The organism is Geomonas propionica (genome assembly GCF_016458235.1).
Lineage (GTDB): Bacteria > Desulfobacterota > Desulfuromonadia > Geobacterales > Geobacteraceae > Geomonas > Geomonas propionica.
The window spans coordinates 284,884-342,554 of sequence record NZ_JAEMHK010000001.1; the positions used below are offsets into that span (position 1 = coordinate 284,884).

Annotated in this window: 53 protein-coding genes and 2 riboswitches (2 of these 55 only partly in view); of the genes, 8 read left to right on the top strand and 45 right to left on the bottom strand. The window is 59.6% G+C overall.

The genetic code is table 11. The annotated features are described in order from the left end of the window. Positions 1-532, bottom strand: partial view of a UDP-galactopyranose mutase gene (gene glf / locus JFN90_RS01280; protein WP_199393290.1) — the beginning only. Its footprint begins 605 nt before the window's first position; 532 of the gene's 1,137 nt are visible here — the first part of the coding sequence; it begins with the start codon at positions 530-532; its stop codon lies beyond the left edge, outside the window. A 316-nt stretch (positions 533-848) separates the two neighbouring features. On the opposite strand from glf, the gene JFN90_RS01285 reads away from it, so the two are divergent. From JFN90_RS01285 to JFN90_RS01295, 3 genes are read left to right on the top strand one after another with little or no spacing between them, the layout of a single operon-like run. After that, positions 849-1,517, top strand: coding sequence for a cobalamin B12-binding domain-containing protein (locus JFN90_RS01285; RefSeq protein WP_199393291.1), 669 nt, complete (start codon positions 849-851; stop codon positions 1,515-1,517). Beyond that, on the top strand, positions 1,514-2,548 hold the full coding sequence (locus JFN90_RS01290) for a uroporphyrinogen decarboxylase family protein (protein ID WP_199393292.1): 1,035 nt from the start codon (positions 1,514-1,516) through the stop codon (positions 2,546-2,548). The genes JFN90_RS01285 and JFN90_RS01290 overlap by 4 nt, the downstream gene beginning before the upstream one ends. 2 nt (positions 2,549-2,550) lie before the next feature. Next, entirely contained in the window at positions 2,551-5,064 is a 2,514-nt protein-coding gene (locus JFN90_RS01295; protein WP_199393293.1) for a response regulator, read from the top strand. On the opposite strand, the gene JFN90_RS01300 is transcribed toward JFN90_RS01295, so the two are convergent. The 11 genes from JFN90_RS01300 to radA form a co-directional block, all read right to left on the bottom strand. After that, positions 5,061-6,470 (bottom strand): glutaredoxin family protein, encoded by a 1,410-nt coding sequence (locus JFN90_RS01300; RefSeq protein ID WP_199393294.1) that lies wholly within the window; start codon positions 6,468-6,470, stop codon positions 5,061-5,063. The genes JFN90_RS01295 and JFN90_RS01300 overlap by 4 nt on opposite strands. A gap of 3 nt (positions 6,471-6,473) precedes the next feature. After that, complete coding sequence (locus JFN90_RS01305) at positions 6,474-7,478, bottom strand: AI-2E family transporter (RefSeq protein ID WP_199393295.1); 1,005 nt, start codon at positions 7,476-7,478, stop codon at positions 6,474-6,476. Between the two features lie 131 nt (positions 7,479-7,609). Beyond that, entirely contained in the window at positions 7,610-8,113 is a 504-nt protein-coding gene (gene tpx, locus JFN90_RS01310) for a thiol peroxidase (RefSeq protein ID WP_199393296.1), read from the bottom strand. 152 nt (positions 8,114-8,265) lie between these two features. Next, positions 8,266-10,413 carry a putative bifunctional diguanylate cyclase/phosphodiesterase gene (locus JFN90_RS01315; RefSeq protein WP_199393297.1) on the bottom strand — a complete coding sequence of 716 codons (2,148 nt, stop codon included), beginning with the start codon at positions 10,411-10,413 and terminating at the stop codon, positions 8,266-8,268. 24 nt (positions 10,414-10,437) lie between these two features. Continuing rightward, positions 10,438-13,218 (bottom strand): response regulator, encoded by a 2,781-nt coding sequence (locus tag JFN90_RS01320; protein WP_199393298.1) that lies wholly within the window; start codon positions 13,216-13,218, stop codon positions 10,438-10,440. A gap of 249 nt (positions 13,219-13,467) precedes the next feature. After that, the gene (locus tag JFN90_RS01325) at positions 13,468-13,896 is read right to left on the bottom strand and encodes a bacteriohemerythrin (RefSeq protein ID WP_199393299.1); all 429 of its coding nucleotides are present in this window, start codon (positions 13,894-13,896) and stop codon (positions 13,468-13,470) included. 177 nt (positions 13,897-14,073) lie between these two features. After that, on the bottom strand, positions 14,074-14,718 hold the full coding sequence (locus tag JFN90_RS01330; protein WP_199393300.1) for a flavodoxin family protein: 645 nt from the start codon (positions 14,716-14,718) through the stop codon (positions 14,074-14,076). A 180-nt stretch (positions 14,719-14,898) separates the two neighbouring features. Next, a complete protein-coding gene (locus JFN90_RS01335) occupies positions 14,899-15,249 on the bottom strand; it encodes a helix-turn-helix domain-containing protein (RefSeq protein WP_199393301.1) in 351 nt (116 codons plus the stop codon). Between the two features lie 287 nt (positions 15,250-15,536). Continuing rightward, positions 15,537-17,843 (bottom strand): two-component system sensor histidine kinase NtrB, encoded by a 2,307-nt coding sequence (locus JFN90_RS01340; RefSeq protein WP_199393302.1) that lies wholly within the window; start codon positions 17,841-17,843, stop codon positions 15,537-15,539. 40 nt (positions 17,844-17,883) lie between these two features. Continuing rightward, positions 17,884-18,240 (bottom strand): RNA polymerase-binding protein DksA, encoded by a 357-nt coding sequence (dksA, locus tag JFN90_RS01345; protein ID WP_199390699.1) that lies wholly within the window; start codon positions 18,238-18,240, stop codon positions 17,884-17,886. A gap of 130 nt (positions 18,241-18,370) precedes the next feature. After that, complete coding sequence (gene radA, locus JFN90_RS01350) at positions 18,371-19,732, bottom strand: DNA repair protein RadA (RefSeq protein WP_199393303.1); 1,362 nt, start codon at positions 19,730-19,732, stop codon at positions 18,371-18,373. 175 nt (positions 19,733-19,907) lie between these two features. On the opposite strand from radA, the gene JFN90_RS01355 reads away from it, so the two are divergent. After that, positions 19,908-20,648 carry an HD-GYP domain-containing protein gene (locus JFN90_RS01355; protein WP_328755197.1) on the top strand — a complete coding sequence of 247 codons (741 nt, stop codon included), beginning with the start codon at positions 19,908-19,910 and terminating at the stop codon, positions 20,646-20,648. A gap of 1 nt (position 20,649) precedes the next feature. On the opposite strand, the gene JFN90_RS01360 is transcribed toward JFN90_RS01355, so the two are convergent. Continuing rightward, on the bottom strand, positions 20,650-21,225 hold the full coding sequence (locus JFN90_RS01360) for a HEAT repeat domain-containing protein (RefSeq protein WP_199393304.1): 576 nt from the start codon (positions 21,223-21,225) through the stop codon (positions 20,650-20,652). 87 nt (positions 21,226-21,312) lie between these two features. On the opposite strand from JFN90_RS01360, the gene JFN90_RS01365 reads away from it, so the two are divergent. Together JFN90_RS01365 and JFN90_RS01370 are read left to right on the top strand one after the other, a co-directional pair. Then, complete coding sequence (locus JFN90_RS01365) at positions 21,313-21,624, top strand: hypothetical protein (protein ID WP_199393305.1); 312 nt, start codon at positions 21,313-21,315, stop codon at positions 21,622-21,624. A 77-nt stretch (positions 21,625-21,701) separates the two neighbouring features. Continuing rightward, positions 21,702-22,682, top strand: a complete 981-nt coding sequence (locus JFN90_RS01370) for a beta-ketoacyl-ACP synthase III (protein WP_199393306.1) — start codon at positions 21,702-21,704, stop codon at positions 22,680-22,682. A gap of 248 nt (positions 22,683-22,930) precedes the next feature. Here JFN90_RS01370 and JFN90_RS01375 read toward each other — a convergent pair whose 3' ends face one another. The 4 genes from JFN90_RS01375 to JFN90_RS01385 all read right to left on the bottom strand — a co-directional run bounded on the left by JFN90_RS01375 (position 22,931) and on the right by JFN90_RS01385 (position 26,166). Next, on the bottom strand, positions 22,931-23,983 hold the full coding sequence (locus tag JFN90_RS01375; RefSeq protein WP_199393307.1) for a chemotaxis protein CheR: 1,053 nt from the start codon (positions 23,981-23,983) through the stop codon (positions 22,931-22,933). Positions 23,984-23,985: 2 nt separating this feature from the next. Next, positions 23,986-25,329 (bottom strand): MATE family efflux transporter, encoded by a 1,344-nt coding sequence (locus JFN90_RS01380; RefSeq protein ID WP_199393308.1) that lies wholly within the window; start codon positions 25,327-25,329, stop codon positions 23,986-23,988. A gap of 98 nt (positions 25,330-25,427) precedes the next feature. Further along, a complete protein-coding gene (locus JFN90_RS22345) occupies positions 25,428-25,682 on the bottom strand; it encodes a GSU3128 family (seleno)protein (RefSeq protein ID WP_268898629.1) in 255 nt (84 codons plus the stop codon). A 124-nt stretch (positions 25,683-25,806) separates the two neighbouring features. After that, the gene (locus tag JFN90_RS01385; RefSeq protein ID WP_199393309.1) at positions 25,807-26,166 is read right to left on the bottom strand and encodes a hypothetical protein; all 360 of its coding nucleotides are present in this window, start codon (positions 26,164-26,166) and stop codon (positions 25,807-25,809) included. 240 nt (positions 26,167-26,406) lie between these two features. On the opposite strand from JFN90_RS01385, the gene JFN90_RS01390 reads away from it, so the two are divergent. Beyond that, entirely contained in the window at positions 26,407-27,738 is a 1,332-nt protein-coding gene (locus JFN90_RS01390) for a GAF domain-containing sensor histidine kinase (RefSeq protein ID WP_199393310.1), read from the top strand. A gap of 75 nt (positions 27,739-27,813) precedes the next feature. On the opposite strand, the gene JFN90_RS01395 is transcribed toward JFN90_RS01390, so the two are convergent. From JFN90_RS01395 to kaiC, 5 genes are read right to left on the bottom strand one after another with little or no spacing between them, the layout of a single operon-like run. Continuing rightward, on the bottom strand, positions 27,814-28,200 hold the full coding sequence (locus JFN90_RS01395; RefSeq protein WP_199393311.1) for a response regulator: 387 nt from the start codon (positions 28,198-28,200) through the stop codon (positions 27,814-27,816). After that, the gene (locus JFN90_RS01400) at positions 28,201-30,015 is read right to left on the bottom strand and encodes a PAS domain-containing sensor histidine kinase (protein ID WP_199393312.1); all 1,815 of its coding nucleotides are present in this window, start codon (positions 30,013-30,015) and stop codon (positions 28,201-28,203) included. Between the two features lie 30 nt (positions 30,016-30,045). Continuing rightward, positions 30,046-30,411: a circadian clock KaiB family protein gene (locus JFN90_RS01405; RefSeq protein WP_199393313.1), complete on the bottom strand. Its 366-nt coding sequence runs from the start codon at positions 30,409-30,411 to the stop codon at positions 30,046-30,048. A 31-nt stretch (positions 30,412-30,442) separates the two neighbouring features. Beyond that, on the bottom strand, positions 30,443-30,763 hold the full coding sequence (locus JFN90_RS01410; protein WP_199393314.1) for a circadian clock KaiB family protein: 321 nt from the start codon (positions 30,761-30,763) through the stop codon (positions 30,443-30,445). Continuing rightward, positions 30,760-32,517 (bottom strand): circadian clock protein KaiC, encoded by a 1,758-nt coding sequence (gene kaiC, locus JFN90_RS01415; RefSeq protein ID WP_199393315.1) that lies wholly within the window; start codon positions 32,515-32,517, stop codon positions 30,760-30,762. Before kaiC ends, JFN90_RS01410 begins: the two co-directional genes overlap by 4 nt. A gap of 549 nt (positions 32,518-33,066) precedes the next feature. Next, a riboswitch (cyclic di-GMP riboswitch) is annotated at positions 33,067-33,143 on the top strand. Between the two features lie 145 nt (positions 33,144-33,288). Then, a riboswitch (cyclic di-GMP riboswitch) is annotated at positions 33,289-33,367 on the top strand. 122 nt (positions 33,368-33,489) lie between these two features. Here kaiC and JFN90_RS01420 point away from each other — a divergent pair. Further along, complete coding sequence (locus JFN90_RS01420) at positions 33,490-36,936, top strand: OmpL47-type beta-barrel domain-containing protein (protein ID WP_199393316.1); 3,447 nt, start codon at positions 33,490-33,492, stop codon at positions 36,934-36,936. A 78-nt stretch (positions 36,937-37,014) separates the two neighbouring features. Here the strand turns inward: JFN90_RS01420 and JFN90_RS01425 are convergent, their stop codons facing one another. The 23 genes from JFN90_RS01425 to JFN90_RS22670 all read right to left on the bottom strand — a co-directional run. Beyond that, positions 37,015-37,455 carry a single-stranded DNA-binding protein gene (locus tag JFN90_RS01425; RefSeq protein WP_199393317.1) on the bottom strand — a complete coding sequence of 147 codons (441 nt, stop codon included), beginning with the start codon at positions 37,453-37,455 and terminating at the stop codon, positions 37,015-37,017. Positions 37,456-38,384: 929 nt separating this feature from the next. After that, on the bottom strand, positions 38,385-38,720 hold the full coding sequence (locus JFN90_RS22570) for a nitrous oxide-stimulated promoter family protein (RefSeq protein WP_199393318.1): 336 nt from the start codon (positions 38,718-38,720) through the stop codon (positions 38,385-38,387). A 243-nt stretch (positions 38,721-38,963) separates the two neighbouring features. Then, positions 38,964-39,767 (bottom strand): enoyl-CoA hydratase-related protein, encoded by an 804-nt coding sequence (locus JFN90_RS01435; RefSeq protein ID WP_199393319.1) that lies wholly within the window; start codon positions 39,765-39,767, stop codon positions 38,964-38,966. 311 nt (positions 39,768-40,078) lie between these two features. Next, complete coding sequence (locus tag JFN90_RS01440; RefSeq protein WP_199393320.1) at positions 40,079-40,729, bottom strand: NAD(P)-dependent oxidoreductase; 651 nt, start codon at positions 40,727-40,729, stop codon at positions 40,079-40,081. A gap of 71 nt (positions 40,730-40,800) precedes the next feature. Continuing rightward, positions 40,801-41,643: an MBL fold metallo-hydrolase gene (locus JFN90_RS01445; protein ID WP_199393321.1), complete on the bottom strand. Its 843-nt coding sequence runs from the start codon at positions 41,641-41,643 to the stop codon at positions 40,801-40,803. Positions 41,644-41,700: 57 nt separating this feature from the next. Next, positions 41,701-42,840: a 4Fe-4S binding protein gene (locus tag JFN90_RS01450; protein ID WP_199393322.1), complete on the bottom strand. Its 1,140-nt coding sequence runs from the start codon at positions 42,838-42,840 to the stop codon at positions 41,701-41,703. Between the two features lie 55 nt (positions 42,841-42,895). Further along, positions 42,896-44,008, bottom strand: a complete 1,113-nt coding sequence (locus JFN90_RS01455; protein WP_199393323.1) for an NADH:flavin oxidoreductase — start codon at positions 44,006-44,008, stop codon at positions 42,896-42,898. Between the two features lie 76 nt (positions 44,009-44,084). Beyond that, on the bottom strand, positions 44,085-44,396 hold the full coding sequence (locus JFN90_RS01460) for an EthD family reductase (protein WP_199393324.1): 312 nt from the start codon (positions 44,394-44,396) through the stop codon (positions 44,085-44,087). Positions 44,397-44,537: 141 nt separating this feature from the next. After that, positions 44,538-45,089, bottom strand: a complete 552-nt coding sequence (locus tag JFN90_RS01465) for a TetR/AcrR family transcriptional regulator (RefSeq protein ID WP_328755209.1) — start codon at positions 45,087-45,089, stop codon at positions 44,538-44,540. Between the two features lie 387 nt (positions 45,090-45,476). Then, on the bottom strand, positions 45,477-45,848 hold the full coding sequence (locus JFN90_RS01470; protein ID WP_199393326.1) for a hypothetical protein: 372 nt from the start codon (positions 45,846-45,848) through the stop codon (positions 45,477-45,479). Positions 45,849-45,910: 62 nt separating this feature from the next. Then, positions 45,911-47,101, bottom strand: coding sequence for an MFS transporter (locus tag JFN90_RS01475; protein ID WP_199393327.1), 1,191 nt, complete (start codon positions 47,099-47,101; stop codon positions 45,911-45,913). 81 nt (positions 47,102-47,182) lie between these two features. After that, the gene (locus JFN90_RS01480; RefSeq protein ID WP_199393328.1) at positions 47,183-48,556 is read right to left on the bottom strand and encodes an NAD-dependent succinate-semialdehyde dehydrogenase; all 1,374 of its coding nucleotides are present in this window, start codon (positions 48,554-48,556) and stop codon (positions 47,183-47,185) included. Between the two features lie 340 nt (positions 48,557-48,896). After that, positions 48,897-49,721: an SDR family oxidoreductase gene (locus JFN90_RS01485; protein ID WP_199393329.1), complete on the bottom strand. Its 825-nt coding sequence runs from the start codon at positions 49,719-49,721 to the stop codon at positions 48,897-48,899. Between the two features lie 41 nt (positions 49,722-49,762). After that, entirely contained in the window at positions 49,763-49,978 is a 216-nt protein-coding gene (locus tag JFN90_RS01490; protein WP_199393330.1) for a hypothetical protein, read from the bottom strand. A gap of 207 nt (positions 49,979-50,185) precedes the next feature. After that, a complete protein-coding gene (locus JFN90_RS01495) occupies positions 50,186-50,836 on the bottom strand; it encodes an NAD(P)-dependent oxidoreductase (protein ID WP_199393331.1) in 651 nt (216 codons plus the stop codon). A gap of 70 nt (positions 50,837-50,906) precedes the next feature. After that, positions 50,907-51,749, bottom strand: coding sequence for an MBL fold metallo-hydrolase (locus tag JFN90_RS01500; protein WP_199393332.1), 843 nt, complete (start codon positions 51,747-51,749; stop codon positions 50,907-50,909). 98 nt (positions 51,750-51,847) lie between these two features. Beyond that, a complete protein-coding gene (locus tag JFN90_RS01505; protein WP_199393333.1) occupies positions 51,848-52,210 on the bottom strand; it encodes a hypothetical protein in 363 nt (120 codons plus the stop codon). Positions 52,211-52,222: 12 nt separating this feature from the next. Beyond that, positions 52,223-52,672, bottom strand: a complete 450-nt coding sequence (locus tag JFN90_RS01510; RefSeq protein ID WP_199393334.1) for a CGGC domain-containing protein — start codon at positions 52,670-52,672, stop codon at positions 52,223-52,225. Positions 52,673-52,690: 18 nt separating this feature from the next. After that, on the bottom strand, positions 52,691-53,143 hold the full coding sequence (locus JFN90_RS01515) for a PaaI family thioesterase (RefSeq protein ID WP_199393335.1): 453 nt from the start codon (positions 53,141-53,143) through the stop codon (positions 52,691-52,693). 159 nt (positions 53,144-53,302) lie between these two features. Next, the gene (locus JFN90_RS01520) at positions 53,303-54,418 is read right to left on the bottom strand and encodes an NADH:flavin oxidoreductase (RefSeq protein WP_199393336.1); all 1,116 of its coding nucleotides are present in this window, start codon (positions 54,416-54,418) and stop codon (positions 53,303-53,305) included. Positions 54,419-54,663: 245 nt separating this feature from the next. Beyond that, positions 54,664-55,614 carry an epoxyqueuosine reductase gene (locus JFN90_RS01525; protein ID WP_199393337.1) on the bottom strand — a complete coding sequence of 317 codons (951 nt, stop codon included), beginning with the start codon at positions 55,612-55,614 and terminating at the stop codon, positions 54,664-54,666. A 193-nt stretch (positions 55,615-55,807) separates the two neighbouring features. Next, complete coding sequence (locus tag JFN90_RS01530) at positions 55,808-56,395, bottom strand: TetR/AcrR family transcriptional regulator (RefSeq protein WP_236018792.1); 588 nt, start codon at positions 56,393-56,395, stop codon at positions 55,808-55,810. A 569-nt stretch (positions 56,396-56,964) separates the two neighbouring features. Beyond that, positions 56,965-57,671, bottom strand: the 3' portion of a protein-coding gene (locus JFN90_RS22670; protein WP_199393338.1) for an NAD(P)-binding domain-containing protein. Its footprint extends 697 nt past the window's final position; 707 of the gene's 1,404 nt are visible here — the last part of the coding sequence; its start codon lies off the right edge, out of view — the gene reads right to left on this strand; it ends in the stop codon at positions 56,965-56,967.

Below are 57,671 nucleotides of genomic sequence, written 5' to 3' on the forward strand. Positions count from 1 at the left end.
TGCGGATGGGGATCCTCTGCAGCACCGAGGCGTCCAGTTCGTGCGGGTACTTGTTCCATTGTTTCTTGGTGTAGTGCTTGAACATCTTTTCGTAGAGCACGTGCCCCACCCGCGCCAGCGCCGCCTCTTCGCCGTTTCTGGGGGCTGGGTGCTGCACCTGGACCCGGTCCAGAAAGCGCTGCATCTCGGCTTGGCTTTGCATGGTGAGCCCGAACACCGAATTGACCGTGGTGATGTTGACCGGGATCGGCACCAGCTTGCCGTCCACCCGGGCCAGCACGCGGTGCTCATAGGGGTGCCACTGCGCAAAGCGGTTCACGTAGCGCCAGACGTCCTCGTACTCGGTGTGGAACAGGTGGGCGCCGTAGTTGGAGACCAGGATGCCGTGGTCGTCGAAGCTGTCGTAGCAGTTCCCGCCGATATGGTGCCGCTTCTCCAGCACCAGCACCCGCGACCCCCGCACGGCGTAGCGCTCCGCCAGTGTCGACCCGGAAATGCCCGCTCCCACGACCACGATGTCAAAAGCGCCCATGGATCCCACCTCCCGGCAAAGATTGGGAAATAATAATGTTTTGAGCGCTGCAGTCAATCGCGGGCTTTTTCGCCAGCAGGGAGGCTTCACCGATGACTGTCACAGTGATGGTGATTGCAGTCACAAACAGACAAGAAAACAGTCAAAAGATCAGCATGCCAGTCATAAATTGAGACATTGCAGTGGACTAATATCTGAAGGAGGTGTAAGTTTTACTCCTAACCGAACCGCCTCCTTCGATTCTCCTTATGTTGAAGCTGTATGGACTGGATCTGCTTGTCGTACCCCGTGCACAAGTTGCTATCTGGAGAAATACATGGCCACCTCCTGCTATTCCGGCGACGCCGCCGATTATCATGACGCTTCCCCCGTGCTGCTGCTGGAATCCGCCCTGGTCGGCATGGACCGGCTGGCCATACAGCGCATCCATGCCGATTCCGGCCTCTCCCCTTTGAGTTTCTGCGAACAGGTCATCGCACCGGCCCTTGCCGTCATCGGCGAGAAGTGGGACCGCGGCGAGCTTGCCCTCTCACACGTTTACATGAGCGGGCGCCTGTGCGAGGAGTTCATGGAAGAGGTGCTCGGGGGGCGTTCCGGATCGGCGCAGGAACGCCGGCGGGTGGCGCTGGCGGTGCTCGAGGACTACCACCTGCTGGGCAAGCGTCTGGTGGGTTTCGTGCTCAAGGGGGCCGGCATCCCGTACCTCGATTACGGCACGGTAAATGTGCAGGAGCTGGTCCGGCGCGTGCAGCGGGACGGGGTGCGGGTACTGTTGATCTCGGCGTTGATGCTCCCCTCCGCCCTCAAGGTGCGCGAGGTGCGCGACGCCTTGGACCGGCTCGGGATAACGTGCCGCATCGTGGTGGGAGGCGCTCCCTTTCGGCTCGACCCGGCGCTGCACCGCGAGGTGGGGGCGGACCTGAGCTGTGATACGGCATCGCAGGTGCTGCCCGCACTGGCCCAGCTCAGGGAGGGGGAGTCATGACCAGCATGGAGCGTGTTCTCACCACCCTGTCGCACCGGGAGCCGGACCGGGTGCCCCTGTTCCTGCTCCTTTCCCTGCACGGCGCCCGCGAGCTCGGGCTCACTATCGAGGAGTACTTTTCCAAACCCGAACACGTGGTGCAGGGGCAGTTGCGCATGCTCAAGCGCTACGGGCACGACTGCATCTACGCGTTCTTCCATGCCTCACTGGAAGCGGAGGCATGGGGGGGAAGCACCATCTTCAGGGAGGACGGCCCTCCCAACGCGGGTCCCCCGCCGCTCAAGGCCGAGACCATTGCCTCGCTCACCCCGCCGCGGATAGCAGATGTGCTGGGGCTCGCGAGGGTACTGGAAGCGCAGCGCGCCCTGAGGCAGGCGGTCGGCGACAGCGTCCCCATCATCGGCGTTGTCATGTCTCCCTTCTCGCTGCCGGTGATGCAGCTCGGCTTCGACCACTACCTCGACCTCATCTTCGACCGCCCCGACCTCATGCAGCGGCTCATGGAGATCAACGGCGCCTTCTGCGCGGAGTGGGCCAACGCCCAGCTCACCGCCGGGGCCCACGCCATCTGCTATTTCGATCCGCTCGCCTCGCACAAAATGATCGACCCCGCCCTGTACCGCCGCTTCGGCCGCCCCGCGGCCCAAAAGGCCATAGCCGCCATAGCGGGTCCGACCGCCACTCACCTGGCCTCGGGCCCCTGTCTGCAGGTCATCGACGACCTGGTTGACACCGGCACCAATATGATCGGCGTGGGTGGCGAGGAGGAACTCGCGGCGGTGAAGGCGGCCTGCCGCGGGCGCCTGGCGGTGCTGGGGAACCTCAACGGCGTCCAGATGCGCAGCTGGGACGAGGCCGCTACGGTCGCGGCGGTGCAGGGGGCTATCGAGGCTGGGGCCTCCGGCGGCGGCTTCGTCCTCTCCGATCAGCATGGCGAGATCCCCTGGCAGGTGCCTGAAACGACCCTGGAGCTGATCGGGCAGGCGGCGCGGGAATACGGCCGTTACCCCCTGGCCGGCGGGAGGGGGTGACCATGGCCATCACGCGTATCTACTGCTGCGAGGCCCTCGGGGCGGATGTGAAAAGCGCCCTGGCCGGGGTATGTCTGGGCGCCGCGGAGTGCACCACCTTCACCGGGTGCTGCGGTCGTCCCCCGGTTTCCTGGGACGACCTGCGGCGCCTGTGCGGCGGCTCCCCGGCCATCGTCGTGGGGGGCGAGTGTCTGGGGCACCTGGGCCCCCCACCGAACGACCTGCGCCGCGTCCAGCTTTTGAAGAAGCGGCACTGCGCCGCCCTCATCTGTGGCGACTACACCTTCGACAGGCTCACCGCCGCCGGCGGCTACTTGGTTACCCCGGGGTGGCTCGGTCGCTGGCGCACCTTCGTGGAGGGGTGGGGCTTCGACGAGAGTACCGGGGCCGACTTCTTCGCGGAGAGCTGTGCCAGGATCACCCTGCTCGATACCGGCAGTTCCCCGGACACCCCGCGCTTCCTTGAGGAGTTCGGCGCCTTCGTGCAGCGGCCGGTGCAGTCGGTCCCGGTAGGCCTGGAGCTGTTGAGCCTGCAGCTGCAAAGGGCGTACGACGACCTGGCACGGCAGCAAGCGCGGCAAGGGGAGGCCCCGCCCGCATCGGCCTCCGATTACGCGCTGTTGCTGGATCTGCTCTCCAAGCTGTCCAGCAGCAGCGGTGAACAGCGGGTGGTCGAGGAACTTCTGTCCCTGTTCGCCATGCTCTTCGGGGCCGGCGAGCTCGCCTTCATCCCCGGCAACGGCGCCCCGCTGTACCGTCACGGTGAGGCGGTCACCGAAGACCAGAGGCTGCGCCGGTTCGCCGCGCAGGTGCAGGGAGGCTTCGAGGTGGCGGGTGACCTCACCGGATTCCTCGTGCGCCTGAGCCACAACGGGCTGGTGGGATGGCTGTGGGCGGGTCACTTCGCCACGCCCCAGTACCTGGAGAGGTACCTGAACCTCGCCGCCAGTGCCGCCAACGTCTGCGCCATGGCCATCGTTTCCGCCCGCACCGTTTACCGCCACCTCAAGGAGAGTGAGGACAAGTACCGGCTGCTGTTCGAGAACATGGGCAATGGTTTCGCCCTCCTGAAGATGCTGCTGGGGCCGATGGGAACCCCCGCCGACTTCAGCTTCGTCGAGGTGAATCCCGCTTTCGAGGCCTTCACCGGCAGGAATGAGGAGGAACTGGTGGGGCGCACCATGCTGGAGCTGCTCCCGGGTTTCGAGCCGTCCCAACTGGAGAGCCTGGGAAGGTTGGCCAGCGAGGGGACGCCGCTCGCCCTGGAGCGCTACTTCTTCAACGGCAAATGCTGCCAGGTCTGGCTCTTCCGCCCCAAGCCGGGCTACTGCGGCATGATCATCAACGACATCACCGAGCAGAAGCTCCTGGAGGACAAACTCAGGCAGGCGATCAAGATGGAGTCGGTCGGGCGCCTGGCGGGGGGGGTGGCGCACGAGTTCAACAACATGCTCTCGGTGATCATAGGCTACGCCGAGATGCTGGCGATGGAATACCAGGGCCACCGACACATCGGGGACAACCTGAAGGAGATCTGCAAGGCGGCGCAACGCTGCCGCGACCTCACGGCACAGCTCCTCTGCTTCTCGCGGCAGCAGCTCATCGCTCCCAAGACTGTCGATGTGAACCAGGAGTTGGGGGAGCTGGCGCGCAAGGTGTCGCACCTGGCCGGCGGGGGCACGCACCTCGCGCTGAAGCTGTGCCGGGAGCCGTGGCCGGTGCGGATAGACCCGGCCCAATTCGAAGAGATCGTCGCCAACATTGTCACTAACGCCGGCGCCGCCATGCCCGACGGAGGGGACCTCGTCATCCGCACCGGCAACGTGACGGTCGGGGAGGAGATCTGCAGCGCCAACATCGACGCGGCACCGGGGGAGTACCTCGAGATCGCCATCACGGACTCCGGGCACGGCATGGACCGCGAGACCTGCCGGCGCGTCTTCGAGCCCTTCTTCACCACCCGGGAGGTGGGGCAGGGAAGCGGCCTGGGGCTGGCGACGGTGTACGGCATGGTGACCCAAAACGGCGGCTTTGTCACGGTGGAGAGCGAGCGCGGGGTGGGCACCACCTTCAGGGTCTGCCTCCCCCGGTTCCAGGACCGGGTTCATGAATTGAAGGCGGTGCCGGCGGGGCAGGCGAGCGGCACGGTGTTGGTGGTGGAGGACGACGAGATCGTTGGGAGGATGACCCTCAAGATGCTGGAGCACATGGGGTATCGCGTGCTGCTGGCGGCGGATTCGACCGAGGCGCTGGAGTTGTGTCGGGAGGAGCACGCAATCGACGTGGTGCTGTCGGACGTGATGCTCCCGGGGGCGAGCGGCAGGGATGCGGTGGAAGGTATCCTCGCCCTGCGGCCGGACCTGAAGGTCATCTACATGTCCGGGTATGCCCCGGAGACCCTCTTGGACAAAGGGGTGGACCACGGCCGGGTCAACTTTATCCAGAAGCCCTTCGACATGGCGAGCCTGGGCGAGAAGATCAAATCCACCCTCACCGGTCACTTTGCCACCGGCTAGCCCCCCGTGCCGGCTCCCCTTCCGGGCCGAGCCCGCCGCGAGCACAGGGCGAGCACCCCCGCGACCGCCAGGGTCGCCACGAGGAGCAGACCCGAGACGGCCGCGTCGTTTAACAGCGCCGGCCTCACCAGCAGCACCCCGCCGAGACCCAGCATCATCAGCCCTGAAACCAGCTTCAGCACCCGCCCCTGCCATTCGCTCAGTTTGCTCCCCCCTAGCGTCGCGGTGAAGAGCGCCACGATCAGCGCCAACGGCACCACGTAGACCAGGCAGTACAGCGCGAGGTAGAAGTAGTACCCCGCCGCGGTGAGCCGGTGCAGCGTGAGAGCGCGAGTGAAGACCATGGGGAAGCCGGCAGTGCACAAGAGCTCGTAGCTGTTGGCGGCAAGGGCCAGCACCCCGGTCCCGGCCAGAAGCGACGGCAGGGACTCCGCCTTCAAAAGCCGCCGCATTCGGGCGAAGAGTTCGGGTTTCTTCCCCGCCGGGATGCCGAGGGTAATTCCCCGCTGGAACAGGAAGAAGTCCTTCACGTTGACCAGGCCGATGAGGAGCGCCAGGATACCGGCGGCCGTGGTGACGGCGGGGAGCGTCCCCGCGACCAGGAACAGGTTCAGCCAGGCGGCCAGAAAGAGGAAGTACAAAAGCCCGGAGACGAATACGAAAACGCCGCCGATGAGCAACATGCGGCGCCGGGAGTGGGCGTGGACCAGAAGGCTCAAGAGAAAGAAGAGGACGAAGAAGGCACACGGGTTGAAGCTGTCCAGGCAGGCAAGCACCAGGGTGAAGGCGGTGAGGGAGCGCCGCGGGTCGATCTCGCCCACACCCGGTACGGTGAGCGGTGCCGCCCCGGGCGCGGCGGCGTGGGGCGGCAGGAGGCGCGGTGCCGCTGGCTGCAACGCCTCCTTGACCGCCTCTTCCAGCTGCGCCGGAGTCCCTTGCGAGAACCCGCTGAAGTAGTGTGTCCCGATGATGAAGACCGGCACCCCGGTCGCCTCCCGGCCCCGCTCCCTGGCCATCCGCATCAGGCGCGGGATGTTCTCCCGGTGCCTCAGCACCTCCGTCGCTTCTACCTGCAGCCCAGGGTAGCGGCGCCGCAGCTGCTCCAAAAAGGGCTTAGCCTCGGCGCAGTGCGGGCAACCCTCTCCCCAGAAGTAATACAGGGTGGCAGAGGGGGAGGCCCCGGCCGGGGGGCATACGCCGACCAGGCAGAGAACGGCCAGGAGCAGCGCGCAGGCGAGCCACGACGGGAGGAGCGGCGAACGGTGCCGGTTTGATGTGCCGTGGAGGGTGCGGAGAAGTGACGTGCCGTTGCCGGGGACAAAACGTGGAGCGGGATGACGTTGTGGGGGGGGCTTATCGACCATGCCGGAAATGATACTACGGGCGGACCCTTTGGCCAAGGACACGGCTCACACCAGCCGGTACGCCTTCAGTTCCGCCTTGAGCCAGGCGTAGACCACCGGGGCGGCGACCAGGCCGGCCATGCCGAAGATCGCTTCCATGACCAGCATGGCGGTGAGAAGCTCCCAGACGCTCGCCTTCACCTCGCTCCCGACGATGCGGGCGTTGGTGAAGTACTCGAGCTTGTGGATCAGCACCAGGAAGGCGAGCGAGGCGAGGCCGACCATGGGGGAGACCCCGAGGCTGATCAGCACGATGGTGAAGTTGGAGATGAGGTTCCCCACTACCGGGAGCAGTCCGGCGATGAAGGTGAGCAGGATCAAAAGCGTCACCATGGGGAGCTGCACCCCGCACAGGGGGAGGATCACCGCCAGGTACAGCGCGGTCAGGGCCGTGTTCAAAAGCGAGATCTTCACCTGGGCGAACACCACCTTGTCGAAGGCGCTGGCCAGGTTCAGGAGCCGGTCGTGCAGGTGGCCGGCCAGGGGGGGGAACCCCTCCTCCCTGTTGAATCGGTGCAGCACCGCCAGGCTCCCCACCACCATGCCCAGCACCAGGTGGGCGAAGGTCTTCACCCCCGACATCCCGACCGAAGAGATGTTCTTGCCGTGCTCGCGCAGCATGGTCACGATCTGCTCGCGCAATTCGTCCACCGTGTCCGGCAGCAGCGCGGTCAGGTCCTCGGGCAGGTTCCGCTTCAGGTTGTCCAGCGTTTCCGCGGCGGTGCCGAGCAGGTTGGACATGCCGTGGTGCCCGCGCAAAAAGGACCACAGCCCCAGGCAGATCGCCGACACGAGTCCAATCACGAACAGGATGATCCCCGCCAGCGCGACCTTCTGGGTCAGGGTCCCCCAGCGTACCGGGAGCTTGAGCGCCAGCTTCGCGGTGAGCGCGTACACTGCCAGCCCGGCGAAAACCGCGGGCAGCAGGTGGAAATGCAGCACCGTGAAGACGGCGAGCACCGCCAGCAGGTAGCTGATCTGCAGCGTGGTGGGAACGGTTCTGGTTTCCATGACCACCCTTTTACTATCAACCTGTGCACCGCGTCCAGTAAAATCAAGACGATAACCGACGCGCCGCGACAGTAAAAAAGGCGCCCGCGGCTTTAGCTGCGGGCGCCTTCGACATTTATACCGGTGTCGGACTAACCCAGTTGCTTCGCCGCCGCGAGCACTGCGGCGTAGTCCGGCTCGTGGGTCACCTCGGGGACGAAGTGGATGTGGCGGATCACGTTCTTCTGGTCGATGACGAAGATGGCGCGCGCCAGGAGCTTCAGTTCCTCGATCAGCACCCCGTAGGCAAGCGCAAAGGAGCGGTCGCGGTAGTCGGAGAGGGTGACCACCTTGTCGATGCCGGCGGCCCCGCACCACCTCTTCTGGGCGAAGGGGAGGTCGGCGCTGATGGTCAAAACGACGACGTTGCCAGGAAGTCCGGCCGCTTCCTGGTTGAAGCGCCTGGTCTCTGTGTCACAGACCGGCGTGTCCAGTGAAGGAACCGCGCTGATGATCTTCACTTTTCCCTCATAGGTCGCCAGGGTCACCTGGTTGAGAGAGTTGTCCACCACGGCGAAATTGGGAGCGGCATCTCCCACCTTCAGTTCCGGCCCCACCAGTGTCACCGGGTTTCCCTTGAAAGTAACTTTAGGCATAGTTCCTCCTGCTCAGGTTGAATTCTCGGGAAAGGGTAAGACATTTTACGCGGATTGCAACTGTTGGCCTTACAGCTGCCTCCCCCTCGGGGGGACCAAGGACAGGAAAGGGGGACCGGCACCTGCGGAGCCAGTCCCCTAAGCGCAACTCCCTACTCCGGCATGGGGAGGCCGTCGCGCAGGAAGCGGGTCACCTCGTCCGGGGGGACCGGGCGGCAGAAGAGGTACCCCTGCATCACGGAGCAGCCGTGCGCCAGCAGAAAGGCCATCTGCTCGCGGGTCTCCACCCCTTCGGCCACGATCTCCAGCCTCATGCTGGTGGCCATGGAGATGATGGCGGTGGTGATGGCGGCGCCGTCGGGATCCTTGGTCACGCCGGTGATGAAGGAGCGGTCGATCTTCAGGGTGTCGATGGGGAAGCGCCTGAGGTAGCTCAGGGAAGAATAGCCGGTGCCGAAGTCGTCGATGGAGACCGTCACCCCCATGCATTTCAGTTCTGCGAGCGTGGCGGTGGCCTGCTCCACGTCGCGCATGATCACCCCTTCGGTGAGTTCCACCTCGAGGTGGCGCCCCTCAAGGGCGAAGTTCTGCAGGCACTCGGCCACCATCTCCACCAGGCTCTTCTTGAGGAAGTGGCAGCCGGAGAGGTTCACCGCCACCTTGGGGGGGGCGATCCCTTCGGCGAGCCAGCCGGCGACCTGGCGGCATGCGGCATGCACCACCCATTCGTCGATCAGCATGATCTGCCCGCTCTCCTCGGCAAAGGGGATGAAGCTCGCGGGGGGGACGAAGCCGAGTTCCGGGCTCTGCCAGCGGATCAGCGCCTCCAGCCCGATGATGCTGCCGCTGACGGCATCGATCTGCGGCTGGTAGTGGAGCACGAACTCCTCGTTGGCGAGCGCCTTCCTGAGCTGCCGCTCCAGGAGGAGCCGTTCGCAGGCGGCGTCGTTCAGGGCCTGCATGAAGAACTGGGCGTTGTTGCGCCCCTCCCGCTTGGCGTGGTACATGGCGGTGTCGGCGTTACGCACCAGGGTCATGGCGTCCTCGCCGTCGTCCGGGAAGATGCTGATGCCGATGCTGGCGGAGACGCAGATCTCCACCTCGTCCAGGAGGAACGGGTCCGAGAGGAGCTGCAGGATGCGCTGCGAGGCCGCGATCACCCCGTTGCTGTCCTGGATGTCCTCCATGATCACGGTGAACTCATCCCCCCCCAGCCGGGCCACCGGGGTCCCTTCCGTCGCCCCGACGCCCTGCCAGACCGAGTCGTAACCGCGGATGCAGTGCTTCAGGCGCTCGGACACCTCTCTCAGCAGGTTGTCGCCGACGGCGTGCCCCAGGGTGTCGTTGATCTCCTTGAAACGGTCCAGGTCCAGGAAGAGGACCGCTACCTTCTTGCGGTAGCGGCGCGCGAAGGTGAGTGCCCGCTCCAAAAGTTCGCCGAAGAGGACCCGGTTGGGGAGCCCGGTGATGCTGTCGTAGTAGGCGAGGGAGCGGACTTGGTCTTCGATCCGCTTCCTCTCGGTGATGTCCTGGATGGTGCCGTAGATGTGCACTGCCCGGCCGCCCTCGTCAAGGCCGACCTCGCCCTCGGTGTGGCAGTAGCGCTCGTCCCCGCGCGGGAGCAGGATCTGGTGGTCAAGGCTGATGGGCCGCTGGTAAGCGCACGCGTCGTCGAAGGCCTTGTTGAAGAGCTCTTTGTCCAGCGGGTGGATGGTGCTCAGAAAGGCCGAGTAGGAGGAGTCGAATCCATCCGGGTCCACGGTGAATATGTTGCAGATCTCGTGGGACCAGTAGAACTTGTCGTTGAGGACGTCCCACTCCCAGCTTCCCATGTGCGCGATGCGGTGGGCGTTGCTGAGCCGCGCCTCGCTCACCCTGAGGTCGCGCATGGCCTTGCTGGAGCGGAGCATGTAGCGGACCCGGTGCCGCAGAATGGCCCACTGGATCGGCTTGGTGACGAAATCGGTGGCCCCGGCGTGGTAGGCCTGCTCGATGGCGGCGGTATCATGCAGGCCGGTCATCATGAGGACCGGAACGTCGCCGCCGGCGGGGAGGGCGCGCAGGGCGCGGCAGGTCGCGAAGCCGTCCATCTCCGGCATCATCACGTCGAGCAGGACGATGTCGGGCTGCAACTGCCGGAACTGCTCCAGGGCGACCACCCCGTTCTCCGCCTCGGCGACGAAGAACCCTGCCTGTTCCAGGGCCGCCACGGCCAGGTCCCGCATCATCTCGTCGTCGTCGACGACCAGCACCAGCTCGGGGCGCAGTTCGTTCTCCTCGTCGCTCAGGTACGCATCCATTTTCGCCGTCATCTCCTCCATGTGTTATCCCCATAGCCCCGGCAGTGTCGCGAGGTACTCTACCGCCTTTTGGTGCCGCGCCTCGATCTGCCGCAAAAGGGGCTCGGCCCCCTCCAGCGTCCCCTCCACCGTCAAGAGTTCCAGCAGCCGGCAGGTGTCGGAGAGCCCCAGGCATCCCAGGGAAGCGCTGCTTGATTTCAAGGTGTGCGCTGCCTGCCGCACCCCCTGCGGGTCCCCCGCAGCCAGTCCCTCCCGCATCGACGCCACCAACAGCGGGCTCGACTTCATGAATGACCCAACCACCTTGGCCAGCAGGTCCGGCTTGCCCGGGAGCTGCAAGGCGCGGATCTCGTCCAGGAGGGACGGATCGACGTCGCTGTGGTCGTCGGCCGCCGCCGCACCGCCGGTTGAGACAGGCTCCTCCGCGCCGGGCATCGTTTGTTCCTCGCGGCAGGGAGGCGGCGCCGTGATCCAACGCTGCAGCATGGCGACCATCTGGGCCTGCGTGAAGGGCTTGGTCAGGTAGTCGTCCATACCGGCGGCGAAGCACTGCTCGCGGTCGCCGCGCATGGCGTGGGCGGTCAGTGCGATTATGGTGCGGCGTTTCCCCTCAGGTGCCGTCCTCTCCCGCTCCCGGATGGCGCGGGTGGCGGCGTAGCCGTCCATGATGGGCATCTGGCAGTCCATGAAAATGAGGTCGAAGTCGCGTTGCGCCACGTCGTCCAGGGCTTCCGCGCCGTTGTTGGCCACGCTGACCCGGCAGCCGGACGCCTCCAGCATGGCGGTGGCCACGTCTTGGTTCACGGGGTTGTCCTCCACCAGGAGCACCGCCGCCGACAGTGCGACAGCCGGCCCCTGTTCCGCGCCGGTCTGCGGTTGTGCGGCACGGCTCATCCCCACCCCCAGGAGATCGATGATGGCGTTGTAGAGTCGGGACTGGCGCACCGGCTTGCTGAGGTAGCACCCGATGCCGGCCCTGATCGCATCCTTCTCGTCGCCGTACTGCCCCACCGAGGTCACCATGAGGAGCTTGGTCTGGACCAATTCCGGGTCCGATTTAATGGCCCGCGCCAGTTCGATGCCGTTCATGCCCGGCATCTGCATGTCGAGTATCGCGAAGTCGTGGCGCGCCGTCTCCTCAGCCGCGCGGCGCATCAGCTGGAGAGCCGTCGCGCCGTTGTCGGCCATGTCGGCGTTGATGCCCCAGGCGTGCAGCTCGTGGTGCATGATGCTCAGATTCGTCGAGTTGTCGTCGACGATGATGGCCCGGTACCCGCCCAGGGAGGTCCGGTCGGGGCCTTCGCCCCGTTGCAAGGCCTCGCGGTGCAGTTTCAGAGTGAAACGGAAAGTCGAGCCTATGCCGGGTTCGCTATCCACGCCGATATCCCCGCCCATGAGCTCCACCAGTTGCCGGGCGATGGTGAGTCCCAGGCCGGTCCCGCCGTACTTGCGGGTGGTCGAGTTGTCCGCCTGGGAAAACCCCTCGAAGATGCGTTCCCTGCCTTGCGGGGGGATACCGATGCCCGTGTCAGCCACCTCGAGCCGTACCAGCACCTCCTCGCCGCGTTCCTCCGCGAGGGTTCCCCGGATCACCACCTCGCCACGGTCGGTGAACTTGACCGCGTTCCCAACCAGGTTCATCAGCACCTGGTGCACCCGTACCTGGTCCCCTACCAAGACCGGGGGGACGTCGTTTTCCACCAGCGCGATGATCTCCAGCCCCTTGCGGTGTGCCGTTTCGGCCAGCAGCTCCACCACGTCGGCCACCGTGTCCTGCAGGTTGAACGAGGTCGCCTCGAGTTCGAGTTTACCGGCCTCGATCTTCGAGAAATCCAGGATGTCGTTGATGATGCTGAGCAGGGCCTCGCCCGAGCGGCGCACTGAGGAGACGAAGCGGCTTTGCTGTTCGTCCAGTCTGGTTGCCATCAGGAGTTCCGTCATCCCCAGCATCCCGTTCATGGGCGTGCGGATTTCGTGGCTCATGTTGGCCAGGAACTGGCTCTTGGCGCGGCTTGCCAGCTGCGCGGCCTCCATGGCCCGCTGCAGCTCGGTCACCGTCAGCTCCAACTCCTGGGTGCGCTGCGCCACTTTTTGCTCCAACTGGTCCCGGTAGCTGGCAAGCTCGCGGTCACGGGTCTGAATCTGCCCCAGCATCTCGTTGAAACCTTCCATGAGGGCGCCCAACTCGTCGTCGCCCCTCTTTTCGACCCGGACCGCGTAGTCCTGGTCCCGGGATACCCCCTCCATGGTGCGAGCGAGCTGCACGATCGGAGCGGAGACCACCCCCTGCAACCTTAGGGAAACCAGGTACGAGCAGAACAGGCTGCCGAGCATCGCCAGGATGGCGCCTGATAGCACCCAGATCAGCTTGGAGTTGACCTCCCGGTAATCGGCCCGGATCACGACGGTACCCAACTGCTGTCCCTCGAGGACGATCTTGGAACTGACCACCATGTCGCCGTCCACGTCCCAGAGGTCGCCCCCCGCGGCCTCGAGGGCCAGGGCCTTGCCCGACTTCGCCTGCGGCGCACCCCCCGGGGCATGATAGGAGGCGAACGGCTGCCAATCCTCGGCGAGGACGTACGCCTCCAGGATGTACTTCTTGTCCTCGAGGAACTGCAGCGTGCGCTGGGCGTCCTTCTTGTCCCCGAAGGCGAGCGCCGCGGAGCTGTTATGTCCGACAATGGAGGCGAGGGTGGAGAGTTCCTGGTGCATCCCGATGCGGGACAAGACGAAGGTGCCGACCACGAAGGTGAGCGAGACGAGCACCAGCGTGAAGCCGCTGGCGATCAGCAGGATCAGCATCAATTTTTTTCGTATCGGCAATCGGCCGATCAGTTTGCGCATGGCTTCTACCCATTGGAAAGGGGACCATTCTGGCCACCTTTGCTGCGACAAATCCCGCGTGCGATGAACGGTTTCCGTACCTGCCGCTAGTCACAGCGTATCGGAAACATCATCGAGAACTTGAAGGAATTCGAGGGCAGCCGCCCGTGGTTCGATCACGGCCGGCCGGACGGGAGAGTCATAAGAGATGAGCTGGACCAGCGGCAGTCAATGGAGGTCGATGATCACCGGTTTGCCCTGCCGTGCATTGGCATGGTTACCCACCAGGGTGTCTTTCTGAGAGATGTGGTTCACCAGCCAGTTCCTGAGAAACGAGATGACCTCCAGCGAGAGGTGCCCCGTGCCGGCGAGTATGTCCTTCTGGATCTCCCCGACCCTGCGGGCGAAATAGGCATGTTCCCGCAGGTGCTCCTCCTTGCCGGGGAAGTCTGTCTGTTCCATGAGGAGCTCTTCTTGGCCGAAGTGATAGGTCGCGTAGTCGATCAGTTCATCCAGCACCGCTTCCAGGCCCTGCTTCGACTTTTGCTCGCAAAACTCGTCGTAAGTTTTGTTGAGCAGTTCCAGCAGGTGTTCATGGTGTTGGTCAATCATGTCGTGTCCGACCGCCAGAGTTCCGTCCCAAGTCACAATAGGCATACGAGCCCTCCCTGTTCAATTATCATGTGACTGGTATCGGACAAGTGAGGAAGAAACTTGAGGTAGTCTCATCCTCTGGAAAGCTTGGCATAATCCCTATGACAAAAAAAGGCACCCGCATCAGTGGATGCAGGTGCCTTTTCATTTGGTGCGGGTGCCGACGCCTTCGGCCAAGGGCTAGGCCGGGACCAGCCGCCTGCCGAGTTCGAAGGCCTTCCGGCAGTTTTCCGGGAAGAGCACACCGTGTCTTTCCCGGCGCTGCTGCGGATCGAAGTAATTGAAGACGTATTTGTCGTAGTCGTCGAACTGAACGGTCTCGTTGCAGCAAAGCGTCTCGCACTCACCGAAGATCCGGCGCAGGTAGTTTTCGTTGCCGCCCATGTGGACGGCGTAGTTGGCCTCCTGCATCAGGGTTTCCGGCACGTTCATGGTGTAGATGAACGCGGTGCGCATCTGTTTGTCGAACAGCGAAGCCGGCGGCTGCGAGTAAACGAAGTACTGGAACAGCAGCCGCTCCAGGAAGGAACACATCTCGCCCGTCGCCCTGCCGAAGTAGACCGGCGAGCCGAGCACCAGCCCGTCGGCCTGGGCGATCTTTTCGAGGACCGGCGTCAGGCCGTCACGCATGGCGCACGTGCCGTAGCTCTTGCCCCCCTTCAGCTTACAGGCGAAGCAGCTCGTGCATCCCTTGAAGTCGATGTCGTAGAGGTGGATCAGTTCCGTCTCCGCCCCTTGGGCCGCCGCCCCGTCCAACGCCTTTTGCAGCACCTGCGCCGTATTCCATTGTTTCCTGGGGCTGCCATTGATTCCGATGACTTTCACGTACGCCTCCTGTTCCAGAGTTGGTTATTGAATCGCAGTCGCCGCAACGGCGGCACTGGGTTTGAGGGAGGATAGAGCTTGAGGGCGATGCTGACAAGTACGATCTTTTTGGTGCCATAGTACCCGGGAGGATACCGGGTATGTATGAGAAGGGGAGGAGCGGTTTAGAGTGGCTCGGCCTTAGAGAAACCTGCGGTACTCACAATTGAGGGCTGCCGCGAGTTTCTTTGCCGTTTCCTTGCCGATTGGGCGCTTGCCGTGTTCCATTGCGCTGATGTTGGAGCGCGAGATACCGGTCAAGTTGGCTAAGGCCTCCTGGGTCAGATCTTCACGCAGGCGGATCCCGCGCAGGTACACCCCCGAAGGGTTCGTATCCAGTTCAGGTGAAACCTCGGAAGTACCGACGCTCTCTGCGGACTCAATGATTTCTGCGCCGAATTTCTGCGCAAATTTCCGCATACGACCTATGACTTCAGGAGTGCCTGTAATTCGGATGCTCTCAGTAGGGTGCTTTTTCGTGCGTGCCAACATAAGTTATCTCCACTATCTGTACTTCATAATCTTCGACCCGCCATACTGCAACAAAAGTCGGTTGCCCCTTTTTCAGATGGCAATGGTGGACCTCGCCAGACAGTTTCGAGTAGTTGGGCCAGTCCCCGCGCACAGGACGAGGGCGTCTAATATAGCCTTCACCCGTTCAGGCGCTTTTTGGCGAAGTTTTAATGCCTTGCGGCTGTCCGTGACGGTCCAGGCCATTGCCATGATGTATCATTGAATGATACGTTGTCAACCGGGAATCTGCGAGATGGGGCCGGGTATTACCAGTGTTTGGGGAGGACGATGCGGAATTCGGCGCCGACGCCGGGGTGGTTGGTGACGTGGATCTTGCCGCCGTGGTTGGTGATGATGCGGTTGGCGATGGGAAGCCCGAGGCCGGTGCCACTCTGCTTGGTGGTGAAGAACGGGGTGAAGATGTTGTTCAACTGCTCGAGCGGAATGCCGCCGCCGGTATCGACTATCTTGATCGAAATGGCTTCCTTGCCGTCCAATTCGCCGGGGTGTGCCTGGATCGACAGCTGCCCCCCCGGGGTCATGGCCTCGAGCGAATTCTGGATGAGGTTGAGAAACACCTGCTTCAACTGCTGACAGTCGCCCAGGAGGACCTGGCGCTGGCGCGGGAACTTGGTGCTGATCTCGATCTGCTTCTCCTCGGCGGTGGGCGCGGTCATGGCCAAGGTTTCCTTGACGATGTCCACGATGTTGCAACGGGTATAGCAGATGGTGGTCTTCTTCGAGAAGAGCAGGATCTCGGAGAGGATTCCTTCCAGGCGCACCACTTCCCGCACGATCAAATCGGCGCTGGCCCACTCGTTACTTTCGGGGGGAAGCTTGCGTGCCAGACGACCGGCAAAGCCGCCGATCGACACCAACGGCCCCTTCAACTCGTGCGCGATGCCGGCAGCCATCTCGCCTATGGCGGCCAGCCGCTCCTTCTGGAGCAGGCTCTCCTGGGCTTCGCTCAGCTGTCGGTGCGCATCCTCGATCCTGTTGTAAAGTATCGAGTTCTCGATCGCCATCCCGGCCTGGTTGGTGAAAAGCTGCAAAAAGCGCAAGCGCTCTTGGGTGATCGGCGAGAGGGTGAGCGCGTTGTCCACCAACACCACCCCGACGGTCTGGCCGTGGGCGATGAGAGGGGAGGCGGCCAGCGCGGTGCGAGATACCGCGGACGCGTCGGAACCGATGCCGGTTTCCTCGGGGATGTAGATCAGCCGCTTCTCGAGCACGGCCTGGGACGCGATGTTCAGGGTCGGGTCCAGCTCCAACCGCTTGCCCTGCACCTGCCGTGAGAACTCGGAATCCCGCTGGGCCGCCATCTCGTCCTCGGTGATGTCCCAACGGCTGGAGAGGAGGTCGTCACCTCCCCCCGGCGGCATGGAGAGGGGAGGGGCGTTCTCGGAGGTGACCCCCAGCATCCCCACCAGCGACCCGGAACGCTCGTTGGCCAAGAAGAGCATGGCGCGATCGAAGAAGGGGGTGGGGCCGGAGGTGAGGGCGGTAAGGGTCAGGTGGATCAGCTTGTTCAGCTTGATGGTGGAGAGCATGGTGTTGCTCAGCCGGTAGAGCAGGGAGAGTTCTTTAAGCTTCTTCTCGTTTTCGGTGTCGAAGCTGGCTACCCGCTCCTCGCAGATTGCCTCGGTGAGGGCGCCGGCGACCAGACGGGCCACGGTCTCGGCGAGTTCAGCCTGTCCGGCTGCCAAGAGGTCGACCCCGCCAAAGAGGGAGAGTGCGCCGAGCGTCTGGCCGTTGCAGTTAAGCGGGGTGCACAGTGCGTAGCGGCACGATCCCGGCAGGGCGAGCTTATCGGTACGGGTGGCGCCGGCGGCAAGGGCGCGCGCCGAGAGTCTCTGCTCGAACTCGAGCAGCGCAGTCAACTCTCTCCTAACGCTGCTGTGGCACCCTTTGTACACCCTGCCACGGTTGCTGCGCCCTTTGGGCGCGAGCCGGATCACGGCACAGCCGGCGATACCTGATCCGGTACAGAGCCTGACCACTTGCGGCAGCAGGATGCCGGCTCCGGCGGGCGCCTCGAGTAACCGGCCCAGCGATGAGACCAGCGCCAGGTCGCGACGGGCCTTGTGGGCCTCCTGCTCGACTGCCAGGCCGGAAAGGGTGAGCGAGAAGACGGGGACCAACTGGCGGCAAAGCGCCAGGCTTTCGGCAGGGAGTTCGGGATCGGGGCAGGCGAGGGCAAGGATGGCGGCCAACCCGGTGCCGTCCAGGATCGGGATGGCGACGAACTGGCCGGCTTCGCCGCTGCCGCGTTCTTCGGGGTGCAGGTCGACCGAGGTGCCGTAAATCTCGCGCAGCTCGGTGGCGGCGCGGCCGGCGCACCCCTGTCCGTAGGGGATCAGGCAGGCGCGGGTGGCTCCGGAGAGCAGCGAGCTGAAACATTCGCTGAGAGCGGGTTCTGTAGAATCGGGAAGAAACAGGGCAGCCGAGGCTATGCCCGGGGTGCGGGCAGCCAGGCGGAGCAGGCCGCGGAGCCGGCCCTGGTGCGAGCGGCCGGAACTCTGGGCAACACGTAACGCTTGCTCCAGGAGGTTATTTCCCTTCCGGGCAGCCATGCGCACTCCGAAGGACGAACAACTCGTGGGATGGGGAGAACTAGCGGAACCGTTCCTTCTTTTCTTGCTCCATCTTGCAGTCGATGCAGAGGGTGGTCACCGGACGGGCCTTCAGCCGCGCCTCGCTGATGTCCTCTTCGCACACTTCGCAGATGCCGAAGGTGCCTTGATCGATGCGGTTCAGCGCTTCCTGGATCTTGACGATCAGCTTGCGCTCGCGGTCCCGGATGCGCAGTTCGAAAGTGCGGTCCGATTCCTGGGTGGCACGGTCGGTCGGGTCAGGGAAGTTGGTCGTGTCGGAGTTCATTTCCATGACGGTCCGGCCGGCCTCTTCCAAGAGCGATCGTTTCTCTTCCTGCAGGATACCTCTGAAGTACTCGAGCTTTTCGGTATTCATGACACCTACCCTTTCTAATCAATACGACATTAAAGAGGATTTTTCTAAATTAGTAAAGTGATATTTTCCTCTTAACGAAAAGACGGCAAAAAATACGTTAATGTCCGCTGCCCCGGCTCCCAAAGCGGTTCTAGATGGCGTCCAGCGCCTCGGCGAGGGAGTTGACGCCGACCACTTTCATACCGGCGATTTCCTTTTTGGGCGCGTTCCCCTTGGGGACGATGGCGCGGGTGAAACCGTGCTTCACCCCTTCCTTGAGCCTCGACTCCCCGTTGGAGACCGGGCGTATCTCGCCAGAGAGGCCAACCTCCCCGAATACCAGCAGGTCCTGGGGCAGCACCGTGTTCCTGAAGCTGGATACGATGGCCAGGGCGACGGCAAGGTCCGCGCTGGTTTCCAGCACTCGGATGCCGCCCACCACGTTGACGAAGACGTCCTGGTCGGAGAGGACCAGCCCACCGTGCTTGGTGATCACGGCGAGGATCATGGCGATGCGGTTTTGGTCAAGGCCAATGCCGAGCCGGCGCGGCGAGCCGTACTGAGCCGACACCACCAGCGACTGGATCTCCACTAGCAGCGGCCTCGTTCCTTCCCAGAGCACGCTGATCAGGCTCCCGGGCGCCGCGTTCTCGGTGCGGGAGAGGAAGATGGCGGAGGGATTCTTTACCTCGCGCAGCCCACGCTCGGTCATGGCGAACACCCCGAGCTCGTTTACCGGCCCGAAGCGGTTCTTGGTGGTGCGCATCAGCCGGTAGCGGGCGTCCTCCGTGGAGGAGAGCATCACCTGGGTATCGACCATGTGCGACAGGGTCATGGGGCCCGCCAGCGACTGGTCCTTGGTGACGTGCCCGACCATGATCAGCACCACCCCCGAGGTCTTGGCGTAGCAGGTGAAGGCGGCGGCGGATTCACGCACCTGCGATACCCCGCCGGGCGCGGCGTCGATCCCGGCCGATTGCATCACCTGGATCGAGTCGATCACCACCACCTCGGGGCGCTCGCTCTGGGCCGCTTCCAGAACCCGCTCCACCGAGCTTTCGGCCAGCATCTTGACCCGGTCCAGCGGCAGCTGTAGCCGGCGGGCCCGCCCGGCGATCTGCTGCAGGGACTCCTCACCTGAGACGTAGAGCACCTCCTTGCTGGCCGCCGCGTGACACATGGTCTGCAGCAGGATGGTGCTTTTCCCCGCACCAGGGTCACCGCCGATCAGGATCACCGACCCGGGGACGAAGCCTCCTCCCAGCACGCGGTCGAATTCTTCGCTGCCGCTGGAGAAGCGGGCCTCCTCGGTGCAACTGACCTCGCCGAGCAGGGTCACCGTCGAGGTGGCGCCGGCGAACCCGTCGCGCCGGCCGGCACGGGGCTCGGCGCCCAGGCGCACCTCCTTGATGGTGCTCCAGGCGTCGCAGGCGCTGCAGTGCCCCTGCCATTTGGGATAAGTCGCGCCACAGTCGGAGCAGACGTACCCGGTCTTCACCTTTACCTTTGCCATACCCCCCCAAGCCCGCCGAGGGCGGGTGAAAAACTACGTAATCCTAAGCTTTTTGCTCAGCAGTGTCAACTCTGGCGCGCTTGTGGCGTCGGGCTGCCATTCAGTTGACAACGTTTCCCCGGCTAAGATAAAATCGTGGCTTCCTTTTAACGGTGTGCTCGAATCAGGAGGCCCGGTGGCGACTGCCGAGAAGAAAAGTGTAAAGTCACTATCGCCCAGTGAAATGGACCGGTTGTCCGAGCTCTGCCTCGACGCCGTCGGCGCACTGAGGGACATTTTCGCGGAGATCGGGAAAGGGTTGATCCCGGCCGCCGAGCCCCTCATGGACCGGGTGCGTGCCCTGGCCCACGCCGCCCGCAAGGACCCGGCATCCCTGCTGCAACTGGATCCGACCCGGGAGGATGACAGGTATACCTTCCAGCACAGCGTAAGCGTCGGGTTACTGGCGCTGGCGCTGGCGGCGTCGCTTGGGCACGAGGGCGAACAGGTGGCAGAGTGCGGCATGGCCGGGTTTCTCCACGACATCGGCAAGAGCAGGGTTGATCTGCACATCCTGGACAAGCCGGGGAAGCTTTCCGGGGACGAGGTGCTGGAGATGCAGAAGCACCCGGAATACGGCGCCGAGATCGTGCGCGGCATGGCGGGGGTGCCGGCGAGTGTGGTCGAGGCGGTGCTCGGGCACCACGTGCGTTTCGACCGGACCGGCTATCCGGAGTCAGCGCGCACCCTCTGTCTCGGAATACCGTGCGCCGTGGTCGCGGTGGCGGACTTCTACAATGCGACCACCACGCTCAGGGCCTACCAGCGCCCGATGCTGCGGGACGAGGCGGTCGAGGCGCTCAGAAGAGCGCGCGGCACCGTGCTGGACGACACCATTGTGGAAGGTTTCCTGGAACTTACGGACGGGGGAGTTTGAGTCAGGGGAGCTGCGCCAGAGCCGTGGCGGCGGCGGCGCGCGTCTTGTCGAAGGGTGAGGAGAGGAGCTTGATGATGGCGTCGGAGTGTGCTGCCACACCCATGCGCCCCAGGGCCAGTGCCGCCTCGGCATCCAAGATGCCGTCGTTGGCGTCGAGAAATGGGGTGAGCTTGGCTGCTGCGGCGGGGTTGCGGTAGCGCGAGACGGCCTCGATGGCCAGTGCCCGCACGGTCACGGCAGAATCTTGCAGCTTCTCAAGCAGCGTGGGGAGCGCATCGGGACGGGCCAGTTCTCCCAGGACCTTGACCGCGGCGCAGCGGATGTCCTCTTCGGGTCTCCCAACGCAGTAGTAGAGGATCGGCAGCACCTTGTCGTCGCTGATCCGCCCGAGGGCGTAGATGGCGGCCACCTTGGTGGCGCGGTCGCCGCGCTTCAGGCGGTCGAAGACGTCCTCAAGGCTCTCTGCCGCTTCCAGCGCCTCTAGCGCGGTCGATGCCGCTAAGCGCACCTCCGCATCCGGGTCCTTTAGCAGCGGGATGATGGCGTCGCGCCTTTTGATGCGTTCGACATGGTCCATAGCGATGATAACTAACAAAATTCGGCCGTCGGCACAACACAATTTAATCAATGCCCGCTCTGCGGCGGGCCACACAAGGAGATATGGATGGCAAACAGGATCAAATGCATCGCACTTTCCGCCCTGGTGCTCCCCGGGCTGGGGCAGCTGTACCGGGGTAGCCGCGTCAAGGGAGGGGTGATGCTCCTGCTCGATAATATTTTTCTGCTGGGAGGGTTGTTCATCGGGCTCAGGAGCGCTGGGAAGTTGCTGGCGGCCGGTACCCAGGGGCTCACCCCGGAACAGGTGCTGGCTGCGATCCAGATGGATTCCCCTTACGTAAAATGGCTTTTGGGCGGATTCATGATCGTTTGGGCCTATGGAGTCGTGGATGCCGCATTTTCCAAAGGAGATAATTGACAAACGTCATTTTATTGTGAGATAAGAGTAGCGTTTCCCGGCCGTTCAAGCGGGAACGAAGGGAGGCGCTCTCTACAATGATACGTGCGGAAATCCTGGGAACCGGCGGCTACGTTCCGGCGCAAGTCGTTCCCAATGCTCACTTCGATTACTTGGTGGATGACGCGGACCAGTGGATCCACTCCCGGACCGGCATCCGGCAAAGACACTTCGCGACAGCAGAGGAATCGACCTCCGATCTCGCCACCAACGCCGCTCTCCTCGCCCTCGAAAACGCCGACATCGATCCCCTCGAGCTCGACTGCATCATCGTCGCCACCTCCACCCCCGACATGATCCTTCCGGCCACCGCCTGCATGGTGCAGAAGAACATCGGCGCCGCCAAGGCCTTCGCCTTCGACATGAACGCGGTCTGCAGCAGCTTCATCTACGGCATTGAGGTGGCGGACAACCTGATCCGATCCGGGAAGTACCGTAAGGTGCTCCTGATAGGCGCGGACACCTATTCCAAGATCCTCGATATGGACGACAAGACCACCGCGCCGCTCTTTGGCGACGGCGCCGGGGCGATCATCTTGGGGGCTGGACTGTCGGGGAAGGGGATCCAGCAATCCGTGATGCAAAGCGACGGCAACGGCTGGGAGCTGATCCAGGTGCCTTCCTCGGGATCGAGGAAGCCAGTCAGCGCCGAAAGCATCGCAGCCAAGGAGAACACCTTCAGGATGGCGGGCAAAAGCGTATTCAGCTTCGCCACCGATGTCATCCCCCGCATCATAACCGATCTCGCCGAGCGCGGCGGGGTGAAGCCGGAAGAGATCGACCACATCATTCCGCACCAAGCCAACGTGCGCATCATCGACTTCATTTCCAAGAAGACGGGGATCCCGAAGGAGAAGTTCCTGCTCAACCTGGACCGTTACGGCAACACCGCCGCAGGCTCGGTGGGACTGGCCCTGGACGAGAACCGGAGAAACGGCGTGATCAAGCCCGGGGAACTGGTGCTGATGATGGGGTTCGGCGGCGGGCTTTCCTGGGGAGGCGTGCTGTTCAGGGCGTAAAGGCCGGGAAGGCAAGATCGAGACTGAGACAAAGATAAAGACTGAGCAAAAACGGAGATGACAAAAGGGGATGGGCCTGCCGGCACCGTCCCCTTTTTTTGGCTATGTTAGCCATTCGTGGTGGCGCCGAAAGAGGGGACTGGCTCCGTCAGGTGCCTGTCCCCTTAGGCTTGGGTAGTCGGGTTGGGCAGAGCGGAGCGTTCCGCTAAAGGGACAGGCACCTGGCGGAGCCAGTCCCTTCTGCTATCCTACGCGGCCTTTCTCCCGGCAATCCCCTCTGGGACCTCTATCGGAGTGAGGCCGTGGCGCCGCAGCTCGTCGACCAGCGCCGCTCGCGGGACCCGCAGGCGCCAGCCGGCGTGAAAACGGTCGGCGGCAAGGAGCAGCCCGCCGGGGGCGAGCCGGGCGGCAAGCCCGGCGAAGGCGGCTGCCAGGTGGGCCGGCTCGTGCAGCAGTGGCCCTCCCAGCAGCCCGTTGCACAGCACCAGGTGGTAGGGCTCCCCCTGCGGCGCGGCGTCGACCCGGTCCAGGTAGAACTGCAGGGCGGGCCTAGGGGTGCCGTCAAATAAAGGCCGGACCCGGTCCCGGTACTCGCGCTGCCGCTCCCGGTCGTGCGGGAAGTGGAGATGGGCGGCGGCGAACAGTTCGATCGGCTCCAGGGTCGAGCCGTGCACGCAACTGCCAGCGCTAAGCCCCGCCTCCGCAACAAGCTGTGCAACTTGGTAGGTTCCCTCGCCGCTGCCGCAGGCGGCATCGAGAACCCGGATTCCCGTCAAGCAATGTCCTGCCTGCTCGCCAAGCCACCCCGCCAGCCAGCGGTACTGCTCCCGGTAGCGGTCGAAGCCCCCGCCGAAGTGCTGGGGCAGCATCAGGGTAAACAAAAACGTCGCGCGCGCATCCTCATCCTGGGCTAGCCGAAGCAAGGCCGGAGCGGGATCGGCACAACGCAGTCGCGGCGCGAGCTTCTGGAGCAGGTCGATCCAACTTGCCGAGCTGTGCAGGTAGCTTCCGGAGAGAAGCGGGTCGAAGCGGCAGCTGCGGCGCAGGATCAGCTCGAACAGGGCACGGGGGCGGGCCAAAGGGAAGAGCACCTCGGTCAGCCCCCGCATTTCGTTGGTGACGGCAAGACCGGGAGCCCACAAGGGGAGGGGGTAGCTGGCGGCGTAGCTCGCGAACTCGGCGGAGATCAGCTCAATGCGCCGTTCCAGCGTGGCGTCGAGCAGCGAACCGGGGACCAGGAGCCGTGCCAGTCGCCGCCGGATCTCACTGTCGTCGATGGTGGGGATGAAGGAAAGTGGCATCGTCAGATGATGACCTGGTGCAGGTCGCGGCGCTGGTAACGCCACCAGAAGGCGCCGGCACGGAAGAACCAGTCGAGCAGGAAGACGCTCCAGACGGCGTACAGGGAAAGCTGCAGGGGAACCGCGGCGATGTAGGAGAGGAGTACCCGGATGCCCCACATGGAAACCAGGGTGACCAGGAAGACGTAATGGGTGTCACCGGTGCCGCGCAGGCTCCCGGCATAGACGAACGAGATGGCGAGCGGCACCTGCGCGAAGGCGACCAGCCGCAAAAAGACGCTTCCCTTTTCGATGACATCAGGGTCGTGGGTGAACAGTGCGATCAGGTGGTGCGGCAGGAAGAAGAAGAGCAGGGCCATACAACCCATGACCAGGACGGCGAGCCGGAGCGCCTCGGTGTGGCTCATGTGGGCGCGCCTGAGTTTCCTGGCGCCGATGGATTGCCCCATCAGGGTCGCGGCCGCGATCCCCATTCCCGCCCCGGGCATGAAAGAGAGCGATTCGATAGAAAGGCCGATCTGGTGCGCGGCGTAGGCGGCGGTGCCGAAGCCGATGATGAACTTGGAGTAGAAAAGCTGCCCGGATTGCTGCGCGATCCGCTCCAGCGCCACCGGGTAGCCGATGGCGATCACCTTTCTCAACAAGGCCAAATCTGGCCGGCTGATCTTCAGGTAACCCTTTCGGAGCGCCTGGATCAAGAGGTAGCTGAAACCGACGGCCTCGGAAATGTTGATGGCGTAGGCCGCCCCGAGAACACCATAGCGCGGAAAACCAAAGTGGCCGTAGATGAGCGGATAGGCGATGGCGACGTGCAGGACGTTCACCAGCAGGATCCCTTCCATCGGGGTGCGGGTGTTGCCGGTCCCCTGCATGATGGCGGACAGGATGTTGAGGCCGGCGGTGAAGGCGAAGTAGAGAAAAACCAGGCGGATGTAGTCCGAGGCGTAGCCCAGGACGTCGGCGCTCGCCCCCAGAAAAACGGCAATGTCCCTGCCGAAGCCGATTCCGAGCAGGGTGGCTGCGACGGTGAGGACGGCGCACAATAGCACCGATGCGAAGGCCGTCTTGCGGGCTTCCAGGCGCCGGCCGGCACCCCAGAGATGGGCGATGACCACGTTGGCGCCGGTGGAAAATCCCCAAAACACGGTCATGGTGACGAAGATGAGGAGTTGCCCGAGGCCGGTGGCGGCGATGGCCGCCGCCCCGAGACCGCCCACCATGAAGATGTCCACGATGGAGACCAGACGCTGGAACAGCGAGGAAAGGAGCACCGGCATCGACAGCGCTGCGACGTTGCGGCGAATCGAGACCCGTTTGGTGGATTTTCTGAAAGTGAGACGTCTCAAGATGGCAAAACCCTAAAAGAAACAGGGATGAAGGGGATAAAAGGGCTGAAACACCCGCTTTATCCCTTCATCCCATTTCCTCGTTATCCCTGTTAGTCCTACAGTTCTTTTAAAACGTCTTCCTGGCTGCGCACGAAATTCTTGGCCCGTCCCGACGGCGCGATGATGCCGTAGGCCAGGGCCTCGTTCAGTTCCGCTTCGGTGGCGCCTGCTTCCTTCGCGACCGCGAAGTGCTTCTTCAGTCAATCAGGACAGCCGACGGCCACGGCGCAGGCGACACGGATCAGTTCCCGATACTTGACCTCGAGAACTTCCTCATACTCAAAATCGAGGATTTTCTTGCGGATTTTCATGGTCCACCTCCTTGCAGGGGAGCGGTCTGACGAGCGTCTACATAACTAGCACAAACGCGCGCCTCTGGAAACCTTAACCTGCGCTGTCGGACGGGGGAGGGGGGAGCCCGCGGGGCTTTTGGGGCTACTCCATGGCTGGGTGGTCAACCGGGTGCGGAGCGTCGGTGAGTTTCCTGACCGCGAGGGTCATGCCGCGGACCTTGGACTCGAACTCGCCGTAGGCGCGGGCGATCTCACCTTCGGCGCTCGCCACCAACGCATTCAGCTTCCGCTCGGCGGCCTCGAGGTCCCTGCGGTACTGGTCCAACTGTTCGTCGACGTCCATCAGCATGTTCTCCAGCTTCCAGCGCCGGTTGGCCGGGGTAAGGGAGTAGTCGTTGAGGATGGCAGTGATATCGTTCTCGGTACTGCGCAAAAGCGCCTCCGCTTCCCTTCTCTTTTTGATCGCCTGCCGTGTCTTCTCCAACGAAATGATCTTGGCCATGCTTTCCCTGCTCATTAATGCTGCGGTTTCGCCACCAAACCTCCACATGATATTTGATTTCTGCGAGCAGTGTAAATACCTAAAATCGAGAGGAAAATTTCATCATGGGCTGACACATCCCGGCCGTGGAGGAAAAAGGTGACGGCGACTTTCCCGGTCCCGCGAAGCCGTCGTGCTTGAAAGGGAAGAAAATACTGGTACTTTTCCACCTGTGCTGTTGGCCACTATCGCGGGAAGCAAATGAAAAATTCTGATTTCAGTAACATCTCGACCCATGTTGGCGATCCCACCCGACTAGCGGCGCTACGCGCCGTGGCGCTGCTCGACACCCCCGCCGAGGAAGCCTTCGACCGACTGACCCGGTTGGCATCCCAGTTCGCCGATGCCCCGGTCTCACTGGTCAGCCTGATCGATTCAGACCGGCAGTTCTTCAAGAGTTGCCGCGGGCTCCCCGAGCCGTGGCAGTCCAGGCGAGAGACCCCGCTCAGCCACTCCTTTTGCCAGTACAACCGCGTGGCCAACCAGCCGCTGATCATCGAGGACGCACGGGTCCACCCCTTCTTTAAGGACAACCCGGCGATAAAGGACCTCAACGTCATCGCCTACCTTGGCATCCCCCTGGCCACCGTCGACGGCTACATCCTCGGCTCGTTCTGTGTCATCGATTCCAGGGCTCGGAAATGGACCTCGGCGCAGGTATCGGTGATCGAGGACCTCGCGGCATCGGTGATGACCGAGATCCAGCTCCGCACCGAGATCCGCACCAGGATTTCGGCGGAGAAAAGGATGCAGGAGAAACACGAGGAGCTGTGCCTGGCCCACCGGGATTTGCAGCGGGAAAGCGCCGAGCGGCTGCGGACCGCGGAGCAGTTGAGGCAGATGGACCAGATGCTGATCCAGCAGGGGCGTTTGGCCGCGATGGGCGAGATGATCAGCAACATCGCGCACCAGTGGCGCCAGCCGCTCAACGTGCTCGCCCTGCTGGCCCAGGACCTCCCCATGACCTACCGGCTGGGAGAACTCGACGAGCGGTACCTCGACGACAAGGTGCGCAGGATGATGGAGGCCATCGCCCACATGTCGCGCACCATCGACACGTTCAGGAACTTCTTCAGCCCCGGCAAGGACAAGGTGCGTTTCCGGGTGCTGGATGCAGTGGAAAAAACCGTCTCGCTGGTGGATACCAGCCTGCAGGAACTGAACATCAAAATAGAGGTTTTCTCGTCGGCGGATCCCATGATCGATGGCTATCCCAGCGAGTACGCCCAGGTGCTGCTCAACATCCTGATCAATGCCAGGGATGTGTTCCTGGCCAGAAAGGTGGAGCATCCGTCGATCAGGATCGAGGTAGGCGAGGAGGATGGGCGCTCGCTGGTGATGCTCAGGGACAACGGAGGAGGGATTCCCGAGGAAATTTCGGACCGGATCTTCGATCCCTACTTCAGCACCAAGGGTCCCCAGGGGACCGGCATCGGCCTCTACATGTCCAAGATGATCATAGAGAGAAACATGGGAGGGTCGCTCACGGCCGGGAATGCCGACGGCGGGGCGATGTTCCGCGTTAAGGTATGAAACGAGTGACGGGCAGGGGGAGTCGGCGATGGGGTGCTGGAACCCGATGGCTGCGGAGAGTTGGGTAACGGTTTTTCAGCACACTTTGGCGAGAGCTTCCTCGATGGCCGTGAACAGCTTGTCATAGTCAACAGGCTTCGGGACGAAGTAGTCGATGTTCAAGCCGCTGTTGACGGTTTCGCTGAAAGAAGCATCCCCACTGTCTGCGCTGATCATGATGATGATGGTTTCCGGATGGCTTTCCCGCACTATCCGCGCCAGCTGCACCCCATCCATCTCAGGCATCTTTATGTCGGTGAGCACCAGTTCCGGGAGCTGCTCATTGAAGATTTTCAGGCCCTCTCGGCCGTTGCTGGCAGTGAACACCTCCACGTTCCTGAATTTGCGTTCGAGTACCGACGCGAGAATTTGCAGTGACAGCGCATCGTCCTCGATTATGACCATCTTGCATCTGTTTTTCACTCACACCTCTATTCTGAACTCTGCGCCTGCTCCTGTGTTTCGCACCGTTACCGACCCGCCCATGTTCTTCTCTATGATGGTTTTCGACATGAAGAGGCCGACGCCGGTTCCGGCCTGCGGGCCTTTCGTCGTGAAGTAGGGGTCGAAGATTTTCCCGATGACCTCCTCGGGAATGCCTCCGGCATTATCCACAATGGTGGTGACGGCCCTGCTGTTTTCGGAAGTCACCTTGATGATCACCTTGGGAGCCGCCACGTGCCGTTCCATCAGTGCGTCCCTGGCATTGATGAGTATGTTCAGCAGGGCCTGGGAAAACTCGTTGGGATATCCCTCTACTACGGGATCCGCATCGGTCTCGACTTCAACCGCGATCCTCTGTCCCTCCAGGCTCCCTGCCAAAAGGGATATGGTTCTGACCACCTCGTCCTTGACGTGGAAGAGAACCTTGGTTTTGTTGGGCTTGAAGAAGTTGCGGAAATCATCGATGGTGCGGGACATGTGCTGGATGAGTTCCATCGCTTTCTTGGCACTTTGTTCCATGTACTCCTGGTCCACCTCGCCCAAGGCGTAGTAAAGCGGAGCCTGTTGAACCAGTAGCCCCAGGGAGTTCAACGGCTGACGCCACTGGTGCGCTATGTTGCCGATCATCTCGCCCAGGGCTGCGTGACGGCTCTGGTGGATCAGCATCTGCTCGTTATTGCGCAGCTCTTCCACAGCCCGCAGGCGTTCCACCGTCTCGCTTTGCAGCGCCTGCTCAGCCTCCTTGCGCAGCACCGACTGGTGCAATGTCTCCAGGGCAAAGGAAACCTCGGTGCTCATCTGTTGCAGCAGGTCGACCTGCTGCGCGTCGAAGAAATTCTTTTCATCGGCATAAAGCGTGAGAGCTCCGATGACGTCCTCATCCTGCTTGATGACCACGCTGGCCACTGCATAAAGGCCGTGGGCATGTGCCTTGATCCGCCAGGGGCGGGTGGTCTCGTCCGCCAGGAAGTCGTTGCAGATGTAATAGGTGCCTTCGCTGATGGCAAGGTTGACGGGGCGCATCCCGTCAGCGTCGGTGCCAGCGCCGCTCTCCAGTCCGTCCAGATAACCGGTTTCTCCGCATGCGGCGGCAGTCTTGACGGCTCCCGACGCTTCGTCAATCAATCCGACGCAGGCGAGCCGGAATCCGCCAGCCTCCACGGCGACCCTGCAGAATTCGTGGTAGATGGATGCAGGGCTTGCAGCGTGAACGATGGCGTGGTTGGTGCCACTTAGCATGGCGTAGAGCCGGTTCAGGCGGAGGATCGTCCTCTCCGTCTGCTTGCGCTGTGTGATGTCGGTGACGATGACGCTGACCGCTCCCGCCTCGGAGGGGCCCATGGAACAGCAGGAAACCAGCACCGGGAGGGGGGCACCGCTGTGGGTGACCAGCGAGATTTCATGCTTGCTGAACTCTTCTCTGCACTTCCTGATCCGGGCGTTGAAGAAGGGGACATCTGCCGGTGCGACGTAGGATGCGAGCGGCGAGCCTATGATCTTTTCCATCGGATACTGGAGCATGGCGGCAAAGCGGGTGTTGCAATACAGGATGGAGCCGTCGCTGCCCATGGTGATGGCTCCCTCGCTCATGGTCTCCACCAGGACCCGGTACGGGTGCTCGGCTCCCTGGAGGGTGAAGATCTGGGAGCCTTCGGGGGTGGCAACCACCACGGCGTCCACGGAACCGCTTTGAATGGCCTCCAGAATCTGCTCCGTCTCCTCCAGACGGCGCGACAGCTCCTCAATCTGCGCCTCGAGCTCTTCGCGGCTTTTGGGAGTATCACTCAAAGGCATAAACGCGCACCTCCTCGCAAACGGTCGGAGCTATTTCTTGGTCCGCAGATCCAGTCCCAGCAGAATCCGCTCCGTTTGGGACATGTCTCCGATGAATTTGCGCAGCGGCGGCGGCAGTTCCTTCACGAGGGTCGGGGCCGCTACGATCTGCCCCTCCTTTGCGAAGATCGGCTGCTGGTAGATGTCCACTATTTCCAGCTCATACGAACCTTGCAGGTGCTCCTCGCAGATCCTTTTCACGTTCTCAATGGCTTTTCGGGAGTTGGGGGTCATGCCGGTGATGAACAGGCGCAGGACGTAATGACCCTGGGCGTTCTGTTCCATTGCGAGATCGAACTCCTGCGCCGAGTCCTTGAATGGTGCCGAGGAATCATCCTTTTTATTGTGCTTTTTCATAGTTCCCCCGCCCGGACCTTCGGGCTCCGGCTCAGTCGACAGGTCGGATGTCCAGTCCCACCAAGACCCGCTCCGTGTTGGAGAGATCGCCGATGATCTTCTTAATCGGCTCCGGGAGCCTGCGGACCAACGTGGGCAGCGCCAGGATCTGGTCGTCCTTGGCCAAGGCGGGGTTAACCAGCAGGTCCACGACTTCGATCTGGTATCTCCCTTTCATGTGCTCCTCGCAGATCTTTTTGAGGTTGGCGAATGCCGTCATCGATTTTGGGGTCTGCCCCGCCACATACAGCCTCAACATATACTTCTCGTCCTCAGTCTGCGCCTTTGGGGACTTGCTCTTGGCCGCGGTCATTTACGCCCCCCCCTGTCATTGGCATCCGATTTTTTGCTCACATCCTCCTGCCGCCCCTTGCCCAGGGTATGGGTAGCCTCAACCCTCGCCTGCTCGCGCTGCCGTTCCGTGGCGATGGCGGCCTCCAGCGCATCCTTTTCCGCCTCGTACCCTGCGGTGAGCGCGGCGACCTCGGCTTCGAGGACCGCCTTCTTGCGGGCGACTTCTCGCCGTTTGCGCTCGATTTCCTGCTGGTGCTCCAGCGATTCGGCGCGGTCATGCGCCTCCTGCGCAGTTCGCGCCGATCCGGTCAATACACCTCCCGGGCCGATGTAAACGTCGCGCAGCTGTAAACCCTGACTGGTCAGATGGTACTCGCGGACCTGGTTCGAGTGGGCCATGCCCCTGGACTTGAGGATGTAGAGGCCGCGGTTTCTTTCGCCGTTTCCCTCCATGACCTGCAGCAGGACCCAGGTATCCATGAGGGAGGAGATCCCGATTTCGGTGCGCTCGATGGAGCTGGCGGTCGTGGTAAGATCCGTGCACAAGGCTGTTATCTGCTTCATCTTGAGGTAGTCGATCAGCCTGGAGAGCATCGACTTCACGTCCGCTTCGCTGGCAGCGGCGACCAGGTTGGAGATGGGATCCGCCACCACGATGGACGGTTCGAACTCCTCGATAGCCTTGTGCATGGCGACCAGGTGCATCTCAAGCCCGTACAAGGTGGGGCGGGCATTGTGGAATTTGAGCAGCCCCTTCTTGACCCACCGGTCCAGATCCAGCCCTATGGATCGCATGTTGCGGATGATCTGGTTCTGTGACTCCTCGAAGGCGAAATAGAGGCAGCGCTCCCCGCGCTTGCAGCCTGCATTGACAAAATGGGCGGCGAGGCTCGATTTCCCGATCCCGGCGGTACCGGTGACGAGGATGCTGCTGCCCCGGTAGTACCCTTTCCCTCCCAACATCGAGTCGAGCCGCTCCACGCCGCTGGAGATGCGCTCCGTTGAGGCAGGATGGGCCAAGCCGATCGAGGAGATGGGCATGACCGAGAAACCATGTTCGTCGATGATGAAGGGGTACTCGTTGGTGCCGTGCGAGGAGCCGCGGTATTTGATGATGCGCATGCGCCGCGTGGCGATCTGCGCGGTGACGCTATGGTTCAGGAAGATGACGCAGTCGGCGACGTATTCCTCGAGGCCGTAGCGTGTCAGGGTTCTCTCTCCCTGCTCGCCGGTCACGATGGCGGTCACTCCCTTGTCCTTGAGATAACGGAACAGCCGCCTTAATTCCGACCGCAGGATGTTTTCATTGCTGAGCCCGGAGAAAAGGGCCTCGATGGTATCCAATACCACCCGTTTGGCGCCGATGACGTCGATGGCATGGCCGAGCCGGATGAAGATCCCCTCGAGGTCGTATTCCCCCGTCTCCTCGATCTCGCTCTTCTCGATGTGCACGTAATCCAGCGCCAGCCGTTTTTGCGCCACCAGTTCATTCAGATCGAAGCCCAAAGAAGCGAAGTTGGTGATCAGTTCCTCCGACTTCTCTTCGAAAGACATGAAAACCCCGGGCTCCTTGAACTGCGTTGCGCCCCGGACCAGGAACTCCATGCCAAGAAGGGTCTTGCCACAGCCGGTGCCGCCGCAGACCAGTGTGGGCCGCCCTTTGGGCAAGCCGCCGCCGGTTATATCGTCGAGCCCCTTGATCCCGGTGGGAGCTTTCGGGATCACCTCTAAAGTTGTTTTCGCCTCTCCGGATGCTCCGGCTTTTTTCGCCATATCTCCTCTCCTGTCACCCGATCACTGAATAAAGCCGCTAAAAGAGGTCGCACTCGACTTGGTTATATGTAGTTAAAAAAAGAAATTTAACAATAAGGGTCACAGAGAGTCATGTCAAGTTGCCCCCTCCCGCACACGCAGCCGCTCTCCCGCTTCCCACTCGCGGCGCCTCATTCGAAGTCGTGCGTTGGCGTAGTGCAATCTCGAAACCGGCAGTTAGAAATCATAGAGAGAAACATGGGGGAGGTGCTGGCCGCAGCAAACGCCGATGGTGGTGCGAGGTTCCGCGTCCTGGGATGAAAGGTGGGCGCGCGTGATACGCGAGCGGGTTAGTGGTGTGACTGAGCAGACAGCTTCATGCTCTGAACCAGAATCACGAAAGGACCTAAGTCTCTGAAAATAAGATTCTATCTCTTTTAGGGCACCTTCCAAAGCGCCTGTTATACTCATAGGCTACGTGTAGGACCAGGCGGGTAAATTATTCTGAGTAAAAAGATGTTGCAACTGTCCGGTTTTGATGATACAAGAATTCTACAACTGAAAAAGCGTTCTCCGAACGGGCAAAACCAGAGTAATCTGGTGACGCAAAGCCACGGGTCCTGAGCAAGGATAGCCGGGTTGCCGAAGAGATGATTTGCATCTTGGCGCCCGGGGTTTATCCGATACTACAAGAGCACTGTCATTCTCAATGGCAGTGCTTTTTTGTTTTCACCGCTCTTTAAAATTTCCACGTCGGTTTTCCCGTCGCCAGTTGGCGGGGGAGCCGGTAAGTCGCCGAAAGGGTAAAGCACGTGTAAGCGTGTGGCACAGAGCTACCATCCAGCGCGCGCTGGTTAGAGGGGCCGTCGAAGTGACTTTTACAGGAATGTCGTCGTGTCCTGTCGAGGCCCGCCCTTTTTTTGGTGCGGGCTTTTTTTATTGCAATGCAATTGAAACTTTTCGATGTGATCAAAGCACACGGGAGAGGCAACCATGAAAACAGTAATCGGACTCATAGCTGGCATCACGATGCTGCCGGCGCTGTTTGCGCCCTGCAGCGCCCTAGCGGCGACCGATACTACGCCGCCGTCGACACAGGCCGTCGTTAGCGGCACCCTTGGCAGCGATGGCTGGTACAAGACCTCCGTGACCGTAACGCTCACGGCCACGGACGGTGTGGGGGGCTCGGGAGTGGCCAAGACCGAGTACAGCCTCGACAACGCGACATGGCAGACCTACTCCGGCGCCTTGCTGCTCGCCACCGACGGGGCCCGAAACCTCTATTACCGCTCCGTGGATGCAGTCGGCAACGTGGAGCCGGCGAAGTTGCAGCCTGTGAAGATAAACCAGTCGGGGCTCGTGGGGAACTGGCGGTTGGATGGCGACTATAAAGACTCATCGGTTGTGGGCAGCAACGGTACCGCGGTTAATGGGGCTGCCTTCAATGCGAATGCAAAGGTTGGAACGCAGGCAGGAAGTTTCGACGGCATAGACGACTATGTCACCATCCCTCATAGCGATACCCTGAATCCGCTAGGCTCTCAAACGATTGCCTTCTGGGTATACTTCAACTCCCTCCCTAACGCCTACAAGGACATCATTCAAAAGGGAATAGGTTCGGGGAAAACCCAGTACTACATCAGGACCAACAGCGCGGGAGGCCTGGATTTCTGGCTGCGGGGGACAGCCCGCGACTATGCATTTACACCGAGCACCACTCCATTCACATCGTACGCTTCACTCGGGATCACGGCAGCGAGTTGGCATCATGTAGCCTTTGTAGTCAATGATAACACCCGCACCGCTTACGTTTATGTAGACGGCGTGCAAAGAGCAAGCTCGGCCGGCACTCCTGTTACAGCCGTTCAGAATACCTCTCCTTTGACTATTGGAGGATTCAGCTGGGACGGTTACTTCAACGGACTCATCGACGACGTCTCCATCTACAACCGTGCCCTCTCCGACACTGAAATCAAAGAGTATTACCGCAATTATGTCGTTCATTCGCCTACAGTGAACCCGGTCGCGTCACCGACCGCCATGGCTGTCATCACTCTTAGCGGCACCAAGCCGGCGGATAGCGCAGTCGTGGTGAACGGGAACACCATCGTGCCGCTCGACGGCGCTACCTCCTGGACGGGCAATTACACTCCGGCCCAAGGGACGAACTCCATCTCGGTGACCGCGCGGGACAGCGAGAACCGCGACAGCCTGCCGGCCGCCCTGAGTGTCTTCGTCGACGCGGTGCCGCCGCAGGTCACCGCCACGGTGCCGTCTGCAAACGCCACACTGGCCGCGCCCCCGGCAGTGGTGGCCTTCACCTTCGCCGACCAACTCTCCCCGCTCGACATGGCCGCCTCTTTGAGCGCGGCGGAGGTTACCAACGCCGCAGGGTACAAGGTCTCCGGGACATGGAGCAGCACGGTGAGCGGCGGCACCGGTTCGGCCGTCTTCACGCCCGCTTCCTCCTTGAGGGACGGGACTTACCGTGCGGCGATCAGGCCGGTCGATGCCCTCGGCAACGGTTCCACCTATGTCTTTAGCTTCACCGTCGACACCACTCCTCCCGCCGTTCCAGGAATCAACCCGGTCGGCACCGTCACCAACACCAAGGTCAGAACCGTGACCGGCACGAGGAGCAGCGACAGCGCGAGCGTTATCGTCGGTTGCGCTACGGCGGCTGTTGGGCCTGTTTCCTATCCCACCGCCACCACCTGGAACGCTTACGTATCCGGCCTCGGGGAGGGCGGCAACACGATAACGGCCTACGCCGTCGACGCGGCCGGGAACGCGAGCGCCGCGGCGGAGGCCATCATAACCGTCGACACCACACCGCCCGCAGTCTACGCGGCACCCGCAGGTGGCGTCTACAACTCGGCAAGGACCATCGTCCTGACCGCCAGCGAGCCCGGTGTGATCCGTTACACGACCGACGGTTCCGCCCCGGGCGCCGGGTCCGCGATCTACAGCGCACCAGTCGCCATCCCGGAGAGTGCCACCCTCAGGTACTTCGCTGTTGACGCAGCCGGCAACGCAGGCGAGATCTTGACGGAGCGATACGTCATCGACGCCACCCCGCCGACGCTAGCCGTCTCCACCCTGAGCGACGGCGCTTTCACCAACAACGAAGTACTGAACATCTCCGGGACCGTCACGGACAACACTGGCGTGGGCGGGCTCGTGATCAACGATACGGCGGTGCCGGTGAACCCCGACGGGAGCTTCAGCCACGCTTTCCGGCTTAACGCTGGCCTCAATACCATAAGGATCGTCGCCGAGGACATGGTGGGGAACCGGGCTACAGAAACGCGCGGCGTGATCCTCGACCAGTCGGCGCCGGTCATCATAGTCGCCATGCCGGCCGACAACAGCAAGACCGGGACTCCTCTCATGCAGGTGACCGGAAAGGTGGACAAGACAGCCGCGGTTACGGTGAAGAAAAAGGATGTGGTTCAAAACGCCGTCATGGATGGAGGCGGATTCATCTCCGCCGTCGCGCTCGATCCGGGATTCAACACGATCGAGATCACGGCGACCGACCTGGCGGGGAACCAGAGTTCGCTGAAACGGACTGCGGTATTCGAAGACCAGGCGCCCTCTCTGGCAGTCACCGAACCGAACCAGGACATCCGGACCAACGAGGGACGGCTGGTGGTCAGGGGGACGGGACGGGACGACCTTACTGCGGTCGCGGTGACGGTACAGGTCGACAACGACGTCTACACCCCCGCGCTGGTTGACGGGGCGTTCGAGCAGGTAGTGAACCTGACCGGGGAAAAGACCTACGGCATCGTGGTGACGGCGACCAACGAGGTAGGTAGGTCGGTGAGCGTGCAGAGAAATGTGATCTACGATGTCACGCCCCCCCTTCTCGGCGTCGATGAGGTCGCAAGCCCTACAACCCAGTCTGGCATCACTCTTACCGGAACGAGGGAAGCCGGGATCCAGGTGGCGGTCACCTGTGCCACTGCAACGGTCGGTGAGATTACCTACCCGAGCGCGACGACCTGGCAGGTAGCCGTGTCGAATCTTCAAGAAGGAAAAAATGCCATCACCGCGGCATCGGTCGATGCGGCCGGCAACGCGGTAACGGTGACGAAGACGGTCGTCCTGGCGACGAGGCCTCCGGAAATCACCCTCTTGGTTACCCCGGACGTCATCTGGCCCCCGAACGGGAAGAGGGTGCCGGTCACCATCAAGGGGGGGGTCGAAGTCTTCGGTCCCGCGGTTAAGTCCGTCTCCATTTCCCTCTCCGACGAGTACGGGAAGTACAATTACCGGAACCTTTCCTTTGGCAGCACCGTGATGGTGGAGGCCTCGAGAAAGGGAAACGACAGGGACGGGAGGAAGTACACCATCAGCGTGGTGGTCACCGATGCGGCCGGGAAGAAGATTGCAAAGACAGCGACGGTTACCGTCCCCGCGAGCCAAGGTAAGTAGGGGGCAGGAAAGCCGGGACAAAAAAAGCCGCAAACCCAGAGGGTTTGCGGCTTTTCATTTACAGCATGTAGGTTCCGATTAGAAGGGGATCTCGTCGTCCGGGTTGAAGGTCGGCTCTTCGTAGCCGCCGCCCTGGTTGTAGTCCTGCTGGGGCTTGCCGCCGCCCTGGCGCTGGCCGCCGCCCTCGCCCTTGGCGGAAAGCATCTGCATCTTCTCGCCGACGATCTCGGTGGTGTAGCGGTCTTTGCCTTCCTTGTCGGTCCACTTGCGGGTCTGCAGACGACCTTCGATATATACGGTCTTCCCCTTGGAGAGGTACTCGCCGGCGATTTCGGCAAGACGCGCCCAGAGGGTGATGTTGTGCCACTCGGTCTTGTCTTCCCAGTTGCCGTCCTTGCCCTTGATACGGTCGGTGGTGGCCAGGGAGAAGGAAGCTACGGCGGTACCGCCGGCGGTGTAGCGCACCTCGGGGTCTTTGCCCAGGTTGCCTATGAGCATCACCTTGTTGAGACTTGCCATGGGGGGTTCTCCTTTTCTGCTAAATGGTAAAAGTTACTGTCAAAATTGTAAAAATAAGTGTCAAAGTTGGATTTGTTAATGTCAAATCTCGTGATTACGGATGGTTACCAGCCGTAATTCGAAAAGGCACCTCCCTAGGCTAGCAAAAGGGTGATAGCCTGCGACGCAAGAAAGTACCATGAAGGCACAGCCACACGCAATACAAATGAACTTAAAGGAACCACGATGGAGGCAAGGTCCAAGACGTTGCCATTCCTAGTTAGGGGCGCCTATTCCAAAGATAAAAGCGACAATGGGAAAAGGTTGTTTACGGATCAGCCCTGAAATCCTTGATTTATCTTACCTCCTCTTTTGAGTGATTGTGCTGTTGGCGCTAGCAGCGTTGAATGATGCACCTTCGTTAGTCTTCTCTTGCATACATGTCAATCGTTTTTTTCTGGATTTCCTTTGGTTTTACAGTTGACTTTATGGTGGGGGGGAAAAGTGGGCCGGAGCAGGACTTGCTGGTCGTCAATGGGGCGTAGGATATAGATGCTCAAGTTTTCGAGTTCAACGTCCAGGTCCTTTCGACAATTGCTTGCCACGATACGCCGGAGCTATACCCATTACGCACTCTCCTTGAAGTCACACAGGATTATCGCTTCCTTTACTTAACTGTAAATACAGGGTCCAGTGTTGTGCTTGAATCCTAACTGTCACGGGAATGTTGTGATTGGACCCGTGATGCCATTTCTATTATTCTGGCCCTGCTTCAGTGCGAAAGTAGAGCTTACGCCTGCACCTGTCGGTTCCAGTCTATATGGACCCACCGGAAGTTGTCGGGATGCCAGAGAATGACTCCCTGATTTCCTGTAGCTCACCGCGCAGAGTGAGAGTCAGAAATGCAAAAGGGTTGCGGTTAACCCACCATTGCACCGCATTACACAAACTCACAGCATGCCCCTCTTTTTTCTTTTTCGGATAGCATCACCAAGGTGAGCGATTGTCAGAAGTGGATGGTGCATCAACATTCGTAAACCCGTCTTCCGCATTATCTGTGCAAGCTGCCCGCGCTTGTTTACATCGAAGCAGTTTGACCGACAAAGACCACAAGCCGGCTTCTTCCCGGGCAGATAAGAACAAGCACCTATCTTTGCATATGCGTAGTTCAGGATATCGCTGCACCCGGAACACAACCTCGATGCCCTGTGCCCGTTGGCACGGCAATACAATGTGATCATGTATCTGATCGTCAATTTCTCGCGGTCAATATGGCTTGATGGCAAGAGAGACCTCGTTGTGATTTTTTATTGACTCATGTTAGCAAAAATCCGCGTGCAGGCGAAAATCATGTGGAGAGGGGATGGGGCGGTCAAAGCTAAGTGCCTGACCAGCCCATCCCTTTCATGGCGGGGCATTGACATAAGAAGGCTGGCTGTGGTTTTCAATCAGCCCCATGGCGGCCTCCTTATCCGGCATTAACTGTTTCAGTCGCCCTTTTCCTTCGGGGCCGTTGCTGTGCTTTGCCTTTACTGCCCCACGAACCGTGGCGTTCGTTTTTCAAGGAAAGCCCGGGTGCCCTCCTTTTTGTCTTCCGTTCCGGCGCAAAGCCCGAATAAAGAAGCCTCCAGCGACAAGCCCACGGCTTGGCTGGTTTCCAATCCTCTATTCACCGCCTCAAGCGATAACCTGACCGCGACCGGGGCGTTGGAAAAGATCTGCTCCAGGATTGCTTCGGACCGTGTGATCAGATCAGCGGCTGGAACGACTTCGTTCACGAGCCCGATGCGGTAGGCCTCCAGTGCGTTGATTACTTCTCCGGTGAGAATGAGTTGCAACGCCCGGCCTTTCCCGACAAGTCGCGGCATGCGTTGCGTTGCACCGCCGCCCGGAACCAGTCCCAATTTTACTTCAGGCTGGCCGAACTTGGCGTCCTCCGAGGCAACTCTGATAGTGCAAGCCATGGCTGTTTCGCAGCCGCCGCCGAGTGCAAAGCCATTGACGGCCGCGATTACCGGTTTACCAAGGTTCTCGATGAGATCGAAGACCGCCTGACCATTACGGCTGAACGTTTCCGCTTCAACTGCCGTGGCACTTGCGAGTTCGCTGATGTCTGCTCCAGCAATGAACGCTTTGTCACCCGCTCCAGTCAGAATCACGCCGCGCACAGCCGGATCATCTCGCCCTTCCTCGAAAGCTGTTCGTAAGTTCATCAATGTCGCCTTATTCAGAGCGTTGAGTACCTTCGGGCGGTTAACGGTGACATAGGCGATGGCGCCTTCCTTTTCATACAAAACATTCTCAAGCGTCAAAGCTGCTGTTTCCGAAGTCATGGCTTATCTCCTGTCTCGAAGAACGTTAGGCGATTGAAAGTGTCCGGCTCAATCACCGGGCCTAATGGCCTGTGACAGGGGAGGCACCCCTGTCATCGACGATGCCGTAGCGAGATGGCCTTCGTGCAGGTGTCTCAGGTAATTCTTCTAAAAAACGCTTCCGCTAGACCGCAGCGCTGGCAAACGAAATCGCATCCTGGCTCAGTTCGGGGCCTCAGCCGTCGTGAAAGATCCCTTTCCAGATGGAGAGGGGCAGGTTGCAGATAGATGCTGACCTGCCCCATGGTCTCGCTGGCACTACCACCCTGTTCCTAATAGCCGATGGTAAAGCGTGACCGCTCGTGAGCAGGCTCTTCAAGCTCATCGACTAAAGCGACTGCGTAGTCCTCAAAAGAGACCCAGCTCTTGCCCTGCTCATCGATGATAAGGCTGTCGCCGCCCAACCGGAACTCGCCGGTGCGTACACCGGGCGCGATCAGCATCGGCGGGCTGAAATAGGTCCAGTTGATGTCGGACGCCCGCAAGGCAGCGAAAGCCTTCATATGCGACGTTGCAATTGGAACCAGGTTTTCCGGCCAGTGGCCGGAGTCGCGCACCAGCACGCCGGGTGAGAATTCGAGCGAGCCGCACCCGCCCACCATGATCAAACGCGGAACGCCGGCCTTGCGAACCGCAGCGATCTCTCGCTCTGTAACGGTTGCCAGTTGATCAGTGTAGTTCACGTCGGAGAAAAAGCGGGGATCATCCTTCGGTGGACCGAAGGCGCTGACCACGGCATCAGCCCCAGCGATGATCTCCGCGATCCTTTCGACGCTGCTCAGGTCATCGCCAACACGGTTGATGCTCTTGGGAAGTTTGTCGGGGGTACGCGCAACTGCTGTGACTTGGTGACCTCGGCTGATTAGTTCGCTAAGGATGGTACGGCCAGCCTGCCCGGTTGCTGCTAAGACAACGACTTTCATAATAGATACTCCTTTCATGGTTGGTGCTTCTTTGATGGTTGACAGTTCTTCGATCGTTTAACGAGCCGATTTTATGGGGCCTGAAGGCCAAACATCAGCCACGCCTGGTGACTGACAAAGTCGGGGTACAACTCAGTCATGGCATCGAAGAGCTCACGGTCACTGGATGCCGACTTCTGGAGCCGGCCGAAATCGGTGAGGTAGCGCTTCGACTTCTCGATGGCCGCCGGTGTGTCGGGAGCGCCCGGCTTCTTATGGCCAGCGACGGCGATCTTCGGATTCAGCGCCGCGAGGCGGTCCAACGCAGCGATCCAGTTCTCGCGGCTCTCCGGCGTGGTGTCGCCAACGTACATGTGGCACTCGTTGTAGAGGACGTCGCCGCCGACGACGAGGTCGATCGATGGCACGTGCAGCGATGTGCTGTCGACGGCGTCGGTGCGGCCCTGCTCGATGATGCGCAGTTCGTGTCCTTCGAGGGTGAAGACATCGCTGTCGTATGCCTCGGGCAAGGTGATTGCGGCCGGCAGTTGCCCGGGCCACCACTTCCGGAATAACGGCATCATCGGTACATCCCCGCGCATGAGCTCTACCGACTTGGGTGTGGCGATGGCACGCGCCTGGGGGAAGCGCTGCAGCAGCACGCTGAGCCCCGAATAATGGTCGATATGGCCGTGGGTGATGTAGATCGTGGTTAGGTTGCGGTGATGCAGGGCAACCCAGTTCGCCAGAGCTTCTGCTTCTGCGACGGTGGCGAGCGTGTCGACGAGGACGGCGTCGTTCTCACCGAAGATTAGAGTCGAGGTCATCGGATCAAACGCCATCGGCGGCCCGAGCGGCCGAGGACGCTCACCCACCAGGGCCTTCTCCGGTGCGGTGAAGACGTTAACACCCAGTGTAGATGGCAGGCTAGACATGACTGTTCTCCTTTCGTTTGTTGGTTGCTGCCCTGGTGCCGGGGACGCCCCCCGGCTTCACTTCCCGCTGGTTACTACTGCCTTCCCTTTTTCACCCGCAATCCGCTTAAGTTGTTCCATTTTATTTTCCGGCGGAACGTAGAAAGCTGTCCGTTGCGTCATGGTCAGCGATCCTTTCGGGCAGGCGGAAGCGCAAACTCCGCAGCCGATACAGATCTCATTATTGACTTCCGGCATTTTGACTCCGTCTCCGACATTGGCCATTTTGATGGCGTCAATCGGGCATTTTTTCGCACAGATACCACACTTGTCGCAGCTACCCGCGTCCAAAGCCGGGAGGAAATTGCTGGGGTGCGCAGCAGAGATGCCGTATTCTTTTATTGATCCTAAAACTTCGCAGCAGCAACTGCAACAATGGCAAATGAAGGCCGGTTCGTTGAGGACGTTGTCGCAGAGGTGCACCAGTCCCAGCTTATGTGTCCGGTCAAGCACCTCCAGCAATTCATCCACCGTGGCTTCCCTCGCCCACCCCTTTGCCACAGACATGCGTGCAACGTTACCTAAGGTGGTACAGACATCCATCGGAGCGTTAATCTCACATTCTTTTCCCAGGTGACTGGCTTTATGCCGACAGGTGCAAAGGGCGATTGCCCCGTAGCCGGCCTGGCGGATAACTTCCGAAGCTTTCTCGTAGGTCATGACCTGCGTTTGCACTGCATGGGGAATCACGTTTTCGTACACGAGTGTCCGGAATTGTGTCGTATCGCCCCCGAACAACGCGTTTCTGACCTCGGGGTTGTTGAGATATTTGTCAAATTGTTCTGCCAGTTGTTTAAGTTCCACGTAATCAGGTTTCTTCACCCGATTAAAAGTAAACTCAAAAAAGCCGATCATCATGGGAGAGAGCATGTAGACCGTTCCATCCGGGGTAGGTATGTTCAATACCAAGCCCTTGTGGATCATGCTTTGGAGGGTTTTTTCCAACTCATCTTGTCCAATTCCCGTACTGCTGACGATCTGTTCCAGTTTCATAGGTGCCATGGGAAATTTGCCACCCACCATAGCCTCACTCTCGGTATAGAGGTGGTGGAGTATGTCCATCAGTTCATCGTTGATAGGTGTCCCCACCGGTGCGTTCTTCAACCTCTCGGCAAGTAAGGTGTAAACCGCTTCCTTAGCATTTGCGCCATGTCCCATGACTACTTCCTCCATTTATTGGTGTATGTTTATTGTTCTGCGTCGCCCTCACAAATCATTTAGCTGCGTTGCCCTTTCGGGCAATGCACTGCACGCCTTGTCCTTTTAATCCTGGTGCGAAACATCCATTACAATAAATACAGGCTGCTGGTGCAGTATCCCCCTCTTTCCAACGCTTAATCAGATCGGATTCGCGGATCAACGGACGGCAAAAGGAAACATAATCCGTCAAGCCGACGCTTACGACCTTTTCGGATGCTTCAAGAGAGCGATTGCCGCCCACTAACACCAATGGTACGCTGATTTTTTCTTTATAACGAGTTGCGGCATCCTTGTAATAGACCTCTTTTTCAGGCGTATCCAAGGCACCAACCCTGCAACATGAGAAAGCCCCTGAAGCATAAACTGTCCCGCCACTCATCTCTATCGCATCCACACCTGCGTCTTCCAGCATTGAACATACCTGAAGCATTTCATCCTGAGTAAAACCACCTTCGACGAAATCCTCGGAATTGATCTTCACAAGGACAGGAAACTTCTCACCGACTTCGTTCCTTACTGCTTGTATTGCCCGAACCAGTACCCTTGCACGATTTTCAATACTGCCGCCGTAGTTGTCTGTACGTTTGTTGAAAAATGGAGAGAGGAACTGGGTCAGCAAATAGCCATGGGCTCCATGCAGTTGCACGCCATCAAAACCGGCTTTTTGGGCCCGCCCTGCGGCCTTTCCAAAGGCATCGACGACCTCGTCGATTTCCTGCAAGGTCATTTCTCGGCATTTAGGGAAGTTGTCGGTGTCGTTCGCAGATGGTCCCAATGGTTCATGCCCGGTTATGGCTGAAGGGGCATAGCACCCTGCATGGGCCAATTGGAGGACAACCTTACCCCCAGCATCGTGAATCGCTCCAGCCATTTTAGCCAGGCCGTCAGTGAATTCATCACCGCATGCAGCTAATTGCCACGGTGCAGCTTTACCTTCCGGTTTCACATAAGCCATGCCGGTGATTATCAACCCCACGCCACCACTTACTCTTTCGACAGTCATGTCGATGTTTCTTTGAGTACAGAATCCATTGTCATCGGCACAGCCATCCCATGTGGCCGAATAGATGAATCTGTTCCCGAGAGACATTCCATTAATATTGGTCTTTTCAAACACTTTCCCCATTGCCGTTCCTCCGATCTTTTTGTTGTTTCTCACGTGATGTTTATGAATAGACAAGTCTACTTGATGAGCCATGCGGCTATATTTTTACGCTGCTGATCTGAACTACCGGCTGGATGTCCGTGTAGTTGAGAAGGTCCTGCCTAAATGTTTCCGCATGGGGGGCAAATGCGGCCTGGAACGCCTCCAACGAATCGAACAACAAGTGCGCCAGAGCAGCGAATGGAGCAGGAGAACCCGGGTCCCGGCCACATACCCCCTGTTCCACTTCGACACCCTTGCACGCCACTCCCAACTTCTCCCGAATCATTGGAATGTGTCTGTTGCAGTAATAGTCCATGTCGAATTTGCTCCCTTTGCTAGCAGGGTACAGCACGCTGAGCTTGATCATATTGCGTTTCTCCTTTCCATTCTCCAGAGTTATCTTACGGCTGCAACAGCTCTGCAGGTCACATAGACTAGTCTACTTGATAATAAGCCCAAAAATTGAGGGGACTTTAGCAAAACTTCTGAAAGGCCCCTCTGGTGCCCTCTACGCTAAAAACACGTCGAAATAGAGATTGACAAAGTTCTTCAGCGGTTCGACCGACTTCATCACCTTCGCTCGCAGCAGTGCGCCTTCGAAGGACGTGACTATACTCTCAGCGAGAACCGCGGGTTCGACATCGATAGGGATCGCCCCATCCTCTCGGGCTTCTTTGAGGAGCGCGGCAAGGGAATCGATCCACCCCTGCAGAGCATACTCAAGACGCTGCCTGAACGCCTCACACTGATCGGACATTTCAAGAGCCAGATTAGCGATCAGGCACCCCTTATTGCAGTTATTGTCTTCAAACCGGGTGATGAGGACTTCTAACGATTTCCTGATCCGCATCAGAGGAGGCAGCGAGACGTCCTCCATGGCTGGCTCGAGCAGCACGAGCATGTCGGCAAGGAAGAGGTCTATGACGGCAAGGCCAAACTCCTCTTTGCAGGAGAAAAAGTTGTAGAAAGACCCCTTCGGCACATTTGCCTGCTTAAGGATTGCGTCGATGCCGGTACCGTTGAATCCCTTGGTAATTATGATGTCGAGTCCGGCCCGCACTATGTCATCTTTGTCATGTACGCGTTTCATGGCCAGAAAGTAGACTGATCAGTCTAAAGTTGCAAGCGTTTTTTGCCTGCCCCATAAAATAACTCCCTTTTCAGGGAGGTAGGCATGGAGCCCAGGTAATGCACAAGGGGGGCTTCACCTCCGAGTGTCATATCTTTCAATGTTCATTTCGATGCACTGAAGTTGTGGTGGCGGGATCAGTTCCCCACCACCCACAGCGAGGGCTCGGATCCATCGGCTAATGTTTCTGCGAGTGCCAATAACCGATGAGTTAGATAATCGACACACTGCCCGGCCCAGACTCCGATTTCTTCAGTTTCAGCGCACAACGGGTCCGCAGCCGGCTCAACTGACCGCGTCTAAGCATTGCAGGCCGCCTCAACTGCCATGAAGGTGGGCCTGGATATCCCTTTGCTTCTGCTTGATATACTGGCTTACCTCACCCCCTCCTCCTGACCGGAGCGCCTCCTCCGTCTCGAGGCTATTGCTGCCCGCTACGTGAGTGATTTGACTGGCGATCCGACTGATTACCTTCTCTTGGCAGGTGCCGTGCTGCGTTCCCCTTGAAGTCTGCGACGTCGTTTTCCCTGACTGGACTGTTTCCGAGGTCTCACTGGAAAGACGGTTGACAACCATCTCCTGGGGAGTTTCAGCTAGAGCCGGGAGTGCCGCAAGTGCGACAAAAAGTGCTGCGGCTGCCATTACGCCCTTCTTCGCTGTGTTCCGGTTGGTCCCCTCAATGTGTCTCATGATGAATCTCCGTTCCTGCTTTGGTTGCGCTCCGCTGTAGCGGGTTGGGTCCTATGTCGTTATCAAGATACGCCGGAGTAAACAGTTGTGGCGTTGGCGGTCTGGTGGTGGGGGCGTGCAATGCGGTGCTGCGCCCATTCGGCGAAGACAAGTCCTGCTACGATGAAGACCGCGCCGACGAGGCCGAGTGCATGGCGATCGAAATAAGTGATGGCCGCTCCGCCTAATAGACCCGATACGGACACTGCAAGGTAGATAGCAGTCGAGTTCAGCCCCAGCAGCAGCGGTGCTGCAGAAGGGGTGATGCCGATCAGGCGGAGCTGCTGCGGCACGAGAAAGCCCCAACCAAACAGCCCCCAAATGACAAGAGCCAGCACTGTGGTCACGAGCGAAGCCGATGTCCACGGCAGCAATGCAAAGTCCAGTACGAGGACAACTATGGCCATATTGATAAGGCGGCGGTTACCGAAACGGTCGGCCAAGCGGCCGGCAGTAAGACTGCCCGCCGTTGCCGCCACGCCTCGAAGCAGAAGCAGCCCAGCCAAGATGCCTGGCTCGCCACGAGTGACTCGGTCAAGGCTCGGGTCAATGTAAGTATTTACTATGAAGAGACCGGTAAAGACGACGCCGATCGTCGATAGCGTTAGCATCACGCGTGAATCGCGGAGCGGAGCAAGCCGGCGTGAAAAATTAACCACTGGCGGCGTTGGGATATCCGAAAGGAATAGGGCCACACCCATCCAGGCCAATGTGCCGAGGGCGGCTACGAACCACATCGTTGCGCGCCAATCCAGCAGACCTCCGATAAAGACACCAAGCGGTGCGCCGAACGCCGTCCCGCTGGACAGTCCGGCGACGACAATGGAGAGTGCTTGACCACGCTGCTCGGGCTCCACCAGCGAAGCACCGGTGGCAGTCGCCGTCGGGCTGAACATGGCTGCGGCTAAGCCAGACAGCAACCGGCTCGCCAAGACCAGCTCGATGCTCGGCGCAACGGCAGTGATGATGTCGCCGAGCACTAAGACCGCAAGACCAGCCAGCAGCAGCCGCTTACGGGGCCAATGCGCGGCAACTGCTGCGATGATCGGCGACAGCAGCGCGTAGCTCAATGCGAAGAGAGTGACCATTTGGCCTGCCAGTACGATTGATACGCCGAGTGAAACAGAAACTTGGCGCAAAACGCCGGAGACAACAAAGCTATCTGTACCAATCGCGAACATGCCGCAGGCCAGTACGAGGAGGCGCTTATCCATAATTAATATCCTTAGTAGAGAGAAAACGTGCTTTTCACCGATAGCACGCTGAAAGCAGTCGACAGTCGATAGGCCAGCAGCTCAATCCTTACCGACGACCACCAGCTTACGGTTCACGAACTCTTTAAGTCCAGCGTCTCCAAGTTCGCGGCCATGGCCAGAACGCTTGATGCCGCCAAAAGGCAGCTCGGGACGAGAGGTGGTGGGCGTGTTGATGAATACCATTCCAGTTTCAATCCGCGATGCCAGCAGGCGCGCACGTTTAATGTCTGTCGAAAAGATCGAACCGCCCAAGCCGAACAACGAATCGTTCGCCAACTCCACAACGGCGTCATCGTCATCAACGACGAAGATCGATGCGACTGGGCCAAAGAACTCCTGGTAGTATGCAGGATTGTCCTTTGTGATACCTGCCAGCACAGTCGGTTCGTAGAAGAAACCGGTCCGATCAGCGCGCTTGCCGCCGGTCAAAACCTGTGCCCCGTTCCTCACAGCTTCATCGACCTGGTGGCTGAGGCCTACCAGTGCATCCTGGGACGACAACGGCCCGAGCAAGGTCTCTTGTGCCATCGGATCACCCATGGGCACGCTCTTCATTCCTGCGACGAATGCCTCGATGAAGGTGTCGGCAACGGCGCGCTGGACGATGAAGCGCTTGGCGCCAATGCAGACTTGGCCGGCGTTGGCGATACGAGTCGAGATGCCTGCGCTAACCGCCTTGGCGATACCGGCATCGTCCAGCACGACGAAGACGTCGCTGCCACCAAGCTCCAGCGTGGACTTCTTGAGCATTTCCGAGGCACGTGCGCCCACTTTGCTGCCAGCGCCTTCAGATCCGGTCAGTGCAACGCCCTGGATGCGGACGTCCGCCAGAAGTTCTGAGATCTTGGAGGAGGACGCGTAGAGGTTGGTCACTGCGCCATCCGGGGCGCCTGCCTGCCGAATGATGTCTTCAAATATGGCCGCGCATTGCGGAACGATTCCGGCGTGCTTGAACATAACCGGGTTGCCGACTGCGATAGCCGGTGCAACGACGCGGGTGAGCTGATAGATCGGAAAGTTCCATGCCTCCACCGCGAGCAGGACGCCGATCGGGTGGAACTCGATCCAACCCTCTCCAACATCATTTGCGACAGGTTCTGGCTGCAGAAGCACAGCCGAGTTCATAGCGTAGAAACGGGCAATCGATGCGCAGAGATCAACTTCCTTCTGGCCCTGAGCCACAGGCTTCCCCATTTCCAGAGCCATGGTGCAGGCGAGCCTTTCGCGGTTCTCGGTCAGAAGTGCGGAAAGTCTATCAAGGACGGCAAGCCGTGGAGCTATGTCGCCCTTGGACCAGATCGAATGGTACAGGGCATCTGCTTTGGCGAGAGCAGCTTCGATCTCGCCATCAGTATGGTCTGCAAATTCCAGAATGATTTGTTCGGTGAAAGGATTGAGGGTTCTGTATGCCATGATTCACTCCTTGGATTCTGTGCAGCCGCTGGCGATGGTCACCGGCCGTATTCGCGCCCCACACACGGTGGCAATTTGGACCGGTCTACTTGATACCTATTGCGAAAATTGGGAGTGCTGAGAAGTCCTCCCAAAACTCTCAGCCATCCCCCTAGTGTCGTTCTTACAAGATGTAACTTAGACCGGTCCGTCTAAACCGTCAAGTTTTTTTTACCTCGTCTTTGTAAAAGTCCGGTGCCACACCAATCCAACCGAGACTGCACGGAACGGGAAAAGAATTCACAAATTGCAAGGAGGCTGGCGGGTGCCGCCTCGCGTCCAGAACTCCCTAGCGGGCAATCTAGTATATGCCAACGCTGTTGTTGGCGTCCTCAATGCGCATCAATCGAACATTTTCGTTCCATTCCTTAGGACCACAGTAGCGGTATTCAGGGTGGGGATCTTCTACCGCATCAACAATCACCGAGATCAAACCCTCCCGGTGCTCAGCAATCACGGGGCCAACATGAAATTGATTATTTAGGGCATTGGCTTCCTTCATTTTGATGACCTCAGCGTCACAGGCAAACAACGATGTGTCATTGAACCATCTGTATTTTGACGCTACCAGCAGTTCGTTGAAGCCAGTGTCATATGGTCCGGGTTCTATGACCACCACCTTGATATTATGATGTTCCAGCTCAGCCCGCAGGGCCTCGGAAAAGACCTCCACCGCATGCTTTGTCATGCAGTACGGTCCAAAATAAGGAAAAGTAAGTCTTCCGGCGATTGACGAGATATTGATAATCTTTCCCGCACCCTTTTTGAGCATCCCTTTCACCAATCCCTGGGTAAGTTCAAGGGCTCCGAAGACGTTTGTCTCAAAACTCGCCCGAACCAGATCCACCGGGATCTCTGCGATAGGGCCAGATTCGCCGATGCCGGCGTTATTCACCAGCACATCAACGTCCCATTGTTCGGCTCGTTTCCGATCTGCATGATCGCAAACATCGAGCTTCTCCACCCGCAATGTCACCTCAGCCGCTGCGGCGGCCGCCTTTACTGCGGTGATTTGAGAAACGATCTGGGTCGTCGCGATAACCTCATAGCCGCGGCGTGCCAGTTCAAGGGAGGCACCGAGACCAAACCCGGAACCAGCTCCTGTGATCAAAATTGTTGGATTCATGGTTCTCTCCCTTCTGTCCTCAGGTAGACGCACCGCCCCGTTCATGAGTTCGGGAGGTGGATCAGATCGCAGCAGCGGCATTTCCCATAGCGTACCGGCAACAATAGCAGGTTTGTGGTCAGACATCTTTTGCAGAGCCAGAAGGAGTAGTCGGTCACTTCGCGTCCGGCAACTTCGCTGAAACGCCAAGCGTAGTACGATTCCCAGTCGTACTCCGGCACTTCCTTGGCTTTTTCTACCAACTGCTCAAGCAACATGATGCACCTCCGTATCGTTTCGAGCAGAACTACAGCAGTGAAAGTCCCGTGCGTGGCTTTTTGTGTTCCAGTGCCTGCGGCGCGATAACGGATCACATCCCACTCGAACTCGGCCAATGGGGCAAAGAGCGGTCATAGCGTTGTCTGGCGGACAACGCTATGACCGCTTGCCCAGACGGCCAAAGCGTTTTTTCAGGCCTTCGTGGCCTAGTACCCGATGGTAAACCGTGACCGCTCGTGTGCCGGCTTTTCAAGCTCGTCGACCAGAGCGACAGCGTAGTCCTCGAAAGAGACCCAGCTCTTGCCCTGCTCATCGGTGATAAGGCTGTCGCCGCCCAACCGGAACTTGCCGGTGCGTACACCGGGCTCAATCAACATGGGCGGACTGAAATAGGTCCAGTTGATGTCGGACGACCTCAAGGCAGCGAACGCCTTCATATGCGAGGTCGCTATCGGAATCAACATCTCCGGCCAGTGTCCAGAGTCGCGCACAATCACACCGGGTGAGAATTCGAGCGAGCCGCACCCGCCCACCATGATCAAGCGCGGAACGCCGGCCTTGCGGACGGCTGTGATCTCCCGCTCCGTAACGCTTGCCAGCTGATCCGTGTAGGTCACGTCGGAGAAAAAGCGGGGATCATCCTTCGGTGGACCAAAGGCGCTGACCACGGCATCCGCCCCAGCGATGATCTCAGCAATGCGGTCCGCGCTGCTCAGGTCATCGCCAACACGGTTGATGCTGTTGGGGAGTTTATCGGGGGTACGTGCAACAGCTGTGACTTGGTGCCCGCGGCTGATGAGTTCGCTGAGGATGGTACGACCTGCCTGCCCGGTTGCTGCTAAGACAACGACTTTCATGATAGATACTCCTTTCTTGGTTGGTGCTTCCTTGATGGTGAAATCTCTTCGATCGTCCGAAGAGCCGGTTTTATGGGGCCCGCAGGCCGAACATCAGCCACGCCTGGTGGCTGACAAAGTCGGGGTACAGTTCGGTCATGGCATCGAAGAGTTCGCGGTCACTGGTTGCCGACTTCTGGAGCCGGCCGAAATCGGTGAGGTAGCGCTTCGACTTCTCGATGGCCGCCGGTGTGTCGGGAGCGCCCGGCTTCTTATGGCCAGCGACGGCGATCTTCGGATTCAGCGCCGCGAGGCGGTCCAACGCAGCGATCCAGTTCTCGCGGCTCTCCGGCGTGGTGTCGCCAACGTACATGTGGCACTCGTTGTAGAGGACGTCGCCGCCGACGACGAGGTCGATCGATGGCACGTGCAGCGATGTGCTGTCGACGGCGTCGGTGCGGCCCTGCTCGATGATGCGCAGTTCGTGTCCTTCGAGGGTGAAGACATCGCTGTCGTATGCCTCGGGCAAGGTGATTGCGGCCGGCAGTTGCCCGGGCCACCACTTCCGGAATAACGGCATCATCGGTACATCCCCGCGCATCAGCTCTACCGATTTGGGTGTGGCGATGGCCCGCGCCTCCGGGAAGCGTTGCAGCAGCACCCTAAGCCCGGCGTAGTGGTCGATATGGCCGTGGGTGATGTAGATCGTGGTTAGGTTGCGGTGATGCAGGGCAACCCAGTTCGCCAGAGCTTCTGCTTCTGCGACGGTGGCGAGCGTGTCGACGAGGACGGCGTCGTTCTCACCGAAAATCAGCGTCGAGGTCATCGGATCAAAAGCCATCGGCGGTCCGAATGGCCGCGGCCGCTCACCCACCAGGGCCTTCTCAGGCGCAGTGAACACATTGACACCAAGTGTAGATGACAGGCTAGACATGACTATTCTCCTTTCGTTTGTTTATATGCTGCGATAGCGACGGGGCTTGGACCTCGACGTCAATTCGCAGGAACGACACTACCCCTAATACTGTTTATTCAGCCAACTAAAGGAAAACTCCAAAAAGCCACCACACTACCGGCCTTCTCCTTCTTGAACATTATCATTGGCGAGAGCATGTAGATAGCACCGTCCGGCAAGGGTAAGTTCAGTACTAAACCTTTGTGGATCATGCTTTGAAGCGTCCTTTTCAACTCATCTTCTGCAAATCCTGTACTGCTGACGATCTGCTCCAGTTTCATAGGTGCAATAGCAAACTTGCTGCCCACCATGGCCTCGCTCTCGGTGTAGAGATGGCGGAGTATTTCCATCAGCTCCTCGTTGATTGATGTCTCAACCAGATTCGCCTTCAACCGTTCGGCAAGTAACCTGTAAGCTGCTTCGTTAGCATCCTGTTCCATGGTCAGCAATGCTCATGACTGCTTCATGCGAAGTTCAAACAGATCAGCCATCGAGGTACCCTGTTGACAGAGAGCGTTTTTTACAAAGGCATCAAGGTCAGCAGCTTGCTTTTCGTCGGAGACCTCGTGGGTTCCGCTGATAAACTCGATGCTCGGAAATTCGGATTGCAAAATACTCCGGTATTTGTTTTTGAACGGGCAATTGCGCTCAAGGCAATATGCAAAGTGAATAGCCTCTACTCCGCTCGCCGCAAGGGTTCTGACCCGTTTCAGGATCTTCTCCGGCGCCCTTAGGGTAGGGCAGCCGGAGCAGCTGATGATTCCCGCTATCTGGGCTCCTCCACGCTCTGCGTAGCGGGCAAACTTCCCCTTGTTGGCGTAGCTGTCCTCAAGGCAACCTGCTGAGCTGCAAGCCAGATCGTTGGTCATGTTGGCACAGGTGATAATTCCGATTCTTACCATGGTAGTTTCTCCTTTTGGTTATCGCGCTGCGGTCTGTTTGCGACGAAATATCATGCAGGTGGCTGTGGCGTGAGCGTAAAGCGTACCGTCCTTATCTCTGAGCGCTCCCTCCGACACTCCAAGAGAGTTTGAAATGTGAATGACCTTCCCTTCAGCGATGAGGGGGGTATTTCGAGGAACAGGCTTTAGCATTTTGACAGTCAGGTCAACAGTTCCGTATCCCACTCCTTCTTCAAGAACAGTGTGAACTGCGCAGCCTGTAACCGAGTCCAGTACCGTGGCCGCAAATCCACCATGCACCCCTCCCAGTGGATTAAGGTGACGGTCATCCGCTGTGGCCTCAAAAACTACCTTTCCGCGTTCTGCGGTTATCCCTTTCATGGGTATTGTTGTGGCCATCGAAGCAGGAGGAATTTCTTCCGCGATCATTGCCTTCATTAATTCGAGACCAGACATTGTTCCAATCGACATACTCACTCCTCTTGTGATTTGCGGCTGTAATGTCAAAAGATGGCTTCCCAAACCCCTCCTCCAGCGGCCCCTTTAATCAAGCAGAACTACTGTACTAGATCTGTTGATTTGCCATCGTCCAAGCCCCCATTACTCAACCGCCCATGCCGGCCGGCAGGGTCACAGAACACATTGCAATCCATTACCCTCCCGGGCCGGCCTGATACATCCATTGCAGGATATGCAGAGAGAAGGTTTAGTGTAACCGGCCTTCCACCGCCCTATTAGGTCCTGCTCGCAAACGAGGGGACGGCACAGGGATATGAAGTCGGCGATGCCATCACGCATAATACTTCCAGCCGCCTCCAAGGATCTGATCCCGCCCACCAGCAACAGAGGGATTCCGATCCGTTGCTTGTAACGAGCCGCAGCTTTGCGGTAGTAGGACTCACTCTCCAGCGACTTGGCAACTCCCGTTCTGAAGCTCCTATACTTTCCGGGGGGAGTACCGCCACTCATCTCGATAGCGTCAACACCTGCCTTCTCCAGCATGGCACATACCTTCAGACTCTCATCAGCCGTGAGGCCATTCTCTACGAAGTCCTCGGAATTGATTTTCACCAAGACCGGATAGTCTTTGCCAACCTCCTTCCTCACGGCCTGAACGACTTCGAGCAGTAATCGAGCGCGGTTCTCCAGGCTGCCGCCGTACTGGTCAGTCCGCTGGTTGAAGAAAGGAGACAGAAATTGGGAAAGGAGATATCCGTGTGCCGCATGAAGTTGCACCCCATCAAAGCCTGCTCTTTTTCCCCTTGCTGCAGCCTGACTGAATGCAGCAATTATCCGGTCAATTTCCGTCAAGGTCATTTCCCGGCAACGAGGAAAGAGATCGGACACATTTTCGGAAGGGCCTGATGGCACCGCGCCGGTTAAGACGGTGCGGGCATAGCAGCCCGCATGCGCCAACTGCAGAAACACCTTACCGTGCGCATCGTGTACAGCCTGTGCCATATTCGAAAGCCCAGGCATGAACCCGTCGTCTGAGGCGCTCAACTGCCAGGCAACAGCCCTACCGTCCAAGGTCACACTGGCCATACCGGTTATTAACAAGCCGACACCCCCGTGTGCCCGTCCCACAAGCATGCCGACATTTTTCGGTGTGCAAAATCCGTCATCATCTGCAAATCCATCCCAGGTCGCGGAATACACAAACCTGTTGGGGATCGGCACTCCGCCAATCTTCACTTCCTGGAAAAGCTCCTGGTTTGCCGCTCTACCGTGCTCTGATGCTGACATATCCTCACCTCATCAAGTTCTGGATTTCTTGCCATGGTTACTACCGAGTACCATTCGGAACTGAATTCCCCCTCATCGCCCTGCCACCCAAAGAACCATGATTTACTTAGACTGGTCTGTTTATATGTTCATAAAAGAATTGCATAAGGCTCTTCTACGCCATCTGAGTGGCTTGCAACGTAAGGTCCGCCAGCCGATCTAGAACCTTGGCGTAGCCGAGAAGGCCTTTATCCGCGGCCCATGACCTATGTAGTTTCTGCCCGAGCCCGCCGTCCCGGTATGCCAGCAGCACATGGGACTCCGGTATGACAGAGGCCACATCCTGCATAATCACCGATGTAACCGGGCCCGTGTTCGCCGTCCAGCCAGGGTTTCTGCTGAACAAAAAGGACATGATGGCATTTCGCCTTATCGTGCCCTTCTTTGGTAATTGCGTCACCTGGACATCGGGCGATGCAGGCTCCGCATTCGCCGTTTGCGTAAAATGTGCAATTTGCCAGGTGATGTGCGTAAGGTCGTGGAGTAGGTTCCAAGTCCATGTTGATCACAAAACTGCTGCAACGCACCCCGATACCTTTTGGCGTAATAAGCCCATCATTAAGGCTGAAGGTTCCCAAACCAGTTGCATAAGCCATGTGCCTATGGGACCAGTAAGAGGCAAGGGGGTCGGGCGGAAGAACTATACGGAAAAAGGGCGTCTGATCCGGAGCAACCGCTTCTACCCCAACCCTTTCGAGCGAGGCGATGACATGTTTTACGAGTTCATGGTTGAAATCTTGTCCCTCCCAGCGGGTATGGTTCCAACGCAGGGCCGGCCCATGCTTTTCCAGGGCATTCTCCCTCATCGTTTCCCTATTGTACGGTAGGGCAAAGGCAACCACAGTGACCCTCTCTACCACAGGAGTGTCAACCTTGCGTACCTCTGTTAGATACCTTTCCAAGATCTCGCGAGGCATGAAGTGGTCCTTATGTACCACCTCCTTATACGTTTCAAAGATAGGGTCGTCGCCGTTCGCATAACCGATTATGGGAGGCTCGAAGATGGGCGCCCCGCCGAAGTGTTCCAGTTTATTGGACGGGCTAGTCGCGGCATAGTCCAGAATCGTCCTCTCGATAAACCCTTTAGGGTCCCTATCGAATTCCTCTCGTTTTTCAGTATCTACTGGCTGTCTTGCTGGCTGTTGATCAAAATTCATGGCTGCCTTTCCTTTCTTCGCCTCAACAAGGTTTCCCCTGGCGAGTGCTTAACTGGTAGCGCTGTAAGTTGCCCTCAACGCTTCTGCCATTCCAAGAGAACATAGGTCTCGTTTTGGTTAGACCGGTCTACGTAATTAAGCGTTATAAAAATTGAGGGCGCTGAAGAAGCCTGCCAACAGCTCCGCTATCCCTCTAGGCCAAGAATATGTCGAAATAGAGATGGATAAAGTTCTTCAGCGGTTCGATCGACTTCTTTACCTTTGCTCGCAAAAGAGCACCTTCGTAGGAAGCCACGATATTCTCCGCGAGCACCAAGGGTTCGACATTGCTGTGGAGAGTTCCTTCCTCACGGGCTTCTTCGAAGAGGGCGGCAAGGGAACGAATCCACTGCTGGAGAGCATCCTCCAGACGCTGCCTGAGCACCTCACTCTGATCGGACATCTCCAATCCCAGGTTGCCGACCAGGCACCCTTTTGAACAGTTATTACTTTCAAACCGGCCAATAAGGGCTTCGAAAGATTTCCTTATGCGCTCAAGGGGAGGCAGCGAGGTGTCTTCCATGAGCGGCCGTCGTAGCGCGGCCATCTCGGAAAGGAAGAGGTCAATGACTGCGAGCCCGAATTCCTCCTTGCTGGGGAAGAAGTTGTAGAAAGACCCCTTAGGCACGTTTGCCTGCTTTAGGATAGCCTCTACTCCAGTACCGTTGAATCCTCTGGTAGAGATGATGTCGAGCCCTGCCTGAACGATTTCGTCTTTGTTATGTGTCCGTCGCATGGTCATAACATAGACCGGTCGGTTTAAGCTGTCAAGTCTTTTTTAGGACTCTCGCAGTGAATAACTTTTGTATGGCGGCAGGGTTGAAGCTGAACATGATGCTGCCTGCGTCCGCCGTGGAGGTCGGAGATCACTGTACTGCGTGCTGGGACGTGCCACGTGCCGGCATCACGCCGGGGATGAGCCCCTAGCCGTGTTCGTCAACGACACCTTGGCGATAGCCTAGCCGAAAGCGGAAGAGCTATTTATGGCTGTTGATGGGACCGCCTGCCGGAAGAAAGGGGGGGCGGATCCGCGTATAAAGGACGAGGCCCCTGAGAGAACTCAGGGGCCTCGTATAGAAGCATGCGTTTCCGAAAGGCTTATCTCATGGAGCTTGGATTGTCATCGTAATTGACGAGGTCCACTGCTACCACCACCTTACAACATGAACAGTCGTGTCGGAACCGCATGGTAGGTGAGTGGGAAGTCGGCGGGAGTTGATTCCGCCTCCTACTCGATTGTTTCAGTGGGTGAAGTAGACCGGGGCACAGTAGAAGTGGCGCGGCTGGCAGAATTCTCCCCACCAGCTATGATCAAGCCGACGCGTTTGCCAACCCATCGATCCACTCTTGGTGTGCATTGAGCATGGGATTTGGCTTTGTCCGGGCCAGATCCTGAGCCGGCTTGCCGATCTGTGTTTCCTGTGTCAATATCCTAACCCGGCCTCCAGGAAGGTCCTCGAACAGCCAGGCATGGTGCACGTCTAACCTCGTCTCGGCATCCCCCTCCACCCAGCCATGCCAGGCCACTCGCGCAGGCTTGCCTGCAGCGGGCGGCTCGTACTCTGTGACTTCCGCCTCAACAGGGAAACCGAAGGTGGTGAAACGGAAACGCGCACCCTGGCTCAGTTCGGGGCCTGTGCCATCGTGAAAGCGGATCTCCGAGGCGTTGCTGTAGTAGGCCGGCCAAGCCGAGGTGTTGTTGAGGAATGGCCAGACTTCGGCCGCAGTTAGGCCAGCCACGATGATCTCATTTGAAACATAGTTGTCGGTTGTGCCCGGCAGGTACTGTTCGGGCCAGATGATATCGCTCATTTCATACTCTCCTTCTTGGTGAACATATTTGACTTCGCTTTGCTCTCTTAGCTCTTGGTAAACTGCCGCCATATCCAATGCGGCCTTGCCGTGTTCTTTCGCACTACGATAGGTCGTATCGGCTGCTTCGGCTAACGGCAAAATCGTCCCCAGGCGGTTGGCCTGCGCCTTGACTAGCCCCAAATCCTTGGACATCAACCCGACCA

Bases quoted from the DNA above. Each gene is read 5' to 3' on its own strand.
- JFN90_RS01285 (WP_199393291.1), top strand. From the start codon at position 849: ATGGCCACCTCCTGCTATTCCGGCGACGCCGCCGATTATCATGACGCT.
- JFN90_RS01290 (WP_199393292.1), top strand. From the start codon at position 1,514: ATGACCAGCATGGAGCGTGTTCTCACCACCCTGTCGCACCGGGAGCCG.
- JFN90_RS01295 (WP_199393293.1), top strand. From the start codon at position 2,551: ATGGCCATCACGCGTATCTACTGCTGCGAGGCCCTCGGGGCGGATGTG.
- JFN90_RS01305 (WP_199393295.1), bottom strand. From the start codon at position 7,478: ATGGAAACCAGAACCGTTCCCACCACGCTGCAGATCAGCTACCTGCTG.
- tpx (WP_199393296.1), bottom strand. From the start codon at position 8,113: ATGCCTAAAGTTACTTTCAAGGGAAACCCGGTGACACTGGTGGGGCCG.
- JFN90_RS01315 (WP_199393297.1), bottom strand. From the start codon at position 10,413: ATGGATGCGTACCTGAGCGACGAGGAGAACGAACTGCGCCCCGAGCTG.
- JFN90_RS01320 (WP_199393298.1), bottom strand. From the start codon at position 13,218: ATGCTGATCCTGCTGATCGCCAGCGGCTTCACGCTGGTGCTCGTCTCG.
- JFN90_RS01325 (WP_199393299.1), bottom strand. From the start codon at position 13,896: ATGCCTATTGTGACTTGGGACGGAACTCTGGCGGTCGGACACGACATG.
- JFN90_RS01335 (WP_199393301.1), bottom strand. From the start codon at position 15,249: ATGTTGGCACGCACGAAAAAGCACCCTACTGAGAGCATCCGAATTACA.
- JFN90_RS01340 (WP_199393302.1), bottom strand. From the start codon at position 17,843: ATGGCTGCCCGGAAGGGAAATAACCTCCTGGAGCAAGCGTTACGTGTT.
- dksA (WP_199390699.1), bottom strand. From the start codon at position 18,240: ATGAATACCGAAAAGCTCGAGTACTTCAGAGGTATCCTGCAGGAAGAG.
- radA (WP_199393303.1), bottom strand. From the start codon at position 19,732: ATGGCAAAGGTAAAGGTGAAGACCGGGTACGTCTGCTCCGACTGTGGC.
- JFN90_RS01360 (WP_199393304.1), bottom strand. From the start codon at position 21,225: ATGGACCATGTCGAACGCATCAAAAGGCGCGACGCCATCATCCCGCTG.
- JFN90_RS01365 (WP_199393305.1), top strand. From the start codon at position 21,313: ATGGCAAACAGGATCAAATGCATCGCACTTTCCGCCCTGGTGCTCCCC.
- JFN90_RS01370 (WP_199393306.1), top strand. From the start codon at position 21,702: ATGATACGTGCGGAAATCCTGGGAACCGGCGGCTACGTTCCGGCGCAA.
- JFN90_RS01375 (WP_199393307.1), bottom strand. From the start codon at position 23,983: ATGCCACTTTCCTTCATCCCCACCATCGACGACAGTGAGATCCGGCGG.
- JFN90_RS01385 (WP_199393309.1), bottom strand. From the start codon at position 26,166: ATGGCCAAGATCATTTCGTTGGAGAAGACACGGCAGGCGATCAAAAAG.
- JFN90_RS01390 (WP_199393310.1), top strand. From the start codon at position 26,407: ATGAAAAATTCTGATTTCAGTAACATCTCGACCCATGTTGGCGATCCC.
- JFN90_RS01400 (WP_199393312.1), bottom strand. From the start codon at position 30,015: ATGCCTTTGAGTGATACTCCCAAAAGCCGCGAAGAGCTCGAGGCGCAG.
- JFN90_RS01405 (WP_199393313.1), bottom strand. From the start codon at position 30,411: ATGAAAAAGCACAATAAAAAGGATGATTCCTCGGCACCATTCAAGGAC.
- JFN90_RS01410 (WP_199393314.1), bottom strand. From the start codon at position 30,763: ATGACCGCGGCCAAGAGCAAGTCCCCAAAGGCGCAGACTGAGGACGAG.
- kaiC (WP_199393315.1), bottom strand. From the start codon at position 32,517: ATGGCGAAAAAAGCCGGAGCATCCGGAGAGGCGAAAACAACTTTAGAG.
- JFN90_RS01420 (WP_199393316.1), top strand. From the start codon at position 33,490: ATGAAAACAGTAATCGGACTCATAGCTGGCATCACGATGCTGCCGGCG.
- JFN90_RS01425 (WP_199393317.1), bottom strand. From the start codon at position 37,455: ATGGCAAGTCTCAACAAGGTGATGCTCATAGGCAACCTGGGCAAAGAC.
- JFN90_RS01435 (WP_199393319.1), bottom strand. From the start codon at position 39,767: ATGACTTCGGAAACAGCAGCTTTGACGCTTGAGAATGTTTTGTATGAA.
- JFN90_RS01440 (WP_199393320.1), bottom strand. From the start codon at position 40,729: ATGAAAGTCGTTGTCTTAGCAGCAACCGGGCAGGCTGGCCGTACCATC.
- JFN90_RS01445 (WP_199393321.1), bottom strand. From the start codon at position 41,643: ATGTCTAGCCTGCCATCTACACTGGGTGTTAACGTCTTCACCGCACCG.
- JFN90_RS01450 (WP_199393322.1), bottom strand. From the start codon at position 42,840: ATGGGACATGGCGCAAATGCTAAGGAAGCGGTTTACACCTTACTTGCC.
- JFN90_RS01455 (WP_199393323.1), bottom strand. From the start codon at position 44,008: ATGGGGAAAGTGTTTGAAAAGACCAATATTAATGGAATGTCTCTCGGG.
- JFN90_RS01460 (WP_199393324.1), bottom strand. From the start codon at position 44,396: ATGATCAAGCTCAGCGTGCTGTACCCTGCTAGCAAAGGGAGCAAATTC.
- JFN90_RS01470 (WP_199393326.1), bottom strand. From the start codon at position 45,848: ATGAGACACATTGAGGGGACCAACCGGAACACAGCGAAGAAGGGCGTA.
- JFN90_RS01475 (WP_199393327.1), bottom strand. From the start codon at position 47,101: ATGGATAAGCGCCTCCTCGTACTGGCCTGCGGCATGTTCGCGATTGGT.
- JFN90_RS01480 (WP_199393328.1), bottom strand. From the start codon at position 48,556: ATGGCATACAGAACCCTCAATCCTTTCACCGAACAAATCATTCTGGAA.
- JFN90_RS01485 (WP_199393329.1), bottom strand. From the start codon at position 49,721: ATGAATCCAACAATTTTGATCACAGGAGCTGGTTCCGGGTTTGGTCTC.
- JFN90_RS01490 (WP_199393330.1), bottom strand. From the start codon at position 49,978: ATGTTGCTTGAGCAGTTGGTAGAAAAAGCCAAGGAAGTGCCGGAGTAC.
- JFN90_RS01495 (WP_199393331.1), bottom strand. From the start codon at position 50,836: ATGAAAGTCGTTGTCTTAGCAGCAACCGGGCAGGCAGGTCGTACCATC.
- JFN90_RS01500 (WP_199393332.1), bottom strand. From the start codon at position 51,749: ATGTCTAGCCTGTCATCTACACTTGGTGTCAATGTGTTCACTGCGCCT.
- JFN90_RS01505 (WP_199393333.1), bottom strand. From the start codon at position 52,210: ATGGAACAGGATGCTAACGAAGCAGCTTACAGGTTACTTGCCGAACGG.
- JFN90_RS01510 (WP_199393334.1), bottom strand. From the start codon at position 52,672: ATGGTAAGAATCGGAATTATCACCTGTGCCAACATGACCAACGATCTG.
- JFN90_RS01515 (WP_199393335.1), bottom strand. From the start codon at position 53,143: ATGTCGATTGGAACAATGTCTGGTCTCGAATTAATGAAGGCAATGATC.
- JFN90_RS01520 (WP_199393336.1), bottom strand. From the start codon at position 54,418: ATGTCAGCATCAGAGCACGGTAGAGCGGCAAACCAGGAGCTTTTCCAG.
- JFN90_RS01525 (WP_199393337.1), bottom strand. From the start codon at position 55,614: ATGAATTTTGATCAACAGCCAGCAAGACAGCCAGTAGATACTGAAAAA.
- JFN90_RS01530 (WP_236018792.1), bottom strand. From the start codon at position 56,395: ATGACCATGCGACGGACACATAACAAAGACGAAATCGTTCAGGCAGGG.